This is a genomic window from Curtobacterium sp. MCSS17_016 (assembly GCF_003234255.2).
Taxonomy (GTDB): domain Bacteria; phylum Actinomycetota; class Actinomycetes; order Actinomycetales; family Microbacteriaceae; genus Curtobacterium; species Curtobacterium flaccumfaciens.
Window position 1 is genome coordinate 257,985 of record NZ_CP126255.1, and the last position, 55,940, is coordinate 313,924.

At 66.7% G+C, this 55,940-nt stretch carries 57 protein-coding genes (2 of these 57 cut by a window edge); 19 read left to right on the top strand and 38 right to left on the bottom strand.

Annotated features, from left to right (window positions below):
- A protein-coding gene (locus DEJ19_RS20080; protein ID WP_111232009.1) for a hypothetical protein crosses the window boundary here: on the top strand, window positions 1–442 show its 3' portion. The gene continues 104 nt to the left of window position 1, outside the view; the window shows 442 of its 546 coding nt (coding positions 105–546); its start codon lies beyond the left edge, outside the window; the stop codon is at window positions 440–442.
- A 118-nt stretch (window positions 443–560) separates the two neighbouring features.
- Here the strand turns inward: DEJ19_RS20080 and nrdF are convergent, their stop codons facing one another.
- From nrdF to DEJ19_RS20110, 6 genes are all read right to left on the bottom strand, one after another.
- The gene (gene nrdF, locus DEJ19_RS20085) at window positions 561–1,544 is read right to left on the bottom strand and encodes a class 1b ribonucleoside-diphosphate reductase subunit beta (protein WP_111232008.1); all 984 of its coding nucleotides are present in this window, start codon (window positions 1,542–1,544) and stop codon (window positions 561–563) included.
- Between the two features lie 84 nt (window positions 1,545–1,628).
- Entirely contained in the window at window positions 1,629–3,776 is a 2,148-nt protein-coding gene (gene nrdE / locus DEJ19_RS20090) for a class 1b ribonucleoside-diphosphate reductase subunit alpha (protein WP_111232007.1), read from the bottom strand.
- The gene (gene nrdI, locus DEJ19_RS20095; protein WP_111232006.1) at window positions 3,773–4,186 is read right to left on the bottom strand and encodes a class Ib ribonucleoside-diphosphate reductase assembly flavoprotein NrdI; all 414 of its coding nucleotides are present in this window, start codon (window positions 4,184–4,186) and stop codon (window positions 3,773–3,775) included. Before nrdI ends, nrdE begins: the two co-directional genes overlap by 4 nt.
- Entirely contained in the window at window positions 4,186–4,431 is a 246-nt protein-coding gene (gene nrdH / locus DEJ19_RS20100; RefSeq protein ID WP_111232005.1) for a glutaredoxin-like protein NrdH, read from the bottom strand. Before nrdH ends, nrdI begins: the two co-directional genes overlap by 1 nt.
- A 163-nt stretch (window positions 4,432–4,594) precedes the next feature.
- Window positions 4,595–5,398, bottom strand: a complete 804-nt coding sequence (locus tag DEJ19_RS20105) for a thymidylate synthase (protein ID WP_111232004.1) — start codon at window positions 5,396–5,398, stop codon at window positions 4,595–4,597.
- A gap of 169 nt (window positions 5,399–5,567) precedes the next feature.
- A complete protein-coding gene (locus tag DEJ19_RS20110; protein WP_111232003.1) occupies window positions 5,568–6,215 on the bottom strand; it encodes a 5' nucleotidase, NT5C type in 648 nt (215 codons plus the stop codon).
- A 129-nt stretch (window positions 6,216–6,344) separates the two neighbouring features.
- Here DEJ19_RS20110 and DEJ19_RS20115 point away from each other — a divergent pair, with 129 nt between their 5' ends.
- Window positions 6,345–7,316, top strand: a complete 972-nt coding sequence (locus DEJ19_RS20115; protein WP_111232002.1) for an Ig-like domain repeat protein — start codon at window positions 6,345–6,347, stop codon at window positions 7,314–7,316.
- Between the two features lie 4 nt (window positions 7,317–7,320).
- On the opposite strand, the gene DEJ19_RS20120 is transcribed toward DEJ19_RS20115, so the two are convergent.
- Both DEJ19_RS20120 and DEJ19_RS20125 read right to left on the bottom strand, forming a co-directional pair.
- Window positions 7,321–8,169 carry a hypothetical protein gene (locus tag DEJ19_RS20120; RefSeq protein WP_111232001.1) on the bottom strand — a complete coding sequence of 283 codons (849 nt, stop codon included), beginning with the start codon at window positions 8,167–8,169 and terminating at the stop codon, window positions 7,321–7,323.
- A gap of 13 nt (window positions 8,170–8,182) precedes the next feature.
- Window positions 8,183–10,222: a hypothetical protein gene (locus DEJ19_RS20125; RefSeq protein WP_111232000.1), complete on the bottom strand. Its 2,040-nt coding sequence runs from the start codon at window positions 10,220–10,222 to the stop codon at window positions 8,183–8,185.
- Window positions 10,223–10,365: 143 nt separating this feature from the next.
- Between DEJ19_RS20125 and DEJ19_RS20130 the strand changes: the two genes are divergently transcribed.
- The 4 genes from DEJ19_RS20130 (at window position 10,366) to DEJ19_RS20145 (ending at window position 14,087) form a co-directional block, all read left to right on the top strand.
- Window positions 10,366–10,794 (top strand): LexA family protein, encoded by a 429-nt coding sequence (locus tag DEJ19_RS20130; protein ID WP_111231999.1) that lies wholly within the window; start codon window positions 10,366–10,368, stop codon window positions 10,792–10,794.
- Window positions 10,787–12,094 (top strand): Y-family DNA polymerase, encoded by a 1,308-nt coding sequence (locus DEJ19_RS20135; RefSeq protein ID WP_258377322.1) that lies wholly within the window; start codon window positions 10,787–10,789, stop codon window positions 12,092–12,094. The genes DEJ19_RS20130 and DEJ19_RS20135 overlap by 8 nt, the downstream gene beginning before the upstream one ends.
- Before the next feature lie 46 nt (window positions 12,095–12,140).
- Window positions 12,141–12,800 carry a hypothetical protein gene (locus tag DEJ19_RS20140; RefSeq protein WP_146250474.1) on the top strand — a complete coding sequence of 220 codons (660 nt, stop codon included), beginning with the start codon at window positions 12,141–12,143 and terminating at the stop codon, window positions 12,798–12,800.
- A gap of 96 nt (window positions 12,801–12,896) precedes the next feature.
- Entirely contained in the window at window positions 12,897–14,087 is a 1,191-nt protein-coding gene (locus DEJ19_RS20145) for a hypothetical protein (protein ID WP_111231997.1), read from the top strand.
- On the opposite strand, the gene DEJ19_RS20150 is transcribed toward DEJ19_RS20145, so the two are convergent.
- The 10 genes from DEJ19_RS20150 to DEJ19_RS20195 all read right to left on the bottom strand — a co-directional run bounded on the left by DEJ19_RS20150 (window position 14,084) and on the right by DEJ19_RS20195 (window position 24,290).
- Complete coding sequence (locus tag DEJ19_RS20150) at window positions 14,084–15,697, bottom strand: RCC1 domain-containing protein (protein WP_111231996.1); 1,614 nt, start codon at window positions 15,695–15,697, stop codon at window positions 14,084–14,086. The two genes, DEJ19_RS20145 and DEJ19_RS20150, sit on opposite strands and share 4 nt — an antisense overlap.
- Window positions 15,694–16,515: a hypothetical protein gene (locus tag DEJ19_RS20155; RefSeq protein WP_111231995.1), complete on the bottom strand. Its 822-nt coding sequence runs from the start codon at window positions 16,513–16,515 to the stop codon at window positions 15,694–15,696. Before DEJ19_RS20155 ends, DEJ19_RS20150 begins: the two co-directional genes overlap by 4 nt.
- A gap of 76 nt (window positions 16,516–16,591) precedes the next feature.
- The gene (locus DEJ19_RS20160) at window positions 16,592–17,074 is read right to left on the bottom strand and encodes a hypothetical protein (RefSeq protein ID WP_111231994.1); all 483 of its coding nucleotides are present in this window, start codon (window positions 17,072–17,074) and stop codon (window positions 16,592–16,594) included.
- Window positions 17,075–17,187: 113 nt separating this feature from the next.
- Entirely contained in the window at window positions 17,188–17,643 is a 456-nt protein-coding gene (locus tag DEJ19_RS20165) for a prepilin peptidase (protein WP_111231993.1), read from the bottom strand.
- Entirely contained in the window at window positions 17,643–18,923 is a 1,281-nt protein-coding gene (locus DEJ19_RS20170; protein ID WP_181441425.1) for a type II secretion system F family protein, read from the bottom strand. The genes DEJ19_RS20165 and DEJ19_RS20170 overlap by 1 nt, the downstream gene beginning before the upstream one ends.
- Window positions 18,924–19,010: 87 nt before the next feature.
- A complete protein-coding gene (locus tag DEJ19_RS20175) occupies window positions 19,011–19,385 on the bottom strand; it encodes a hypothetical protein (protein ID WP_111231991.1) in 375 nt (124 codons plus the stop codon).
- Window positions 19,382–19,834, bottom strand: coding sequence for a hypothetical protein (locus DEJ19_RS20180; protein WP_111231990.1), 453 nt, complete (start codon window positions 19,832–19,834; stop codon window positions 19,382–19,384). The genes DEJ19_RS20175 and DEJ19_RS20180 overlap by 4 nt, the downstream gene beginning before the upstream one ends.
- A gap of 17 nt (window positions 19,835–19,851) precedes the next feature.
- A complete protein-coding gene (locus tag DEJ19_RS20185) occupies window positions 19,852–20,385 on the bottom strand; it encodes an ATPase, T2SS/T4P/T4SS family (protein ID WP_111231989.1) in 534 nt (177 codons plus the stop codon).
- The gene (locus DEJ19_RS20190; RefSeq protein ID WP_111231988.1) at window positions 20,382–21,581 is read right to left on the bottom strand and encodes a type IV pilus twitching motility protein PilT; all 1,200 of its coding nucleotides are present in this window, start codon (window positions 21,579–21,581) and stop codon (window positions 20,382–20,384) included. Before DEJ19_RS20190 ends, DEJ19_RS20185 begins: the two co-directional genes overlap by 4 nt.
- 57 nt (window positions 21,582–21,638) lie before the next feature.
- On the bottom strand, window positions 21,639–24,290 hold the full coding sequence (locus tag DEJ19_RS20195; protein ID WP_181441424.1) for an ATPase, T2SS/T4P/T4SS family: 2,652 nt from the start codon (window positions 24,288–24,290) through the stop codon (window positions 21,639–21,641).
- Window positions 24,291–24,401: 111 nt separating this feature from the next.
- Between DEJ19_RS20195 and DEJ19_RS20200 the strand changes: the two genes are divergently transcribed.
- Window positions 24,402–24,878 carry a hypothetical protein gene (locus tag DEJ19_RS20200; RefSeq protein ID WP_146250472.1) on the top strand — a complete coding sequence of 159 codons (477 nt, stop codon included), beginning with the start codon at window positions 24,402–24,404 and terminating at the stop codon, window positions 24,876–24,878.
- 63 nt (window positions 24,879–24,941) lie between these two features.
- Here the strand turns inward: DEJ19_RS20200 and DEJ19_RS20205 are convergent, their stop codons facing one another.
- From DEJ19_RS20205 to DEJ19_RS20215, 3 genes are all read right to left on the bottom strand, one after another.
- Entirely contained in the window at window positions 24,942–25,541 is a 600-nt protein-coding gene (locus DEJ19_RS20205; RefSeq protein WP_111231985.1) for a hypothetical protein, read from the bottom strand.
- A 102-nt stretch (window positions 25,542–25,643) separates the two neighbouring features.
- Window positions 25,644–27,437: a RecB family exonuclease gene (locus tag DEJ19_RS20210; protein ID WP_111231984.1), complete on the bottom strand. Its 1,794-nt coding sequence runs from the start codon at window positions 27,435–27,437 to the stop codon at window positions 25,644–25,646.
- Between the two features lie 70 nt (window positions 27,438–27,507).
- Window positions 27,508–28,275 (bottom strand): hypothetical protein, encoded by a 768-nt coding sequence (locus tag DEJ19_RS20215; protein WP_111231983.1) that lies wholly within the window; start codon window positions 28,273–28,275, stop codon window positions 27,508–27,510.
- Window positions 28,276–28,691: 416 nt separating this feature from the next.
- Here DEJ19_RS20215 and DEJ19_RS20220 point away from each other — a divergent pair, with 416 nt between their 5' ends.
- From DEJ19_RS20220 to DEJ19_RS20240, 5 genes are all read left to right on the top strand, one after another.
- Window positions 28,692–28,997, top strand: a complete 306-nt coding sequence (locus tag DEJ19_RS20220) for a hypothetical protein (protein WP_146250470.1) — start codon at window positions 28,692–28,694, stop codon at window positions 28,995–28,997.
- A 37-nt stretch (window positions 28,998–29,034) separates the two neighbouring features.
- Complete coding sequence (locus DEJ19_RS20225) at window positions 29,035–29,955, top strand: hypothetical protein (protein ID WP_111231981.1); 921 nt, start codon at window positions 29,035–29,037, stop codon at window positions 29,953–29,955.
- A gap of 77 nt (window positions 29,956–30,032) precedes the next feature.
- The gene (locus DEJ19_RS20230; RefSeq protein ID WP_111231980.1) at window positions 30,033–30,971 is read left to right on the top strand and encodes a hypothetical protein; all 939 of its coding nucleotides are present in this window, start codon (window positions 30,033–30,035) and stop codon (window positions 30,969–30,971) included.
- A gap of 152 nt (window positions 30,972–31,123) precedes the next feature.
- On the top strand, window positions 31,124–32,275 hold the full coding sequence (locus tag DEJ19_RS20235; RefSeq protein WP_111231979.1) for a GspE/PulE family protein: 1,152 nt from the start codon (window positions 31,124–31,126) through the stop codon (window positions 32,273–32,275).
- 76 nt (window positions 32,276–32,351) lie between these two features.
- Window positions 32,352–33,479 carry a type IV pilus twitching motility protein PilT gene (locus tag DEJ19_RS20240; RefSeq protein WP_284176606.1) on the top strand — a complete coding sequence of 376 codons (1,128 nt, stop codon included), beginning with the start codon at window positions 32,352–32,354 and terminating at the stop codon, window positions 33,477–33,479.
- Between the two features lie 3 nt (window positions 33,480–33,482).
- Here the strand turns inward: DEJ19_RS20240 and DEJ19_RS20245 are convergent, their stop codons facing one another.
- From DEJ19_RS20245 to DEJ19_RS20285, 9 genes are all read right to left on the bottom strand, one after another.
- Window positions 33,483–35,240, bottom strand: a complete 1,758-nt coding sequence (locus DEJ19_RS20245) for a hypothetical protein (RefSeq protein ID WP_111231977.1) — start codon at window positions 35,238–35,240, stop codon at window positions 33,483–33,485.
- A gap of 11 nt (window positions 35,241–35,251) precedes the next feature.
- Window positions 35,252–35,776, bottom strand: coding sequence for a hypothetical protein (locus tag DEJ19_RS20250; RefSeq protein ID WP_111231976.1), 525 nt, complete (start codon window positions 35,774–35,776; stop codon window positions 35,252–35,254).
- Complete coding sequence (locus DEJ19_RS20255; protein WP_111231975.1) at window positions 35,773–36,654, bottom strand: hypothetical protein; 882 nt, start codon at window positions 36,652–36,654, stop codon at window positions 35,773–35,775. The genes DEJ19_RS20250 and DEJ19_RS20255 overlap by 4 nt, the downstream gene beginning before the upstream one ends.
- 156 nt (window positions 36,655–36,810) lie before the next feature.
- Window positions 36,811–37,308, bottom strand: a complete 498-nt coding sequence (locus tag DEJ19_RS20260) for a hypothetical protein (protein ID WP_111231974.1) — start codon at window positions 37,306–37,308, stop codon at window positions 36,811–36,813.
- 118 nt (window positions 37,309–37,426) lie between these two features.
- Complete coding sequence (locus DEJ19_RS20265) at window positions 37,427–38,014, bottom strand: hypothetical protein (RefSeq protein WP_111231973.1); 588 nt, start codon at window positions 38,012–38,014, stop codon at window positions 37,427–37,429.
- 104 nt (window positions 38,015–38,118) lie between these two features.
- Window positions 38,119–39,198: a hypothetical protein gene (locus DEJ19_RS20270; protein ID WP_111231972.1), complete on the bottom strand. Its 1,080-nt coding sequence runs from the start codon at window positions 39,196–39,198 to the stop codon at window positions 38,119–38,121.
- A 54-nt stretch (window positions 39,199–39,252) separates the two neighbouring features.
- Complete coding sequence (locus tag DEJ19_RS20275) at window positions 39,253–39,963, bottom strand: prepilin peptidase (protein WP_111231971.1); 711 nt, start codon at window positions 39,961–39,963, stop codon at window positions 39,253–39,255.
- A 36-nt stretch (window positions 39,964–39,999) separates the two neighbouring features.
- The gene (locus DEJ19_RS20280; protein WP_146250468.1) at window positions 40,000–40,884 is read right to left on the bottom strand and encodes a hypothetical protein; all 885 of its coding nucleotides are present in this window, start codon (window positions 40,882–40,884) and stop codon (window positions 40,000–40,002) included.
- Between the two features lie 19 nt (window positions 40,885–40,903).
- Complete coding sequence (locus DEJ19_RS20285) at window positions 40,904–42,118, bottom strand: type II secretion system F family protein (RefSeq protein WP_111231970.1); 1,215 nt, start codon at window positions 42,116–42,118, stop codon at window positions 40,904–40,906.
- An 87-nt stretch (window positions 42,119–42,205) separates the two neighbouring features.
- Here DEJ19_RS20285 and DEJ19_RS20290 point away from each other — a divergent pair, with 87 nt between their 5' ends.
- Complete coding sequence (locus DEJ19_RS20290) at window positions 42,206–43,939, top strand: FtsK/SpoIIIE domain-containing protein (protein WP_181441423.1); 1,734 nt, start codon at window positions 42,206–42,208, stop codon at window positions 43,937–43,939.
- An 80-nt stretch (window positions 43,940–44,019) separates the two neighbouring features.
- On the top strand, window positions 44,020–44,559 hold the full coding sequence (locus DEJ19_RS20295; RefSeq protein ID WP_111231968.1) for a hypothetical protein: 540 nt from the start codon (window positions 44,020–44,022) through the stop codon (window positions 44,557–44,559).
- 183 nt (window positions 44,560–44,742) lie between these two features.
- Here the strand turns inward: DEJ19_RS20295 and DEJ19_RS20300 are convergent, their stop codons facing one another.
- From DEJ19_RS20300 to DEJ19_RS20310, 3 genes are all read right to left on the bottom strand, one after another.
- The gene (locus DEJ19_RS20300) at window positions 44,743–45,084 is read right to left on the bottom strand and encodes a hypothetical protein (RefSeq protein ID WP_111231967.1); all 342 of its coding nucleotides are present in this window, start codon (window positions 45,082–45,084) and stop codon (window positions 44,743–44,745) included.
- Between the two features lie 82 nt (window positions 45,085–45,166).
- Complete coding sequence (locus tag DEJ19_RS20305) at window positions 45,167–46,234, bottom strand: hypothetical protein (protein WP_111231966.1); 1,068 nt, start codon at window positions 46,232–46,234, stop codon at window positions 45,167–45,169.
- Between the two features lie 23 nt (window positions 46,235–46,257).
- The gene (locus DEJ19_RS20310) at window positions 46,258–47,280 is read right to left on the bottom strand and encodes a hypothetical protein (RefSeq protein ID WP_146250465.1); all 1,023 of its coding nucleotides are present in this window, start codon (window positions 47,278–47,280) and stop codon (window positions 46,258–46,260) included.
- 51 nt (window positions 47,281–47,331) lie between these two features.
- Between DEJ19_RS20310 and DEJ19_RS20315 the strand changes: the two genes are divergently transcribed.
- Both DEJ19_RS20315 and DEJ19_RS20320 read left to right on the top strand, forming a co-directional pair.
- Window positions 47,332–47,742: a helicase associated domain-containing protein gene (locus DEJ19_RS20315; protein ID WP_181441422.1), complete on the top strand. Its 411-nt coding sequence runs from the start codon at window positions 47,332–47,334 to the stop codon at window positions 47,740–47,742.
- A 43-nt stretch (window positions 47,743–47,785) separates the two neighbouring features.
- Window positions 47,786–48,283: a DNA N-6-adenine-methyltransferase gene (locus DEJ19_RS20320; RefSeq protein WP_181441421.1), complete on the top strand. Its 498-nt coding sequence runs from the start codon at window positions 47,786–47,788 to the stop codon at window positions 48,281–48,283.
- 4 nt (window positions 48,284–48,287) lie between these two features.
- On the opposite strand, the gene DEJ19_RS20325 is transcribed toward DEJ19_RS20320, so the two are convergent.
- The 5 genes from DEJ19_RS20325 to DEJ19_RS20345 all read right to left on the bottom strand — a co-directional run bounded on the left by DEJ19_RS20325 (window position 48,288) and on the right by DEJ19_RS20345 (window position 53,496).
- Entirely contained in the window at window positions 48,288–48,713 is a 426-nt protein-coding gene (locus tag DEJ19_RS20325) for a hypothetical protein (RefSeq protein ID WP_111231962.1), read from the bottom strand.
- A 64-nt stretch (window positions 48,714–48,777) separates the two neighbouring features.
- Window positions 48,778–49,548, bottom strand: a complete 771-nt coding sequence (locus DEJ19_RS20330; RefSeq protein WP_146250463.1) for a DUF7226 domain-containing protein — start codon at window positions 49,546–49,548, stop codon at window positions 48,778–48,780.
- Window positions 49,549–49,584: 36 nt separating this feature from the next.
- Entirely contained in the window at window positions 49,585–50,355 is a 771-nt protein-coding gene (locus DEJ19_RS20335) for a hypothetical protein (protein ID WP_146250461.1), read from the bottom strand.
- Window positions 50,352–52,619: a DEAD/DEAH box helicase family protein gene (locus DEJ19_RS20340; RefSeq protein WP_111231959.1), complete on the bottom strand. Its 2,268-nt coding sequence runs from the start codon at window positions 52,617–52,619 to the stop codon at window positions 50,352–50,354. The genes DEJ19_RS20335 and DEJ19_RS20340 overlap by 4 nt, the downstream gene beginning before the upstream one ends.
- Window positions 52,620–52,626: 7 nt before the next feature.
- Window positions 52,627–53,496: a hypothetical protein gene (locus tag DEJ19_RS20345; protein ID WP_111231958.1), complete on the bottom strand. Its 870-nt coding sequence runs from the start codon at window positions 53,494–53,496 to the stop codon at window positions 52,627–52,629.
- Between the two features lie 345 nt (window positions 53,497–53,841).
- On the opposite strand from DEJ19_RS20345, the gene DEJ19_RS20350 reads away from it, so the two are divergent.
- From DEJ19_RS20350 to DEJ19_RS20360, 3 genes are all read left to right on the top strand, one after another.
- Window positions 53,842–54,789, top strand: a complete 948-nt coding sequence (locus DEJ19_RS20350) for a ParA family protein (protein ID WP_111231957.1) — start codon at window positions 53,842–53,844, stop codon at window positions 54,787–54,789.
- A 412-nt stretch (window positions 54,790–55,201) separates the two neighbouring features.
- Window positions 55,202–55,423: a ParB family protein gene (locus DEJ19_RS20355; protein ID WP_111231956.1), complete on the top strand. Its 222-nt coding sequence runs from the start codon at window positions 55,202–55,204 to the stop codon at window positions 55,421–55,423.
- Window positions 55,424–55,676: 253 nt separating this feature from the next.
- A protein-coding gene (locus DEJ19_RS20360; protein ID WP_181441420.1) for a replication protein RepA crosses the window boundary here: on the top strand, window positions 55,677–55,940 show its 5' end (the start). The gene runs 702 nt beyond the window's last position; only the first 264 of its 966 coding nucleotides appear in the window; its start codon is at window positions 55,677–55,679; the stop codon falls past the right edge of the window.

The window sequence follows — 55,940 nt, forward strand, 5'->3', positions numbered from 1 at the left end:
CTCGGCCGAACGCGCCGAGGCTCTGCTTGCTGATGAGCGGGCCCTCCGGCAGGAGTTCGATGCACGCCGCCGCGAACGTTCGTCATCCCGCAGTCCCGTTGACGGTTCCGTCACAACCCTGCCGGCGCGCGAGACACTCGCAACGATGCCTCTCACCTCGGCCCTCGGCGTGATGTTCGCCTGGACGGCTTCGCTCGTAGTGCTCCTCGGCCTGGGATACACCGCGCTCCAGCAAGGGCTCGCCCAGGACTTGGTCTACGAAGGGGACTGCACGAAAACGTCTCTGGGATTTCGGTGCCACACCCACGTGATGGCATGGCAACCCGATGCAGGTGACATCGTCTGCCTCGCGCTGGCGGGCTTGTGCTTCCTTGGCGCGGCCGTCCTCGTGATCGTCACCCTGTACCAGGCGACGCGAAACCGGCACGGGTCGGTGAGCTAATTCGTCGCCGGCAACGCCGAACGCCCCGCCGTCGTGGTGACAGCGGGGCGGGTGGCGCAGATACCCCTTTGGGAGAGCAACTGGCCCTGTGCGAAACGCGGATCTCGCGGGACGGTGCCTAGTCCTCGTCGAAGAGGTCCCAGTCGGAGTCTTCGGTCGCTTCGGTCTTCCCGATGACGTAGGACGAGCCGGAGCCGGAGAAGAAGTCGTGGTTCTCCCCGCCGGTCGGGTCGAGGGCGGAGCGGATGGCCGGGTCGAAGTCGGTGATGTTCTCCGGGAACAGCGGGTCGTAGCCGAGGTTCATCAACGCCTTGTTGGCGTTGTAGTGCATAAACTTCTTCACGTCCTCCGTCCAGCCGACGCTGTCGTAGAGGTCCGCGGCGTACTTGACCTCGTTGTCGTAGAGGTCCATGAGGAGCTCGTACGCGTAGCCCTTCAGCTCCTCCTGACGCTCCGGGGTCTCCAGCTTCAGGGCCCGCTGGAACCAGTAGCCGATGGCGACGCCGTGGACGGACTCGTCGCGGACGATGAGGCGGACGAGGTCGGCGGTGTTCGTCAGCTTCGCGCGCGAGGACCAGTAGAACGGCAGGTAGAAGCCGGAGTAGAACAGGAACGACTCGAGCAGGGTCGAGGCGATCTTCTTCTTCAGCGGGTCGTCGCCGCGGTACCGGTCGAGGACGATCTCGGCCTTCTTCTGCAGGTACGGGTTCTCCTCCGACCAGCGGAACGCCTCGTCGATGTCGCGGGACGAGCAAAGGGTGGAGAACACCGACGAGTACGACCGGGCGTGGACCGACTCCATGAAGGAGATGTTGGTCAGCACCGCTTCCTCGTGTGGGGTGAGCGCGTCGGGGATCATCGACACGGCACCGACGGTGCCCTGGATGGTGTCGAGGAGCGTCAGCCCGGTGAACACCCGCATGGTGAGGGTCTTCTCCTCGTCGGTGAGGGTCGCCCACGACTGGACGTCGTTGGACAGCGGCACCTTCTCCGGGAGCCAGAACTGCTCGGTGAGCTTGTTCCAGAGCTGCAGGTCGAAGTCGTCGTCGATCTTGTTCCAGTTGATGGGGCGGGTGAGCAGGTTCTGCTTCTCGTCGGTCATGCGGTGTCTTCCGTGGTTGAAGTCGTGGAGGGGTGGGAACGGGGCACCGGCTCTATGCCGGCGCCCCGTTGGGACCTGTTCAGGTCAGAGCTGGCAGGAGACGCAGCCCTCCGCTTCCGTGCCGGCGAGTGCCGTGGTGCGGATGCGGATGTAGTAGATGGACTTGATGCCCTTCCGGAAGGCGTAGATCTGCGCCTTGTTGACGTCGCGGGTGGTGGCGGTGTCCTTGAAGAACAGCGTGAGGGACAGGCCCTGGTCCACGTGCTGCGTGGCCGCGGCGTACGTGTCGATGATCTTCTCCGGGCCAACCTCGTACGCGTCCTGGAAGTACTCCTGGTTCTCGTTCGTCATGAACGGAGCGGCGTAGTAGACCCGGCCGAGCTTGCCTTCCTTGCGGATCTCGATCTTCGACGCGATGGGGTGGATGCTCGACGTCGAGTTGTTGATGTACGAGATGGACCCGGTCGGTGGGACGGCCTGCAGGTTCTGGTTGTAGATGCCGTGCTTGGCGACGGCGCGCTTGAGCTTGCGCCAGTCGTCCTGGTCCGGGATGGCGATGCCGGCGTTGGCGAACAGGTCGGCGACGCGCTGGGTGGCGGGCTTCCACTCACGGTCGGTGTACTTGTCGAAGAACTCCCCCGACGCGTACTTCGAGTCCTCGAACCCGGCGAACGTCTCGCCCTGCTCCTTGGCGATGAGGTTCGACGCGCGCAGCGCGTGGAACAGCACCGTGTAGAAGTAGATGTTGGTGAAGTCGATGCCTTCCTCGGAGCCGTAGTGGATGCGCTCGCGGCCGAGGTAGCCGGCGAGGTTCATCTGGCCGAGGCCGATGGCGTGCGACTGGTCGTTGCCGTTCTCGATGGATGGCACGGCGGAGATGTGCGACTGCTGCGACACGGCAGTGAGGCCGCGGATGGCGGTCTCGACGGTCTTGCCGAGGTTGCCGCCGTCCATCGCGAGGGCGATGTTCAGCGAGCCGAGGTTGCAGGAGATGTCCTTGCCGACGACGTCCACGTTGAGGTTCTCGTGGTACGTCGTCGGGGTGTTGACCTGCAGGATCTCGGAGCACAGGTTCGACATGTTGATGCGGCCCTTGATCGGGTTCGCCTTGTTCACCGTGTCCTCGAACACGATGTACGGGTAGCCGGACTCGAACTGCAGCTCGGCGACGGTCTGGAAGAACTCGCGGGCGCTGATCTTGGTCTTCTTGATGGCGGGGTTGTCCACCATCTCCTGGTACTTCTCCGTGACGGAGATGTCGCCGAAGGGGATGCCGTAGAACTTCTCGACGTCGTACGGGGAGAAGAGGTACATGTCCTCGTTCTTCGCGGCGAGCTTGAACGTGATGTCGGGGACGACGACGCCGAGCGACAGCGTCTTGATGCGGATCTTCTCGTCGGCGTTCTCACGCTTGGTGTCGAGGAACTTCATGATGTCCGGGTGGTGCGCGGACAGGTAGACGGCGCCGGCGCCCTGGCGTGCGCCGAGCTGGTTGGCGTAGGAGAACGAGTCCTCCAGGAGCTTCATCACGGGGATGATGCCGGACGACTGGTTCTCGATCTGCTTGATCGGGGCGCCGGTCTCGCGGATGTTGGAGAGGTTGAGGGCGACACCGCCGCCGCGCTTGGAGAGCTGCAGGGCGGAGTTGATGCCGCGGCTGATGGACTCCATGTTGTCCTCGACGCGGAGGAGGAAGCAGGAGACGAGCTCACCGCGCTGGGCCTTGCCGGCGTTGAGGAATGTCGGAGTTGCGGGCTGGAAGCGGCCGGAGATCATCTCGTTGACGAGGTCGCGGGCGAGCTTCTCGTTGCCGGCTGCGAGGGTGAGCGCGGTCATGACGATGCGGTCCTCGAACCGTTCCAGGTAGCGCTTGCCGTCGAACGACTTGAGGGTGTAGCTCGTGTAGTACTTGAACGCGCCGAGGAACGACTCGAAGCGGTGCTTCACGGCGTAGGCCTGCTTGGTGAGGTCCTTCACGAACGCGAAGTCGTACTGGTCGAGCATCGCCTTCTCGTAGTACTCGTTCTCGATGAGGTAGTCGATGCGCTCCTCGAACGTGTTCCAGAAGCGGGTGTGGGTGTTGACGTGCTCGAGGAAGTACTGGCGGGCGGCTTCCTTGTCGGCGCCGAACTGGATGTTCCCGTCGGCGTCGTAGAGGTTCAGCAGCGCGTTGAGCGAGTGGTAGTCCTTCGACCGGACGTTGGGGATCTCGACGGGGGTTGGTGTGGTCACGGTGCGGTGGTCTCCTGATTGGTCCAGAACTGGGTGAGTCCGTCGCGGACTCGGGTGTGGTCTTCGGGTGTGCCGGCGATTTCGAACCGGTACAGCAGCGGCACGTGGCACTTCGAGGCGATTTGGTGTCCTGCGGCGCAGAACTCATCGCCGAAGTTGGCGTTGCCGGAGGCGATGACGCCTCGGAGGAGCGAGCGGTTGCCCCGGTCGTTGAGGAACCGGGCAACCTGGGTGGGAATCTTCCGTTCCGCTCGGGCCCCGTAGGTGGGGACGATGAGGACGTACGGTTCCGTTGCGGTCAGCGGGTTGTCGCCGGCGCGGATTGGCATCCGGTCTGCGGGGAGGCCGAGTCGTTCGATGAAGCGGTGGGTGTTCTCGGAGGGGTTCGAGAAGTAGATGAGGCGGGCCATCAGGCCGCGACGAGTGCACTCTCCGCGGGGATGGCGCCGATCTTCATGGGGTTGAACCCGGACCAGTGGTCGTCGTCGGTGACGATGACGGGTGCCTGCTTGTAGCCGAGGCCGGCAACGAAGGCGTATGCCTTCTCGTCCTGGGTGATGTCGACGACGTCGTAGATGACGCCCTTGTTGTCGAGGGCGCGGTACGTGGCGGTGCACTGGACGCAGGAGGGCTTGGAGTAGACGGTGACGGCCATGGTCTTCTTTCTGGTGTGGGCGTCGCCGGCTGTCGGCCGAGGGCGCTGTTCGGGGTGGTGAGGTGGTAACGAAGGTGTGCGCGGGAGCAGTGCTCCCGACACGCCGTCTGCCTTCCTCGCGCCCTGCTGTCGGGTGGGCGTGAGGAAGGACATGCGGCAGAAGTCAGACGGCGACAGTGCCCTTGATGGGCGGGTGCGGGTCGTAGCCGACGACGTCGAAGTCCTCGAACTGGTAGTCGAAGATGGACTCCGGCTTCCGGTTGATGACCAGCTGCGGGAGCGGGCGGACGTCGCGGCTGAGCTGCTCGTTCACCTGGTTCAGGTGGTTGTCGTAGATGTGGGTGTCACCGCCGGTCCAAATGAACTCCCCGACCTCGTACCCGGTCTGCTGAGCGACCATGTGGGTCAGCAGCGCGTAGGAGGCGATGTTGAACGGCACGCCGAGGAACATGTCTGCGGACCGCTGGTACAGCTGGCAGGAGAGCTTGCCGTCGGCGACGTAGAACTGGAACAGGGCGTGGCACGGCGGGAGCGCCATGTCGGGCACGTCCGCCGGGTTCCACGCGGAGACGATGATGCGTCGCGAGTCGGGGTTGGTCTTCAGCTGGTCGATGACCTGCTGGATCTGGTCGATGGTCCCGCCGTCGTGGTCGGGCCAGGAGCGCCACTGGTGCCCGTAGACGGGGCCCAGGTCGCCGTTCTCGTCCGCCCACTCGTTCCAGATGCGGACGCCGTTCTCCTGCAACCAGGTGACGTTCGTCGAGCCCTGCAGGAACCAGAGCAGTTCGATGGCGACGGACTTGAAGTGGACCTTCTTCGTCGTCAGGAGCGGGAACCCCTTCGACAGGTCGTAGCGGATCTGTCGGCCGAAGACGCTGCGCGTTCCGGTGCCGGTGCGGTCCGACTTGTGTGAGCCGGTGGTGAGGACGTCGCGGAGAAGGTCCTCGTACGGTGTTGGTGCTGTCACGTGCGCTCCCTGAACTGGTTCCGGCAGCGGATGTGACGCGGACGCTGCTGAGCGTCCGGACGTGCCGGCTCCCGCTCCTATGCGGCGGGTGTCAGATGAGCGGGGCGGAACGGGAAACGACCCGTCACCGGTGCGGTGACGGGTCGTTCTCGGGTGACGGTTCGGGCCGTCAGGCGGTGACGGCTGCCTTCTCGGCGAGCACCTCGGCCAGCATCGGCAGGACGGTGTCCTCCCAGCCGTCCCAGCCGGCCAGGCGCGGCAGGACGGTGTCGAGGCGGTTGTGCGGCTGGGTGAACAGCAGCTGCCTCCATGCCGGTGGGATGGCGCCGGTGACGCCGGAGCGGTCGTCGATGAGGAGGTCACCGAAGACGAACGTCTTGTCCTTCGAGATGATGGCTCGGTTGGCGAAGAACGGGCCGCCGAGTGCCTCGAGCTGGGTCAGCTTCTGCGAGGCGCACGTCGGGTTCGTCGCCCACGGGGCGGTGCAGATGCGGACGTTGATGCCGAGGTCGATCATCTGGTGCAGAGCGTCGAACGCGCCGGGCAGCGGCTTGAGGGACGCGTACAGCTCCGGGTGGTTCATCGCCGCCATCAGGCGGGCCTTGTGGTCGTCCGTCTCCCCGCCGAACAGGTCGAAGCTGTCGCGCTCCTCCGGCGTCTTGATGTGGTGGCCGGGGTTGTCGATGAGGAAGCGGTCGTACAGGCCGGCGCCGAAGTCCACGAGGACGTCGTCCATGTCGACGAGGACGACCGGCGCGCGGCCGGTTGCTGCAGCGAACGCAGCGAACTGCTCGCGGTAGTCGTTGAGGTCGGTCATGGTCTCTCTATGCGCGGTGTGCGACGCGACCTGGGGTGTCCCTCTTCGCGGGGATTCCGGCGCGACTGTGAGCGATGCTAGGTTTCACGTTGGTCGGGGCCCGACCCTTCCCCGAACGCGGAGTCACCCATGCATGCTCGTCGCCGTCGGCACGTCGCCGCGACGTTCGCCCTCATCGCCGGTCTCGGCCTCGTCCCGGCTGTTGCGTCAGTCAGCGCGGCGAACGCGGCAGCCCCGGAACCGTCCGCACCGGCAACGGCGTCCACGGCCGCGAAGGTCACCCCGACCATCACGGTGGACCTTCTCGAACCGGCGGTGGCACCCGAGCCGGCGAACATCCGGTTCAGGGTCACTCCGGCGACAGACGGGGCAAGACTCGAAGACATCGTTGTACGCACGGACGTCGGGGATTTCACCCCCGGCTATTGGGAGTCACCCAACAACTTCTGGGTGGCCACGGTGACAGCGCCGGCCGGACATCACTGGGCGCAGGTGTACACACCGGAGACGGCGACGCTCGCCGCCGCCGTCAGCGGCCGGTTCGAGTTCGACATCGCTCCGGAACCGGTTCGTACCGCGACGACTACGACACTGACGATGCCGACGGACGCCGTCGGAGGGGTGCCGTACCCGTACATCATCTCGGTGAGCCCGAGCGCCGGCAGCACCGGTCGAGTGGAGCTGTCCACCTACGACTGGTACGGCAACCGCTACTACCTCGGCGTGGGCGCACTGCGGAATGGCAAGGCCACGATCACGGCGACGGTCCCGCCGGGGGAGCACGTCATCGTCGCCCGGTTCGCCGGCGACGACCAGTACGCGGTGTCTGAGACCGGAGCGCGGCAGGTGTACGCGCGAGGCCCGGCCGCGGTTGCTGACCCGCCCGCGCAGCCGGTGCCCAGTGCGACGCAGGTGGCTGCAGCTCCCACTGCCGTACCGACGTCATCTACCGCCTCAGTTGGGCAGCAGCGGGCGTCCGCGGGCCGCGGCGAACTCGCCTACACGGGCGCTGACCCGTGGCCGGGCGTTGCCCTGTCCGTGAGCCTTCTGACCGCTGGTGCTGCGCTGGCAGTGCTCGTGCGGCGGCGCCGTCGAATCTGAGGTCCTACGGCACGGTGACGACGATGAGGGTCGTGCCGTTGTTGTCCTTCCCGGAGCCTGTGTACGCCGCTGAGGCGTTCAGGTACGGGTGGTTGCCGTAGACGATGTCCTTTGCCCCAGCGGGAGCACTGGCGGCGTTCACACGTCCGCGAAGGGTGTTGTACTCGATGCCGGCGGCACCGCCAAGAGCGACCGCTGGGTGACCGCAGATGTTCGTGACGGTGAACCCGCCGGCCCGGTCGTAGTCGTGGATGTGCCCCTTCACCCAGTCCTCGAGGCAGGCGTCCTGCTTGACGGGGATGAGCGAGCCGGTGTCGCGGGTGGCAGAGACGTCGCTGGAGAGTTGCCGGCCGATGCTGTCGGAGTTCATCGTCGTCTTGGATGACGCGGTGCCGCCGCCCTTCGGGACCGTGCCCTCGTTCGCCACCTGTGACTGGGAGACGGACGAGTCGAAGAGGGCGTCCTCGCCGAACGTCTGCGTGCTCTTCGAGGGGACCTGCGGCTGGTCTGGGGATGTCCACGGCTTCTGTTCAGCGGCGGTCGGGCCGGCGTGGTTCTCCGACGTTCCCAGTGGCGCCGCCGCCTCCTGCTGCCGATCCGACGGCTTCGGCAAGACGGTCGCGCCGCCTCCTGGAACCGGGGAGCTCGAGGTAGTGGGTTCGGCGGTGGCAGTGGCGACCGCATGCGGCGCGGTGATGACGTCCGCCTTCTGGGCGTCGTCCTCGTCGGAGCCGTTCAGGTAGACGAGGAGGGCGATGCCGCCGATGATGATGGCGATCGCGGCGGCGATGGCGGCCCACCCGGAGAGGGTGGGCCGCCCGAACACTGCGCCGATCTTGCGGAGGTGCTTCACGCTTCGCTTCCGGTTACGGGTTGACGGTCAGGGTGTCGTTGCCGGAGACGTTGCTGCGCTTGATGCCCCACGGAGTCTGGCAGGAGTACCACCCCTCCGAGTACGTGACCTGCTCCGGCTGGTTCGTGCCCTGCCAGTAGTCCTTGTAGCCCCACTCGTGCTCGAACGGGCCGCGCAGGGCCGGGTCTTCGTTCGGCCAGCCGAGGCTCTTGAAGTGGGTGCCGACGACCACGGACCCTGCTGGGCAGTACGCGTTGTACGTCACGATGAGCCAGTAGCCGCAGGCGTCCGCGGACTGCGTGCACCGGGAGCTCTTGGTCACGTGGGTGTTCTTCGCGTTGTTGTTGTAGCCGTTGACGTTGTACGACGCCCAGGTCGGCCGGCCGGGTGTGCTCATCCCGGTCTGGAAGTCGAACACGGCGCTGCGAGTGCTGCTGGCGTCACCGGTGCTGTTGATGACGCACTGCGACTCCACGTGGATGCCGTACTTGTAGCCCTGGAGGGCGTAGGACGGTGCCCAGGTGTAGCCGTTGAGGTTCCGCTTGAACCCGCTGTTCGCGCGAACGGCTGTGCTGATGGAGCCGTTTGCCTGGCCGGTGCGGTCCTCGATGTACTGGGTGTACAGCGTGGTGCCGGTCGGGCAGGTGGTGTTGTAGCCCCATCGGATGTTCTCCTGCACCGGGCTCACCGACTTCTCGGTCCGCGTGAAGTTCGTCGCGGTTGGGATGGTCGGCCAAGCGTGCCCGATCTTGTCGGAGCCTTCGCTGGTGATGCCGGAGACGTTCGCGACGATGGTGTAACGGTCGGTGACGCCGTAGGTGCTGTACGCCGGGTGGACGACCTTCGTGGTGAGGGCGCTCGTCGCGTCGATCGTGCCTTCGGTGCCGTCGTTACCGGTCCAGGAACCGGTGAAGACCGTGGGCAGGGACGAGACCTTGTTCCACGTCAGCTTGTGGGTCGAGAACGGGCTCTGCTCCGTTGCGGTGACCGTCGGGTCAGGCAGATCCTGCGTGTACGGCTGGGAGCCCTGCGTGGATTCGCCGTCGGTGCCGCAGACGGCGCTGATGGACACGACACCCTGTGCGCCGTTCTTGACGTTGGCGAGTTCAAACTGGGTGGCCTTGCCGTCGAGAACGAGGGTCTGTGTGCTGCTGACGTCGGGGACGCCGCTCGGTGTCGTCGTGGAGAACTTCGTCACCACCGTTGACGGGGTGTTGTCCGAGCACTGCGCACCGGTGAAGGTGACGCTGATGCCCTCGCGGACACCGCCGACGACGGCGCCGGTGGTGGTGGAGCGAGCGACGTTGACGACGTTGACCGCTGCCGGCACTGGGGTGCCGGATGGGACGAACCGCAGTGACCCGGGGGTGGAGACAGCCTGCGTGGCGTTGACGATCTTCGTGTAGCCGGTGAGGACGGAGTTCTTCGAGAACGCGGTCAGGTTCGACCCGTTGCTCTTGAGCGCGAGGTCGACCTTGTACGGTCGCGGGTCGTTCCAGTCGCTGTCTACGACGTCGTCCGGCTGCGTCTCTGCGGTGTCGAGCGTCGGGGTGCCGGACGCGTTGAACGTGATGACGCGTCCGCCGATGTTCTCGTAGTCGAACGTCGCCGAGCTCAGGCCGCTGACCTTCTCGGTGGTCTTCGCTCCCGGGGTGAGGGAGATGCCGGAGATGAGGTCGCAGCTGCGCGCGTCGGTCCGTCGCTCCTCGTGGAGGGTGATGGTGCTGCCGTCGGCGACACCGTGCCAGAGGTCGATGCTGCAGGTCGCGCCGGACTTGCTGAGCAGGGCGACGGCGCCGTCGTTGTAGCCGATGACTCGGTCTGCTGCGTGGACGGCCTTCGCGAACTGCAGGTCGCTGGTCTGGTAGGCGCTGCTGTTCTGGGTGGACGCGTTCGCCATCGCGGAGAACATCGTCACACCGCCGATGATGGCGGCGAGCGATGCGGTGACTGCCACCTTGACGATGGTGGAGACCATCAGCTCGGCCACGGATGTCTCCATGCCGGACTTGTCCGCGAGGACGCGGCTGATCTTGCGGGACCAGATGTGCATTCGGTGTCACCTCTTCTCGTTCGCCGACTATGTGTGCGGCTGTCGAGCAGGGCATATGCGGCGGATCAAGCGACACGCGCGGATGAGCGCACCCCGACACTTCGGTTCGAACACACGTTCGATGGCGGCTTACACTGGCCGACATGCTGACCGTCGTCGCCCTCGCTCCCCAGCGGGAGGTGAGCGACCTTGCCCTCCTCGCCCTCACCGGTGTGAGCGCCGGCTTCCCCTCCCCCGCGCAGGACTACTACGACGGCCCCATCGACCTGAACCTGCACCTCATCAAGGACGCAACCAGCACGTTCGTCGTCCGCGTCGCCGGCGACAGCATGGAACACGCCGGCATCAGCAACGGTGACGAAGTCATCGTCGACCGGTCCCTGACCGCGCGCGACGGCAACGTCATCGTCGCCGTCCTCGACGGCGAGCTCACCATCAAACGGCTGCGCCTCACCGGTACCGGCACCGTCATCTTGCAAGCCGACAACCCCGCCTACCCCGACATCGCCGTTCCGACACTGTCTGAACTGAGCATCTGGGGCGTCGTCACCCGGTGCCTCCACCGTGTCTGAGCAGACCGACCCGGACACGCCCCGCCGGCGCATCGCCCTCGTGGACATGAACAATTGCTACGTGTCCTGCGAACGGCTCTTCGACCCCACCCTCGAAGGTCGACCCGTCGTCGTGCTGTCCAACAACGACGGCTGCGTCGTCGCCCGCAGCGCCGAAGCGAAAGCGCTCGGCATCCAGATGGGCGACCCGTGGTTCAAACTCGCCGCGCAAGCACCCGCCTGGGGGCTCGAGTACCGCAGCAGCAACTACGAGCTGTACGGCGACATCAGCCGGCGGGTCATGGAACTCCTCGCCCGGTACTCCGCCTGGCAGGAGACGTACTCCATCGACGAAGCGTTCCTCGGCCTCCGTGGGACCGTCGAGCAGTTGACCGAGCAGGCGCGCGTCATCCGGGCGGCGGTGCTGAAACACGTCGGCATCCCCGTGTCCGTTGGTATCGCCTCGTCGAAGACGCTCGCGAAACTCACCAACCACGGCGCGAAACGCACCCCGTCGCTCGGCGGGGTCGCGAACCTCGACCTGTACACACCGCAGCAGGTGACCCGCATCCTCGAATCGCTCCCCACCGACGAGGTCTGGGGCGTTGCCGGGCGGACGAAGAAGCGGCTCACCGAACTCGGCATCCACACCATCGCCGACCTCCGCGCCGCCGACCCGGGTCTCATCCGGAAGAAGTTCAACGTCGTCATGCAACGCACCGTCTACGAACTCCGCGGCGTGGACTGCCTGCCCCTCGAGCCACCATCGACCACGCGAGAGCAGATCATGTTCTCCCGCTCCTTCGACACCCCCGTCACCACCCGCAGCGACATGGAGCGAGTGCTGTCCGTGTACGCCCAGCGCGCTGCGGGTCGCCTCCGGAAGCAGCACTCGGTCGCCCGCACGATGACCTGCTTCGCGTCGACCTCACCGTACGATCCAACGCATCCGTACGAGTCGGCTGCTGCCGGCGCGGCATTCTCCGTACCCACCGACGACCCAGTCGAGATGGTGAAAGCGGCCACCGCAGCACTCATGCCACGCGTACGAGAAGGAGCCCGATACGTCCGCGCCGGCGTGATGCTCGCCGGGATCCGTCCCGTCGGCGCCGACACTCCCCTCGACGCCTTCGTGCCACTCCACGACCAGCGCGGCCTTGGGAAACTCGTCGATGACGTCGGGCGGAAGTTCGGCTCAAGCAGCATCGGACTCGGCCTTGCCGGCGTGAAGGGAGCGCCCATCTGGTCGATGAAACGAGAACGGCTGTCGAAACGGGCAACCACCCACTGGGATGAACTCGCACTCGTCCACGCGAAATGACCGGTCCGAGCCCGGGGCTCAGCACCGCGCCGCACACTTCATGATCATGACCATCGACGCCAACGGCCGACCGCATGCCCCGGAGGGCACCCCGAACGGTGGGCGCTTCACCGCCGCAAACCGCCCTGACAGCGTCGGCGACGCCCTCGCCACGCCGCCTCGGTTCACGATCGGCAGCGGCCACGCACCGCATGAGAGCCGGTTGACGGGGCAGCTCGACGGCATCGACCCGGACTACCGCGTGCACCTGCTTGCGCTCAACCCGTACGAGAGCGGGCTCCTCGACTGGTACGTCACCCGCATCACCGATGACAGCAACCTCGCCCGCGCAGTACCCGGCAGGGCGCGCACCGCGGACGCCCGAACCTGGCTCGCCCTCGCCGATGCCGACACCTCCGAACGTGGGAAGCAGTTCGCCGCAGGGTTCCGCGAAGCGGTCACCACCCTCATGAGCGAGAAGCTCCATGAACACAACGACCGCGGCGCCGGTGTTCACGAGCTCGCTGACGCGGCGCTCACCGCCGCGACGACGAAGCGTGCGGCGAAGTCCGACCGGGACGAATGGGCGTCACAGGTGCAGTGGGCGCAGAACGCCGGTTCCCAGCGCGGGTACCTCGTCGCCGCAGCCGTCCTCGCCGGAGAAGACGCCACGTGGGGGTTCCGGGACGACGTCCACGAAACAATCCACGGCGGCGACGACTGGTGAGCTGATTCGAGATAGGCTCATGGCCGGCGCGGGGGGCGCCGAACATGAAGCGCGCTCCCTCGAGCCGGACCCGAACCGACTCGAAGGACAACCAGAATGCGGCGCTCTCCCCTCGCCACCATCTTCACCGCCGTCGCGGCCACCGCGCTGCTCCTCACCGGCTGCAGCACCGGTGCTAGCGACACCAGCGCCGCCAGCCATAAGCCAGCGAAGGCCGCATCGCCGAAGGCGGAAACCGTCAGCGAAGTCGGGAAGCTGACCTACCCAGAGTCATGGGACATCCCCGCAGTCCCGAACGGGGACACCAGCAACGCCTCGTTCAAGATCCGGTTCGACGGCGTGCTCATCTTCGGCGAGGTGACCGTCCCATCGGTCAGCCGCGACGATGCCGACGCCTGGTTGAACAGCAGCGCCGATACCTGGGGTGTGCAGCGCGACCCAGACAAGGATCAGGTTCTCAAGAGCGCCGAGCCGCACATGAAGGCGTCCGTGCAGTACAACGAAGACGGCAGCACGCTCTTCATCAACGGGCACGGCTGGGGCTCACCCGTAGAACCGGGCGTGCTCGATTCGGAGAAAGCCGTCAAGCTCCCCTCCGAATGGGCAGCGCTCCCGTTCCCGAAGGACGCACCGCTGCAGTACGCGTTCGCTCAGTTCAGCTACGACCCGAAGAACGGCATCGACTGGAAGCACCCGACGTACAACTTCACTCTCGTGAAGGGCTACCCCGACGGAAAATCGATCGTCGACCAGTGGGCAGCGTCGCTCAACAAGGACAAGTACCAGGTCGCCGGGACGGCCGGCGACGGTGCGACAGTCGGTGGGGCGTTCCAAATCCTTCCCGGCGCGGAGAGTGACGACTTCCCCACCTTCGGTGCTCGCAAGCTCGAGGAAACCGCGACGACGAAGCCCGCCGACGTGCAAGCGACACCGTCACCGTCTGAGACGAAGCAGGCGGCGACCGCTGACTGGGCGGACATCAACGGGAGGTGGTGCCCGGAAGGGCAGTCCAGCACGGACTGCGTCGAGATCGCCGGCGGCCGCGATGTGACGTTCAACGCCGACCTGTCGTTCGTTGAATCTCGCGGCGAGTGCCTCCTCGGGTCAGCGACCTACATGGACGGTGGCGGCGCGAACGTCCTCTACTGCCCAGCTGGGGCGCCGACCCCCGGCGCGGACTTCACGCCTCGGTTCACCGACGGGGAGCCGGTTATCGGTGACAACCCGACGAAGGACCGCATCTGGTTCTTCCAGGGCCCCGGCGCGAACACCCTGACCCGCGGCTAGTTCCAGGCAGGGTCGCCGAACCCTGCTGGGGCCGGCATGCGCAGTGGTGTGCCTTGCGTCGCGGCGACGTTCGACTCCCAGATGCCGTGGCTGCCGTTGGCGAGACCGACAGCCCAGAGGGCGTGGCGGGAGTCGCGGGCGACGGTGACGTTCTCATCCGGGATGCTGGTCACCTCGTTGAAGTGACTGGACGGCAGGATGGTCGTCGGCGTCTTCACGCTCCCGGTGTTGCCGTTGCCGAGTTGCCCGCCGGAGTTGTCGCCCCACGCCTGCAGCTGACCGGTGTTCTTCACCGCGAAGGCGCGGCTGTATCCGCCGGCGACGCTGGTGTAGACGCTGCCGGAGGCGATGCGGACCGGTGCGGTGCGGTTCGTCGTCGTCCCGTCGCCGAGCTGGCCGACGTTGTTCAGTCCCCACGCCCAGAGGCCGCCGGAGGCGTCGATGGCGTAGCCCGTCTGCCGTCCGCCGGAGACGTGCGTGAACTTCGTGCTGCCGCCGATGGCGGCCGCTGTGGTGGTGGACGTGGTGTCGCCGACGCCGAGTTGCCCCTGCGCGTTGTTGCCCCAGGACCAGAGCTTGAGGTTCGTGTCGATGGCGTAGCCGGTGGCTCCGGAAGTGGCGACGGCGACGAACTTCGACGATGCTGCGACCTGCACTGGGGTGGCCTGGGCCGACGGGCTGGAGCCGGTGCCGAGACGGCCGGCGGCGCCGTTGCCCCAAGCCCAGAGCTTCTTGTTGATGTCGATGCCGAACGTGGTGCCGGCGGCGGTTGAGATCTCGATGAAGTGGTGGCCGGTCATCTTCGTCGGGCTGCACACATCGGTGGTGGTTCCCAGGCCGAGCTGTCCGGAGGCGTTGCGCCCCCATGCGTAGACGTTGCCGACGGCGTCCATCGCGAACTGTGTGTCGTCGTCGCCGGTCACGGAGACGAAGGAGACATCGCTGTTCAGCTTTGTCGGGGCGACCCAGGATGGGGTGGCGGCACCTGTGCCCGCCTGGCAGGCGTTGTTCGGGCCCCACACCCACAGCTTGCCGTTCGCGTCGACGCCTGCGCGAGTGGAGACGGAGTTCCAGGAGTTCTTCTGGACGGGGCCGGACTGCGCCGGCTCGGGAACGCCGACGATGCTCGACCGGGCGACAGCCCAGATCTTGTACGCCGCGCCCTCAGACGAGTTCACCCAGGTGGCGTTTCCGGCGGAGTCGAGCCCGGAGATGTGGGTTGTGTTCGTCGCGTTGAGTTCCATGTCCCGCGTGATCGTCATCTGGTGGTACGGCGCGGCCGCAGTGATGCTGACGATGCGGGAGTCGGGCCCGTTGGCCTTGTCCGCGGTGACGGTGGTGCACACCGTCGGCTGCCCGGTGCACTGTTGCGCCTGCGACGGGAGGACGGGCACGGCGAGGTTCTGGTTCAGCGTTCCGGCGTACGACTCGGCGCGGGACGTGATCGCTGCGGTGAGGCTCTTCGTCGCGGTGACTGCGCCCGCTTGGTAGGCGAAGTTGATGGCGACGAAGCCGAGCGCGAGCAGCGCCATGACGCCGACGATTCCGATGATGAACACGTCGGCGAAGCCGCCGTCGCGTCGAAGGGACTGGTGGATGCGACGGATCATGCGCTACCTGCTGCGGCGTAGATGAGGACGGTGTTGACGACGTTCGGGTCGTCGGCGACGACGAGTTTCACTGTTCCGGTGCCGGTGGTGACGATGGTGCCGAAGTAGTTGTCCATCGTCCCGTCGGTGGGGATGTCGGCGAGGATGGTGCCGTTCTGGATGAACCGGAGGGTGCCGGACGGGTTGCCGAACCCGTCGCGGGCCTTCACGAGGTACCGCCACGCGGTCTTGCCGGTGCCGGTCGGTGCGAACGACGCGACGACGCCTTCCTGCGGGATGGCGGTGGAGGTGGTTACGTCCGCGTGGACGGCACCCTTTGACTCCTTGCCGGACGGGTCCTTCCGGACGACGGCACCGGGGAGCTGCTGGTTCACGGTGAGGGCCTGGAACTGGCTCGCGACCGTGCAGTTCGGGCCGTCCTTCGCGGTGGACAGCAGGCAGCTGTCCGGGTCTACGACGTCGCCACTCTTCGGCATCGACGCGAAGTACGTCACGCCGGCAGCTGACGTCGTCGTCCACAGCGCGGCCTTGGTGTTCTTCGTCGCCTCGGATGGCAGGGCTACGGTGCGAATCTTCGGCGCCGCAGCAGTGCCCCAGATGTTCGGGCGGTCCCGCTCGCCGGCGAACGCGGCGACGGCGTTCTGCCGTTCGGTCTGCGCGGTGACGCCGGAGATGAGACGCATGTCGTTCATCGCCCCGTAGGCCATCATCGTGCCGACGAGGACGACGATGAACGTCGCAGCGACCGCTTCGACGATGGAGCCCTTGTCCGCGCGGAGCCACGAACGGAGCCCACTGATGAGGCGGCGTGCGTTCATCTGTGGGCTCCGATCAGAGGTTGAGGGTGTGAGGAGGCGCGGAGCGTCAACGGGGTGCTGACGCTCCGCGCCCGGCTCATGAGGCGGTCGTCGGGCAGGTCGCTCCGCCGGCGGAGGTGCCGGGGTTGGTCGTCTGGACCTTCGTCGATGCCTCCGTCGCCCAGAAGGACGTGCCGTGGTCCGACTTGATGTAGACGCAGTACCCGTCGGCGGTCGCGTTGACGGCGAGCTTGTCCTTGCCGCCGACGAGGGTGCTGTTCGACGACGCGGTCTTCGACGTCAGCTCGGCGAGCGTGCCGTAGTCGTTGTTCTGCGCGTAGTAGAGCTGCTCGGCGGACTGGACGGTCCCGAGCTGGCTCTTCGCCGCCTGGTCCTGCGTCCACGGGACGATCCACACGACACCGAGGATGGTGCCGGCGATGAGCGCGATGCTGACCGCGACGGCGACGATGATGTTCGGGATGGACACCTCGATGCCGTCCCGGCTTCGCAGCGTGGAACGGTACGTGTCGAGGAAGCGTGGAACGGCGTGCACCGGTCCGGCGTGCTTGCTGATCATGGGTCTCTCCTTGGTGAGCCGGGTGACCTGGCCGACTCCCCCTAGTGAGGCCGTCAGGTGCGACACCCTGGCTGGTGCCGCGACCATCGACATGCGGCGAAAACGACGGGTGGTCAGAAGATCGCTGCGAAACAGGACGCGGCAGCGAAAGTGACCGTCATCGCCGGCAGATGTGGCACACCGGCGGGCAACTTCAGCGCCCGATTCCCGATGGACAGCGCTCCCTGCAGTCCGATGGACGCGGTGAACCACCACAGGGCGAGGAGCGGGTGCACAGCACCGAGGATGAACGCGGGGATGGGAACCAGCTTCACGTCGCCGCCGCCGAAGATGTCGCGGACGCCGAGCTCGAGGTACACCAGGAACGCAAGGAGACCGCAGAGCGCTCCGACGACGACCTGATGCGTGGTGATGCCCGCGTAGGACAGCGACGCGGCGACCGCACCGGCCGCTACCGCCGTGAGGGTGTCCGGGATCCACTGCACGGCCACGTCGATGACCGCCGCGACGATGAGGAACAGCAGCACCACGTTCACCGGGGCCGCAGCCCAGGTGAGTGCCGCGTGCATCAACCGCCGACCATGCCCATCATCTGCGGGGCGAAGGATGCGACCGGGATGGCGACGGCGAGGATCACGACCGCGGCGATGCCGAGCACCATCATCTCCGTGATGGGTCCGACACGGTCAGCGAACGTGTTGAGGCGGCGGCGAGCTTTCTTGTGGAAGATCTTCGCCAGCTCCGCCATGACCTTCACGCGTTCACGCGGTGACGGGGACACCTCGATGCGGTTCTTGAAGTTCCACGGCAGCAGCGGGGTGTCGGCGACGTCCGCGAACACGGCGTTGCCGAGCTTCTGCGCTCCGATGTGGTCGTTAACGTGTGCCTGCAGCGCCTCGTTGCCGCACGCGCGGGCGCCGATCTCAAGGGCTTCCACCTCCGGGATACCGGAGCCGAGACAGACGGAGACGACGTCGGAGAACCGTGCGGCCGCCTGCATCTGGTTGATGGGGCCGATGAGCGGTGCGCGGATCGCCATCCGGTCCTTCCAGACACGGACCGCTTCGATCTTCCGGCCGAACCCGTACCAGTAGACGAACCAGAGCAGGATGACGACGGCGATGACGACGAACGCCCACTTGAGCTGACCACCGACGCTGATCATCACCTGCGTCGCAGGCGGGGTCTTCGACCCGATGCTGGTGAACACGTCGGCGACGGTCGGCAGCAGCCACTGCGCGGCGACGATGACGAACGTGATGACGATGCCGAACATGAACATCGGCTTGAACAGCGCTGCCTTGATTTGCGCCCGGATGTCGGAGCCTTCGACGATGAGCTCCGCGGCACGGCGGAGGTTGCGGTGCAGGTCCCGAGGGGTGGACGCTGCGCCGATGAGTTCTCGGACGACGCGTGGGAACGTGTCCGTCTGAGCGGACAACGCCGCCTTGATGGTCTCACCGCGAGCGATGAGGTCAGCGGAACGCTGGTAGGCCTTCCCGACGTTGTACTTCGCGTAGTGATGCGCGAGGGTGCGGAGCGCCCGGTCCTCGGACTCGCCGGACTCGAGCATCGACGCGAGGTCCTCCAGGGTCTCGGCGATGTCGTCCGGACGGGACTTCTTCCCGACGATGGTGACCTTCGGCTGCTTCTCGCCGGTGTCGAGTTGGAGCTTGGTGTCATCGTTGGCGCCGATGAGGACCGACGGGTCCTTCTTCTTGCTCTTGCCGCCGATGGTGAAGGTCTTCTTCGCCTTCTTCCCGGCAGGGGCGGCGTCGTCAGCGGGGAGGTCGGGAACATCCGACTGCTCCGCACTGTCGTCGAAGAGGGAGAAGAACTCGTCTGCCATGGGTGCTCCGGAAGGTCCGTGGTCGGCCCAGCGCGGACGGGTTCGCGCCGGTTCACTCACTCCCATGCGGCGAAACGAGCAGAGCGGCTATTTGCCCTCCGCGGCGAGGTCCCGAACGGTGTCCTCGATGACCTGCCCGGTTGTGCGCTCGTCGTCGAGGTTGTCGTCATCGTCCAACCACGCGTGCACCCGTTCTCGCACTTCCGGGAGTCGGGTCAGCAGCTCGTCGGTCAGCCACGCGGCGACCATGCGCGTCTCCTCGGTGTTCCGCGTCGCACGTTGCCGTTCGACTTCGCGGAGGTCGAGGATGAGCTGCGCCGTTGGACGGCCAGCGATAAGGGCGTCCCGTTTCGCTTGCAGGGCGTCGCGCGACGTCAACGTCACGTCGGCAGCAGGGCGACACTGCTCGCTGAAACGGCCGGCCCCGTCATGGGCGTTGCCGCGGCTGTCGACGGTGGTCATTCACCGTTCCAGTTGCCGTCGTCGTCGAAGTCTCCTTCGTCTGCGATCTTCTCGGCGGCGGAGGCGACGACGTCCATGCTCACTTCGAGGAGGACTTCGTCGCGGTCGTAGTCGTAGCCGACGATCTTCTCGCTGAGGCTGTACGGAGAAAGGTCGCTGACGAGTCGTGCAGCGAGGTCATCCGTGAGGGTGTCCACGCCGTCTCCGGCGTCCACAGCCTCAGCGTAGAAGTAGCGATCGACGGAGAGGACCGCGGTGTACATGCCGTCCTTGTCGGCGTTCGCGAGCGCGTAGCCCTCGCTCACCGGCGTGGTCTGTACGCGGAGGGTACGGGGTCCCGCTGGTACGTCCCGGAAGGCGTCGAGGCTCACCGTCGCCTCGGTGTTGTTCTTCTCGGTGAAGCGGCCGTTCTGCCCGTGCAGGTTGCCACTGCTGTCGATAACGCTCATGGTTTGAATGTGTGCGGCTACCCGCCCGCCGCGCGGACTTCCGATGCTGGGCGGCCGGCGATGAGCGCTTCGGTCGCCGCGCGGGTGTTCACGAACACATCCGGTGTCGGGCCGACTCGCACGACCGCGGTGACGGCGGTGTACACGCCGAGTTCGGTTGCGTCGTCGCGGGTGGCGAGTTCGGTGAACCAGTCGAGCGCTTCGAGCACGTCGGAGGCGGACACCACGGCGACGACGGTCCGGCCGGTGAGGGCAAGCCGTGTCGCGAAAGCGGCTCGAGGCGCGTCGAACACGTCATCGAGGACGATGACGTCCGCAACGGCGCGCAGCAACGTCCGGCTGACGTCATCGAAGGCGCCATCGACCGGCGCGGGAAGGCGCACGAGGCCGGGGTACTCCCCTGCCGGGTGCTCCTCCACGGTCCACGCGGCCCGGCCGGCGCGACAAGAGTCCCCCGCCGCTGTGAGTGCTGTGGCGCTCTTCCCGGCGCCGGGGCGGCCGGTGACGATGATGAGGCCTTCGCGGTCGATGAACGGTCGAAGGGGTGTCATCGTCGGCCCCGCCCGCCGCGGTGCTGGTCCTGCTCCCGCAGTTCTGCGGCTGCGAGGAGTTCGTCGATCATCTTCGGGTCGCTGGAGTTCGCGCGGGCGACGTCTTCGGTGATGGACCCGTCGCGGACGAGTTTCACGAGGGAGTGCTCCATTGCGACCATCTGCTCCTGCCGGCCGTTGCCGAGCAGGTACTGCTGGACGAGGACCATGTCGCCGGACCGGTCCCCGTTGCCGAGGATGAGTTGGCTGAACTGGCGGGTGTTGAACGCGATCTCCTGCGCCATGGCGAGGCCGCCGCCGTTCTTCGCGAGCAGCTTCTGCACGGCGATGCACCGGAGCACCTGTGAGAGCTGCGTGCGCACCAGCGGCTGCTCGTCGGAGGTGAACATGGAGATGAACGTGTCGATCGCTTCGGCTGTGGAGCCGGCGTGCATCGTGGAGACGACCAGGTGTCCGGACGCTGCGGCGAGGAGCGCGGACCGCGCAGTCTCTGCGTTCAGGATCTCTCCGACGACGATGATCCGTGGGTGGCTTCGCTTGGCGTCCTCGATGGAGGCGGCGAAGGTGGGCACGTGCATCCCGACCTCACGCTGTGTGACGAGGGACTTCCCCGGAGGGTAGACGTACTCGATGGGCGCTTCCGCCGTGTAGATGTGCGTCTCCCAGTTCTGGTTGATCGCGTTCACCAACGCGGCGATGCTGGTGGACTTCCCGGAGCCGGTCTGCCCGACGAACAGGAACAGGCCGTCGGGTCGTTCGATGGTCTTCGCCAGCGACCGCGGCAGGCCGAGCTTCTCCACGGTGGGGATGTCACGGCTGATGATGCGGATGGTGAGGCTGATGCCGTTGAACCCCTGACGGACGGCAACACGTCCACGGAATGCCGACCGCTGCCGGAGGCTGCCGTCGTCGTTGCGCACCATGCCCTGCAGCTGGTTCGCGTCGAACGACGCACCCGCCTGCCCGAGCTCCTGCAGTCGTGCCACGCCACCGGGAACGATCTTGTTCACGACCGCTTCGATGACGCCCGGTGGCAGGTGCCCCATGTTCGGCACCTGCATCGTCTTCTTGTCCTGAACGAAGAAGACACCACGGTCCGGGGTGAGGTGGATGTCGGACGCACCCTGCTCGCCGTACGTGTCAACGAGCGCTGAGACGAAGGAGATCGGGTCAAAAGTGGCAGTCTGCTGCGACATGAAGGTCCTGATGGGGTCGGGAGGTGGTGACACCCGACCCCATGCGGCGAAACGGCCCTAGAGGACGTTGCCGAGGACTCGGCGGACCTCTCGTTCGTCGGTGATGCCCTCCGCGATGAGCGCACGGGCGTTCTCCGCGAACGTCGTTGAAGTGTCCGCGGCGGACTTCTCGATGGCCGCGACCGACTCATCACGAACGATGGCTTCGGTGAGCGCCGAGTCCACGGTCAACACCTCGTGCACGGGGTGCCGGCCGAGGTAGCCGTCCGGGCCGTCGCCGAGTCGGCGGACGAGTCGCTGCGAGATGACGCCGCGGACCGCGTCGAGGACCCCCAGGGCGCTGCCCTCGGACATCTGGATCAGCTTCCGCAGCGCTGTGACGTTGTTGGTCGCGTGGATCGTCGTGATGACACGACGACCCGCCGTAGCGATACGCACCGCGGCCGACGCAGTTGCCTCGTCACGGATCTCGCCGAGGAACAGGGTGTCGAAGTCGGAACGGACGAGGTATTTCATGTTCGCCGCGAAGCCGGAACCGATCTCCTCGTTGACCTCCACCTGGGCGACATCCCAGAGTGCACGCTCGACCGGGTCCTCGAGGCTCATCACTGCTCGGCCGGCACCGCCGATGCGCATGAGCGCGGCATGAGCGGTGGTCGTCTTGCCCTCACCCATCGGGCCCGCGATGACGGTCATACCGCCGGGGACGGCGAGGAGGTTGTTGACCGCTTCGAGGTTCCGCGCGGTGAAGCCGAGGCTCTCCAGCGGCCGGAGCTGACCTGTCTGCGGCAGACGCAGGACGACCTTCTCGCCGCCATCGAAGAGCGGTGTGACGACTGCGCGGAGCTGGTACGGGTAGTTGTCGATCTCGAGTTCGTACCGACCGTCACCGGGGACACGGTTCGAACCGGTGGGGATACGGGACCCGGACTTCACCAGGTTCAGCACCATCGTCGCCTCGCGGCCCTTGAGGAGACGGATCCGCTCCAGGAACCCGTCGCGGCGCCCCTCGATGGTGAGCTCGCCTCGCGCCCCAGACATGAACAGGTGCACGTCAGAGATGCCGAGGGCGACCAGCTGCCGGAGCACCTGGTTCAGCCAGTCCTCGTTCACCGTCAGGTTCGCTCCGACGGCGCTCAGCGGGATCCGCGCCTCCATCGGGGCGGCTTCGGCGACCAGACGGTTCGCCGGGTCGTCCTCAGCCAGCGGCTCCGGTACTTCCGGAGCAGGGGTTGCAGTCTGCGGCTGAGCTGCAGGGGCAGGTGTGGGCCGCTCTGTCATCGGATCGGCAGCCGGCACGGCGGTGACGGTCGGTTCCGCAGGGATGATGACCGGAGCGGGGACCGGGCCGTCGAAGTCGTCGTCGAAGAAACCGGTCGGTAGAGCCGACTCGGCCTGCGGCTGCAACTGCGGAACCGGGGGCGGCAGCGGGACCGCCGGCGCCGCCGGAGGAGCCTGGAACTGTGCAGCAGCAGGCTGCGGCACCGGAGCGGGAACCTCGAACTGCGGGACCGGGGCCGCCTGGACCGGGGCTGGGTGCTGGAACTGCGGCGCCGCTACCGGTGGCACCTCGAACGCTGCCATCTGCTGCGGAATCGCTGGTGGGACCTGGTACTGCTGAGCAGGGGCGGCAGGCACCTGCTGCTGCTGCTGCTGCTGCTGCTGCTCGGCAGTCGGCTGTACTGCGGCAGGGACCTCGAACTGCGGCGCCGGTGGCGTCTGCTGCGGGAGCGCCTGCGGCACCTCAAACTGCGGAGCGGGAACCGCCGCGGGAGGGGCTGCCTGCGCTGCTGCGAGCATCGCCGCGAGATCCGCAGGCGGTGCCGCGGGAGTAGCGCTCCCCTGCGGTGCGGGAGTCCACGCCTCCGGAACCGTCGCCGGCTCGGCGAAGGCAGGCTCAGCAGCTGGGGTGATGGACGCGGGAGGGACGGCGACCTCGAACGGTGCGTAGTCCGCGGCGACCGGCACAGACGGCACGGCAACCGGAGGGACCACTGGTGTCGGCACCAGAGAGTGCTGTTCAACCTCCTCGTACGCCTGCCACGGCGTCGTGTCCTCCGGCATGGTGAACACAGTCTCTCCGGGTGATGCCAGCTCCGCGGGGCCGGCCCACTCCGGGATCTCGAACGGAACCGCGTCGACGCCCGGCGCGGGAACTTCGAACGCCGGCGCGGGTGCCGGGACCGCCGCGAGCGGAACCTCGAAGAGTTCAGTCACCGGCGCCGGCAGCTCCGGCGCGGGGATGCGCTCGTCGTCGAGAATCGGCGCCTCAGCCTGTGGCTCGTCGAACGACAGCGGTGCTGGCCAGGACGTCGCTGCCGCCTCCGACTGCCACGGCTCTGCCTCCGCGGTGACGGCAGCGAGGTCGGGGACGACGAACCCCTCGGGCAGGTCTGGAACCGTGAAGGCGTCCTCAGCGGTGACGAGTGCGTCGAACGTCTTCGGTGCCGGGCCGGGGATGACCTGTTCGACGGCCGGCATGGTGAATCCCGTCGGGATGTCCGCCAGGTGCGCGGCGTTCGATGCAGGCACCGGCGGGGCCTGGAACACGTCTCCGAGTTGCGAGTTCAGGGCGGCCGCGGGTGCGGGTACGTGCCGGTTCGTCGCGTACTCGGACAGCAGAGCTTCGAGCTCTGCGTCGGGGGCTGTGCCCTGCCGGCGGGGGCCGGGCGTCGGGTCGACGGCGGTGAAGCCGGACAGGTCTGACATGGGGTTCTCCGTCACGTAACCGAGGTGCGCAGGTCGGGGTGCTGCGGCTCGGGACATGCGGCGAAAAACGCCCGTGGAAGGCGCCAGCTACTTGCGGGAGAGGATCCATGCGTGAAGGTCTACGCGGTTCAGCGGGAGGGACCGGGCGTTGACGAAGTCCTCAGCAACCTGATCGATCACCTCGCTTCGGAGAGCGTTCACACCACCGGTGGCCGCGGGGCTGTTCAGCACTGCCCGAAGACGCGTCGGCAGTTCCTCGGCTGGCGTTTCGGCCACGAGTCGGCGGACCTCCGCGAGCGCGAGCGCGGCCTGTGCGTGCAGCTGCTGCCACTGGGTTCGCTCGCGGACGGCGATCGCGTTCTCCCGCTGGAGTTTGACGACCTCTGCACTGAGTCCGGTGTTCCGACCACGGCGGGTGACGGGCTGCTTTTCGAGTGGCACTGGCTGACGTCCTTCGCGGCGAGGCCCGTTGGCTGCGGGCGCAACGAAACCGAAGCCGCAGGGATCGGCTTCGATGCCAACGGTCTGCTGGCAGCACATGGTAAGCACAGCGGGCCGTCCGCTCGCGGCGCCTGCGCATCGCGGTGATCTGGGAAGCAGCAACGCCCCGACAGGACCGAAATCCTGTCGGGGCGTTGGTGGGGCTGACCGCTACGAACGGACGGTGCGGCTCGCGGCGTCGTAGGCCGGGTCGACACCGAGGTCCTCGACGTGCCGGAGGACACGGACCTTCTGGTTGCCGTTCCGCATCGGCTCGAGCTCGATGTAGACGGTGACCCGGTGGCCGACGAGTCGGGTCGCGAGACGGGCGATGGACTGGCCGTCCGGGTTGTCGGTGCGGTCGGTGCGCACGTTCTCCTGCCCGAGCGGCAGGCCCTTGCTCTCGCGGTCCGTCCCGGTGTGCAGGGTGACCAGGCCGCGCTGGCTCGTGGCCTCCTTGGTGACGTTGACGATGGTGCCCACGAACACCTTGCCGTCATTCGAGTCACCGATGGCCTTGTCGAGCTGGGTGAGCTGCTTCGAGATCGCGGACCGGTCGGTCAGCATGATCTTGATGTCGCGGGCGTTGCCCTTGAGTGCCTGGTCCCAGGCGGTGTTCGCCAGCTCGAACGCGGCGACGTCTGCCTGGTACTGCTCGTTGAGGCGCTGCTGCTCGTTCGGGTCCTCGGAACGTCCGCGGACCGGGAAGACGGGCTTCGCGCCGGTGGCGGTGATGGCTGCGAGGATGACCTGCTCGTTGGTGCTGCTCATGTGTGTTGTGCTTTCTGTTCGTGCTGTCGTTGAGGGTGTTCTGTGGGCCGCACCAGGGAGATGCGGCGGGTTCTGTGGTGCTCCTCTGCCATCCGCCTCCGGTTACGCCGCGGAGGGCTTCTGGATGCCGGCGAGCGCCTGGTACGGCGCGTCGGGCAGCTGCTCGCCCTGCGAGTGGAGGCGGATGGCGGCGTTCAGCGTGGCGCTGGTGCGCTTGCGGGCGGACTCGAACCAGGCATCCCACGCGGCGAAGTCCTCACCCCACGGCAGCGGCAGGCTCTCGACCACGGACTTCAGCGCGGTGCGCGCCAGACGGTTCGCACCCGACTGGTACGACGTGGCACCGGTCAGCGCGAACTCGACGTTCTGCACGATGGTCGCGAACGTGTCGAGCAGCGCGTTGACGGAACCGCCGGTGATGGGCATGCCGGCTTCCGCGAGCTTGGCGATGGTGAACGCGGAGAGGTCGGTGACGGCGAGTGCGGAGTTCGACCGGGCGTTGAGGATGCCCTCGACGTCGGCGTCGGTGACGCTGACGCCCTCGATGAGCTTCTTCTGCGCCGGAGCGGCAGCGGTGATGGTCATGGGGGTGTTCCCTTCGGTGGTGTTCGTGGATGGTGCAGGTGCCCTATGCGCGGACGTGTCGGTCTGCTGTGCGGCTCCGTTGGTGATGCCTGCGGGCATGCGGCGGGCGTTCGCTTCGGGGCTGTCGGATGGGGCGGGGAACTGCACGGTCGGGATGGTGACGTCGCCGCGCGGTATCGCCTTCAGCGGCAGCGGGTTGCCTTCGTCGTCGAGTCCGGGCTTCCGAACGCCCTTCGCCTTCTTCCACGCCGGCCAGTTCTTCCCGGCGGCCTGCTCCTCGGCAGGGAGCTCATCGAACGGGATCTTCACCGTGTTCGACAGGTCCTCGTACGGGGCGCCGTTGCGGGGGTTCACGGCGGCGGGGCAGTTGTTGACGAGGACGCACCACGAGCAGAGCGGGCCTGGCTTCGTCGGGTACTCGTTCTTGTCCGCCATGTCGTTCATGCGGTCGAAGGCGGCTTCGAAGCGTTCCACCGCACCGGCGACGGCCTCACGGGTCGTCTCGATGACACGCTCGCGGTGGTGCTTGGCGAAGACAAGAGAGCCGGACTCCGGCCAGAAGCCGGTGACACCGAACATGGCTGCGACGTAGACCTTGATCTGGTCGCCGTACTCGTCGGGGTTGTTCGGGAACTTCGGGTCGGGCTCCTTGTACTTGCCCATCTTGTAGTCGATGACCTTGTAGCCGACGATCTCACCGGACACCGGGTCGAGGATCTTGTCCACACGGTCGATGTAGCCGACGAACGGGACCCGGCCGATGTTCACGTTGAACTCGTTGTCGGCGCCGAACCCCATCTCGTTGCGGAAGACGGTGACCTGGGTTGGGTCTTCGATTTCCCAGAGCCCGTGGGTGCGAACGTCCACTTCGCGGAACCACTTCTCGGTGTCCGCTTCGTTCAGGGCGTGCACCAGCGGCGCGAGGCCGTGGCCCAGCATCTCGTTCGCGAACTCGAAGTTCTCCCGGTACTCCCGGGCGATGGCGGACGCTCGGGCCTTCGTGCGTTCCGGGCCGGGGAGGGAGAACAGCTGCTCGAGGACGGCGTGCGCGGCAGTGCCGAGCTGGTTCGCCTCGAAGACCCCGTCCTCGCGGGGCATCAACCGGTCGATGACCATGGAGACGGAGCACTTGTCCGGGTACAGGGCGTGGGACGTGGACGCGGACAGCTGCTTCCGCCGGAGGCGCTTCAGCTTCGTGACGTCGGTGATGGTGAGCGTCTTCTGGTCCGACAGCCAGGCCAGGCCAGCGAGCGGGTGCTCGGTCTCATCGACGTGCGCGGTCGCTGCCGCGTGGCCGGTTGCGGGGCTCACTGGGCAGCGCCGGACGACGGGTTGCAGGGGGAAGGGTTGCTCACCCTCCCCCTATGCGCGGATGGTCCGCTCAGGCGTGGGCGTTGTCAGCGTCGAGGGAGACGCCCCGCTCCGACCCGTTCTCGGCGTGCTTGTACGGCACGCCGACGGAGTCCGCGAGCTCGTCGCGGGCGGTTGCAGCGGTGCCGGCGAACAGGTCGTCGCTGAACGCGTCGTGCTCTGCCTCGATGTCGGTGACGGGGTTGTCGTCCTGGCGCTCTCGGTCGTCGTAGTACTCGCGGAGCGCGTCGCTGATGTCGTACGCACCGGTGCCGTGGAAGTCGAACGTGACGTCGACCTTCACGAACGCGCTGGCGTTCAGGGCACGGGATGAGAGCTGGTTCCAGGTGCCCGCGACGGCCTTGGTCTTCCGGACCTTCACGTCGACGACGCTGGCGGACTCGGCGTGCAGCATCCGCTTCGTAGGTTCGACGCTCGCTCGCGCCTGCTCGACGGCGTAGGCCACCGCTTCTGCGACCAGCAGCTCGTGAGTCTCGTCCGACACCTCGAACGACGTGTTCGGCTTCTTCACCGGGCCGAGGTTCCGCAGGTTGGCGAGAACGGAACCGAGGGTGGTGAGGTCGGCGATGGTGATGGACACCTTCCCCTTGGCGGGGAGGACCTTGATGTCCTCAGCACCAGCGTCGAGGACGAGGCGGCTGAGTTCGGAGCCGGTGATGGTGGGGCGGTCGAGCTGCTTGTCGTAGAGGTTCTGCCGACGGAAGGTGATGACCGCGCGCTCAGCGGGGCAGTCGACGGTCGCTTCGGCGCTGACGGTGATGCGGGTGGTGTTGGCCATGCGGGCGGTGCTCCGGGAGGTCGCGGGTGGTCGTCGGTACGAACGAGCCACATGCGGCGGAATCCCAGGAACGCTTCGGCTTGCGGTTCTGCTTCCCGGTGCTCAACGAAACGGCGTGACTGTCAAGTCGTCGAGAAGCCCGGAAACAAGGGCCTTGAGGGGGCAAGGCCCTTGTTTGTCTTGATGTCTTTTTCTGGAGATAGATAGAGAAGAAGAAGAGGGGATGTTTCTCCACCCAGAACTACATCCCTCCCTCTCTATATCTCCCCCCTCCGTTCCGGAGTCACGTGACGGAGGGTGCTCGCTGCGGAAAAGACCAGGTCACGCGGCAAATCAGGTGACTTCCGACCGTAGAGCGGTACAAGCAGAACTCGGAAGACACACGCCCGACGTTGGCCTCTGCGCATAGCCCCCGCATGCCGCAGCAGCGCTACAACCGCCCCTACGAAGGCCAGTGCCGAGAGTGCATGCGGCGCGGACGACTGCGCCTGTCCGTGTCCAAACTCGGCGGCGGCAACTATCGGTCCGCGCCGCGTTCCATCTCCGGCATGCTCTGCGTCGGATGCATCCTCGACATGCTGCCCAACGCAGTGCGTCGGCCAGTCGGGTACTCCGGCGCCGGCCGCTGGGACAGCCGCCACCTCCGGTCCAGTGCCCGCGACCTGTACGTCCCGACCACCGAAGCTGAGGCGCACACCGCCTCGCGCGCCATCCGCGCATAGCCTTTCTGACAGCACCGCCTCCTCGAAAGGGAACACGATGACCGCGACCACCACCGCCGAGCGTTACTACGTCACGTACGACCGCGGCACCGAGGACACGACCGCGCACTCCGACGCCGTTCGTCAGGTCGTCGCCGACATCATCGGCGCGGACAACGCCGTGCAGCACGGGGCGGTCATCGCTGTCATCGCAACCGACACCTTCCCCGCAACGGGTGCGAACCCGAACTACGCCCGTGCTCTCGACGACATCTTCGACCTTCGCCGCGCCGCCGCGTACGAAGCTCGGGTGCTCGAAGCCCACTACGAGGGGATGAAGTCGTTCCCGAAGACCCGGCTCCGCATCGCCGAGGAGTCCGTCGCCCGGCTCCGGAACCTCGCCCGCGGCGGGTACCACGACGAACAGGACAACATCGGCACGGTGCCCTCCTCCGACGGTTGGTTCAAGCTGAACCGGATGAAGCAGTCCTATCTCGCGTTGGGGCTCGACGAGACCCTGACGAACTACGCGTACGAGCAGGAGCGCCCGCTGCTGGTCGAGAGCAACGACGTCCGCGCGAACCGCATCGCAGAAGCGCTTGTGGAAGAAGGCCTCTCCGCCGAGGACGCCCGCACCGCGGCGGAGCGCATCGTTGCGCTGCCCGAGTCGAAGCCGTCCCGCGCCTACTCGGAGGCGATCACCGAGCTGTACTCGCTGCGCGGCTGGTTCGCCATCGAAGCGCTCCTCATCGACGAGCACCTCGCGATGAAGTCGTTCCCGAAGTCCCGCCGGAAGTACGCAGAGGACCAGCGGGACCGGCTCGCGGCCCTCGCCGCCGGCAAGCGCGTCCACTACGGCGTGAACCGGCACTCCCTCGACGGTGCGCTCCGTCAGGCGGGGGCTGAGCCGACGCTCTCCCGCGCCGCGTGGGAGTCCCACGTCGCGGAAGGGTCCTGGGGTTGGATGGCGGAAGACTGAACGAGCTCGAGCGGGTTCGCCGCATCTCCCCGGCCGCGCGGCGTTCCCCGCGCTGCCCGACTGGGAGGACCCGCATCGTGACCAACCGCCGCCGCCCGTACATGACTGGCCCGGGTGACTCCCTCATCCTGCCGCCGTCATCGTTCGCCCTGAACACGATGTACGAGACGTTCGTCACCGACACCGGCATCGACCCGGACCGTCTCGTCTACGACCCGGTCGTCGGGTCGCCGCTGCCGATGCGTGACTACGGCCGCGGCCCGCAGGGCTGGGACCCCGCCCTCAACCCGGCGATGTTCTGGCATCCCCTGTTCTGGCTGCCGGACGCCATCGCCGTTCCCCTCGACTACCACGACGAGAACGGTGATGAGCAGGAGGAACCGCTGACACTGTGGGCCCTGCGCGTCGCGTGGGAAGTCATCTGGTCCGGCATGTACGACGCTGAAGACGGCACCTGGGCCGACATCCTCAGCCTCTACGGCCTCGACGTTGATGCCCCCGACGTGCAGGCCCGCATCACCGCATGGCTCAGCGGCGCAGCGGACCCCGTCCTCGACACCATCAACCTCACCGAGTACATCAGCGAAAACCAGGACTCCACCGTCCTCCTCGTCGTAGACCAGGCGGAGCCGTTCCGCACCGCGTCGTGGGGCGTCCACGCCGACGAGCTCGTCACCGGCCTCGGCCACCTCCTCCGCGACGCGAGGACCGAAGAGGACTACCGGTGGGCCGTCGGCCAGATCTCGTACGTCGCCACCCTCGCCCTCGGCGACACTCCCCCGCTGAACGACGGCGGGCAGCCGTTCGCTGAAGCGTGGGCGACCATCACCGAGGAAGCGGACAACCCCGACACCGCCATCCAGACCATCCAAGCCCGAGCCCAGTACCTCCAGCAAAGCCTGACCAGCCTCGCCCGAGTCTTCTACCCCGAGTACCAGCAGCTGATGACGACTCTCGCGCAGGAGGACCAGATGCCGGACCGCGGCCAGCTCCCCGCACCCAAGCCAGCCGGCTAACCACAGCACCACTTTCTGCCGCATGTACCGGGGCGGGCCTACGGGCCCGTCCCGACGCATCAACTCAGAAGGTGGCGCATCATGCACGACACCGCTTCACCCCGGCACCCGCACCCGACAGCGGCCCGCACCTCCACGACAGCAGGTGACCGGTGACGGAACCGGCAATCACCTGGCTGGACCGCGTCATCGACAAGGCGTTCCAGGAGAAGGTCAGCGACATCCACCTCGAGTTCGTCGAGGACGACCCGTTCCGGCTGCTCATCCGCGTCCGACGAGCCGGCGACCTCATCGAATGGCAGGGCATCCAAGGCCCGCACGCTCGCGCGGCCGTGTCCCGCATCAAGAGCCTCGCGGATGTCGGCTCCGGCAACGTCAACAAGTCCGAGGAAGGCCGGTACGTTCACCGCGCCGGTGCCGGCGGCATCGACGTCAACCTCACCCCGACGCAGTACGACCAGGCGGCGGCGCGACTGCCCCGCTTCGACCTTCGACTGGTGGTCCTGCCGACCATCCGCGGAGAGAAGTACGTCCTCCGCCTCCCGTCCATCTCCCGCACGCCACGTCTCAACGAGATCGGCTTCTCCGAACAGAACCTGCAGAGCCTGCGCCGCCTGTTCGGCTACGCCAACGGGCTCGTCCTCTTCGCCGGCCCCGTCGGCGCCGGCAAGACGACCAGCATGTACTCCGCACTGGACTACCTCGGCGGCAAGCAGAAAGCCGTCTACTCGGTCGAAGATCCGGTGGAACGGGCCCTCGCCGACGTCGACCAGATCGAAGTGAAAGAGGGCGCCGGGAACACGTTCCCATCCATCCTCCGCAGCCTCCGCCGGTCCGACCTGCAGGTGCTGATGATCGGTGAGATCCGCGACGAGGAGACCGCGCAGTCTGCCGTCGAGATCAGCATCGCCGGCGCCCGCGTCATCTCGTCCCTTCACGCCAACGACTCCGTCGCCGCCGTCGAGGCGCTCATCACCCTGTCGGGCGCCAAGCCGCAGCAGGTGATGCAGTCGCTCCGCGGTGTCGTCTCGCAGCGGCTCGTGAAGCGGGTCCACCGTGCCTGCGCCGGCCGCGGTTGTGAGCAGTGCCGCGGCACCGGCATCGACGGACGTGTCCCCATCCACGAAGTTCTCACCATCACCCCGGAGTTCAGCCAAGCCCTCACCCAGGGCGCTACCCGGTACCAGCTGCAGACACTCGCCCGCCAGCAGGGCATGCAGACCCTCCGGCAGGACGCCGAACGTCGGCTTCAGTCGGGTGAAACCACCCCCAGGTATGTGACGGAGGCACTGGGCATTGAGTAACACCACGGCAACAACCGCGCCACGACAGGGACCACCAGAAGTGGACCGCGAACAGGCGAAGCGTCGGTTCACTCACGTGCTCTCGCAGCTCCTGCGGCCAGGCGTCTCCGACATCCACTTCGAAGGTTCACGCGTCGCATGGCCCGTTCTGTTCGGCGTCCCGACTCAGTCAGCCATCGCCATCTCCGACGGCGACATCTACAGCTGGGCTGAGGCGTTCGGGCAGAGCCGCGGCGGCGGCCTCGCCCTCTTGCAGGGTGTGGCCGGCACCGTCGAATGCATGGGGGTCGTGAGCGTGGCCGGGCAGACCATCCGCCTCCGGATGACGTTCCGCCGCCAGCAGCAGGGACTCGGTCTCAGCGTCCGTATCGTCCCCGAACACCCACCGCGTCTCACCGACCCGGTGTTCCGCGACAACCCGATCCCGGACGCCCTGATCGGCATCACGTTGAACGCACCAGCGGGGCTCATCCTGTTCTGCGGTCCGACGGGGTCGGGGAAGACGACGATGAACGCCGCCCTGCTCGCCGAGGTGAACGCGACCCAGCAGAAGCACATCTACACGGTGGAAGACCCCATCGAGTTCGTGCACACCTCGAACAAGTCCGTCGTCTCCCAACGCGAGATCGGACAGCACGCGGACACGTTCCCGCATGCGCTGAAGACGTCCCTGCGCTCCCGGCCGAACATCATCCTCGTCGGGGAGCTCCTCGACCTCGAGACGGTCCGGGTCGCCATCGAAGCGGCGAACAAGGGTCACCTGGTGTTCGCCACCAGCCACGCATCGTCGGCGTCCGAAGCGGTGTCGTCGCTGGTGTCCCAGTTCCCCGGCGGGGAACAGAACCAGGTCGCAACCGCTCTGTCGCAAGCACTCCGCGCCGTCGTCGTGCAGCGCCTCGTCCCCACAGTCGACAAGCGGGTCGTGCCGGCTCGGGAGATGCTGCTCAACACGGTCGCCATCGCTGCGAAGATCCGAGACGCGAACTACTCGTCACTGTCCCAGATGCTGAAGCTCACCGACGGCATGTGGACGTTCGAGGACGACCTCGCCGCGCTGTGGGCTCAGGGCCGCATCGACGAGGGGACCGCCCGGCGGTTCTGCAACGACCGGGAATCCCTCGACCAGAAGCTCGAGTACGCCCGACGGAACCGTGACGAGGTCGCTAACCTCAGCAACCGTCGGAAGGCCACCCCAGCCGGCTGAGAGTCACTTAGCCGGCTGGAAGTAGCCGAACACGTCGTAGTACGCGGTCGCGGTCCCCGCGTTGAGTTTCGCCACCACGGAGCCATCCGGAGCGAGCATCGTCTGCTGGTAGCCGGACGCTGACGACGACACGGCGAACAGCTGCCCCATCACGTCCACGGACGTGTCCTTCGAGACCACCTTGTAGTAACTCTTCGCGGACGTGCTCGACACCTGCAGGTTGCTCGCGACAGCCACAGCGTTGCCGGGGATCCCGGAGGTGTTGGCTACCGCGATCTTCGTGTCCGCATTCGTGAGTGTGCCGGACCAGGACCGCGCGATGGGAAGCGGCACGAACGTGGCACCAGATGCGGAAGACGAGTAGTACCCGGAGACGTCGAAATGAACGGTGGCGCTCCCCGCCGACAGCTTCACCGTCACCTTCCCCGACGCGAGCCCAACGGTGATGTAGTTCGCGGAGGAGAGGTTCGCTTGGAAGTTCTGCTGCGTTGTCGTCGCGCTCTTGCCGTACGGCGAGATGCGGGCGTAGCCGGCCGCTGTCGGCAGACCGACGTAGACGTTCATCGCGACCGCGGTCGCGTCAGCCGGGATGCCACCCACTCCGGCCAGGGTGACGTTCACGTCGGTGGTTGTGACGGTGCCTGACCATGCCCGTGCATCGGCCAACGGCGTGTACGTCGAGCCGGAGGAGCTCGTGGAGTAGTACCCGGACACGTCGATGAACGCCGGTGAGCTTCCCGCGGATGCCGTCACCTGCAGCTTCCCACCTGTCAGCGCCACAGTGGAGGTGGCGCTCACGGGGACGTCCTTCTGCATCACCGCGGTGGCGATCGACGCATCCGACCCGGCAGGGGTGACGCGTACCGACCCGGCTGCCGATGGTGTCACCTGCAAGCTGAAAGTGACCGCCGCTGCATCGGCAGGGATGCTGCCAACGCCCGCGACCGTGACGACGAGCGGGGTGCTGCTGACGGAGCCGACAGTGAAACGCTGCATGGGTGCCAACGGGGTGAACCGAAGACCCTCGTCAACGCTTGTGGTGCTGATGCTCGGACGCAGCATCGTCGTGCCCAGCCAGTTCAGTTTGACGTCACCGCCGAGTGCCGTCACCTTCCCGGTGACGTTCACCGACTTCGGTACCGTCGATGACCACTCCGCGGCGGAGACGACCACCTTCCCGTTGACCGGGTTCGTCGTCTTCGGGTTCGTCGACTTGAGAGCGGTGTCAGTCGTGATGAGGCCGACTTCCGTGCCAGCAGAGTCGAAGTGAAGGTCGCGCAGACCTCCGTTCTCGACACTGATGGCCGCGGTTGCTCCTCCAAGGTCGACAGCGGTGACGCTGCTGGTCGGCGCTGCGGCCGTGATCGTGCGGTCGCAGTCGTCGTTGCTCCACCGGTCCACGGTCGCGGTGATCCGGCCGCCGGTGAACTGCCAGGTGGTCTTCGCACAGGTCTGGTCCTGAGCGGTGGCCTGGTACAGCCCTGGCCGGCTGTCGGGGTAGGCGTACGCGACGACCTTCGTCGTTCCGTAGACCGACACCGACGACGCGTTCTGCATCGTGGTGGACCACAGCTGCTGCGCTTCATCGACGTCCCCGCGGAGCGCGGAGGTTCCGACGAAACCGCTGCCGACGAGGACGATGACGGACAACGCACCAGCGACGGCGGTGGTGAGGATCGTGGAGATGCCGATGGAGATGACGGTCATCAGCGGGTCCGCGTCGCCTCGGTCGCTGGAAGCCCAGCGGAGGACGCGGTTCATTCGGCTCATCATCAGTGGCTCACCTGTCGGGCGCTTGCGAACTCGAACAAGCCGAGCATCTTCTGGGAGGGTCGTGTGGTCCAAACGGGGCGGTACGCGTCGGAGCTACTGAACCCTCCGAGCGCGAAGACACCGGTGGCTCGGTAGAGCACTTGCTTCGTGACGGTCACCGACGGGTCCGCGACGGAGGCCCCAGTGATGGTCGCGGTAATCGTCCTCGGATCCGGTGACTTGATGTCGGTGACGGTTGCGGTGGCACCGATACCGGCGGTGTTGCTCCACCTCGTACCTTTCGCCGCGGTGAGCTGCGCTGCTGTCATCGTCAGCCACGCCGGGTCGTACTCCGTGTTGATCGACGCGAGCAGGCGCATGCTCGTGTGTTGCAGCGCCGCCTCGGCTTTGTCGCGCTGGATGGCGGCGGCGGCCTGCGCTTGGCTCATCAGGAACCAGCTCAGCATCACCATGACCACTGTTGAGGAGAGGACCACGTACGTCAGCGCGACGCTGATCAGGCCGCCGTCGTTGCGCTTCGTCATTCGGGACCTCCAGAGACAGGGAGGATCCGCCACCAGGACACTGCTCCGACGCTGTCCACTGGCACGGCGGCACCTCCGGACGACAGGCCGATGGTCGCGGTCGTGCACCCGCTGACGCTCTTGAGCGATGCGGGAGTGAGCTCGAGGATGAGGGAGACCTGCCCGTTGTATGTCTGCGTCGTCGGTGTGAGCAACGCCTGCGGAGTGACACTCGTACCGCAGTAGAAGCCGTACCGAACGGCGGATGGCGCGGTCGCGCTCTTCCAGATGACTTGGATACGTGCAGGGTCAGAGCTGAGGACGTTCGACGGTGTGACGGTGACGATGTTGAGCACCTTCTGCGAGGTGTTGACCGTCGTTGGTCCCACCGCAAGGCCAGGGAAGGCCTGCACGTTCGAGGGGTCGCTCCCCCCGGCGTCCTGGGCGTCGTCCTGCGGCGCGTCAATCCGCGTCGCGGAGAGACTCAAGCAGCCAGGCACCGTTCTGCCGACAGCGGCAGTGCAGTCCGCGCGAGCGGCGCCACCAGCGGTAGCCATCGGCGCTGCGAGGTCGTACTCGTACGCGTACGGAGGGTTGTAGATGCCCTTCGACCAGGTGAGGGGGAAGGTGACCCCTTGGTACGTCACCGTCTCGGTGACTGGCTGAGAGGACGTGCGCGTCGCCTCGGCACCCTGGGAGAGGAACTGCTGCACGCGGTCCTTCAGAGCCGACTCGATGATGGCGTTCTGCCGGGTGACGGCGGTCGCGGCCATGATGTTGCCGACGACGGCGACGGAGCCGGTGGAAGCGGTGAGGAACAGCAGCGTGCCGAGCACGATGGAGACAGCAGACGCCTCACCGCGGTCGCTGCGAAGCGCAGCTCGGATTCGTTGCAGCATGCTGGTCTCCCTTCCGGGTTGTCTATGCCGGGCACTAAGCGGCGGCACGAGGGTTGCGAGGCGTCGCCGCTTTGACTGTCGCCGCTCCGGCGGAGATGCGGAAACGGGCGCACCCTCCCCATGGGTGCGCCCGTTCGAGACGGCGAGACTTCCGGGTTACGGAAGTGTCGGTGCGGTGAGACCCGTCGGGACGTTCGCCGCCGGGATGCTGCCCTTGAAGGTGGTGGACTGCATGCTCGAGCGGTAGAACTTGTCGCCGGACTGCGACTGGACGCCGGCGACCCAACCGTTGGCGCCGGCGACGACCTTCACCACTTCGTTGTCGGTCGTGTTGAACCCGACCGCCTGCTGGTGCAGCTTGTTGCCCTGGCTGTCGTTGTCGCCCGTGATGGCACCGGCTGCGGTGATGGACCAGTTCAGGTACGTCGTGCCGCCGTTGGAGGCGACTGCGGCCTCCGCCGTGGCGATCTTGTCGAGGTCGCCCTGAGCGTTGAGGTTCTTGCCGTTGGCGATCATGCCGGCGACGGCGAAGGAGCCGCCGACGAGGAGCACGAGCGACACGGCGATGGCTGCGATGACGAGGATGGGGTCGGTCGCACCGCGGTCGCGGCGGAAGACCTGTCGCGCCTTCGCGCGGAGTCGGGTGAACTTCATGGTGGGGCGGCCTTTCGGGCTGAGGGATGCGCAGCCCGGGATTTCGTGCTGCCGAATCCGTGAGATGCGGCGAAACGGGCTCCCCCGCGCATTGGGAGAGCCCGTTTCAGAAGTCGGCTTAGAAGCCGGTCGCGGTCGTCAGCGCCCCGTTCAGCCCCGTGAGGCTGATTCCGGTTGGGAGGGTGACACCAGATGGCAGGGTGTAGTTCCCCGCAGCGCCGGTGAGCTGACCGACCTTGCTGCTCGTGGACGTCCGGATGAAGATGGCGCCGGTGGACGACTTCGAGACCGCGGCCCATGCGCTGTATCCCGAGTCAGTGACGACGGCGAGGCGACCCCCGTCGGTTGGGGTGAAGCCAACATCGGCCTTCTCGAGCGCCGTACCGGAGACGAATCCACCGGTCGCCGCGAGGTTGTAGGCCAGCGCCGTCGCAGTGCTGCCGGACAGGTACGGGACGTACGAGTTCTGGACCGTCGTGACCTTCGGGTTGCCCGCCCACGCTGCCTCAGCTGTGGCGACCTTGTCGAGGTCACCCTTCGCGTTGAGGTCTTTGCCGTTGGCGATCATCCCCGCGACAGCGAAGGACCCGCCGACGAGGAGAACGAGCGACACAGCGATCGCTGCGATGACGAGGATGGGGTCGGTGGCGCCGTGCTCACGGCGCAGGGCGCGGCTGAGTGACGCGCGGATTCGGGTGAGGCTCATGCTCGGGTGGCCCTTCTGTGCCGGATGGTGCAGGCGGGCGGCCCCCTCCTGTCGGCCGGTGAGATGCGGCGAAACCTGAGCGGAACACCAGGAGACGGAGAAGGTCAGAAGCCGCCGGCGGACGCGAGCGCTGAGTTGACGTCGGCGATCGTGATGCCTGATGGGAGGGGGACTCGTGTCGCGGCGGTTCGGCTTCCGGCGACGCCGATGAGTTCCCCGGTCGCTGAGGATGCGGACGAGCGAAGGAACAGCCGTCCGCTGGTGGACTGGGCGACAGCCGCCCATCCGGTCCTGCTGACGTCGGTGAGGACGACGACGCGGGTGCCGTCGGACGGGGTGAAGCCGACGTCGAAGGTCTCTAGTGCTCGACCGAAAGTGGACCCGGTGGTTCCGAGTGCGGCGTCTACGGGTAGGTCGTCTGCGTCCGAGCGGTACGGAACGAAGGTGCCAGGTCGGCTCGGTGTCGCTCCGTCGAAGTACGTCGTCACCGCCGGGACGTCTTCGGCGATGGCCCAGTCGATGGCGGCCGTCGCTCCGGGGCTAAGGCTGTTTGAGCGGAGGAGCACGTAGTAAGAAGTGGTGCCGGCGGGCATCTTGACGTTGTCCACGTGGACGATGCGGCTCTCGCCGGGGTTGAGTGTCACGCTACCGCCGACGGACCAGGTGTTCGTCGTGCCTCGGGGGTTGATCATCGCGTTCACCTTGAAGGTGACGGCGCCGGTGTTGGTTACCAGGAGCGCGGCCGAGCGTCGGTCTCCGGCTGCGGCGGGCATCTCCGCGGTGCTCGCGTAGGTGAGTCCGGGTTCCACCCCTGAGCTGCTGGCCAATGTGAGGCGGCCGCCGTTCGCTGCCTCCCACCCTGTGTTGACGTTCGCCATCGTGCCCCAGCCGGTGCGGCTCGTCCGAAGGTGCGGGTTGACGATGTCGTTGCGGCGTCCACCTTCGACGGATGGGGAAAGGTCCGCTTCACCGGTCCATGCCGGTGTTGACGCTCCAGCAGCGGTTGATGCTGCTTCTGCGGTTGCGACCTTGTCGAGGTCGCTTTTCGCGTTGAGGTCGCGGCTGTTGTCGAGGACGCCGGCCACTGCGAACGAGCCGCCGACGAGGAGGACGAGGCTGACCGCTATCGCTGCGATGACGAGCAGTGGGTCGGTGGCTCCCCGGTCACGTTCGTGGTTGCCCATGCGTCCAGGTATGCGGCAAGGCCGAGCGGAGCTTCTCGTGACCGAGGAGTCCGGTCAGGCGAAGGGGGCGAGCAGGTCCATGAACGCCGGGGTCGCACCCGCGGCGAGCACCCAGCCTGCGGCGAAGAACGGTCCGAACGGGAAGTGCCCCTTCACCTTCCGGAGGAGCCGCACCGCGACGTACAGGCCGCCGAACAGGAACGACAGGCACACCCACACCATCAGGTGCAGAGCGATGACCGTCAGCCCGAGCGGCCCGGCGAGCAGGTGCGTGGGTGCCGCCGTCACATCGATGAGCGCGAGCGCACCGGCGATGACACCGGCGAGCTTCACATCCCCCATCCCGAAGCCTCCACGGCTCGCTACGGAGAGAAGCCCGAAGACGACGAGCGCACCGACACCGGCGCCGCCAGCGATGAGCGCGGCGACAGGGCTGACGCCGAAACCGACGGCGATGGCACCGATGGCGACGACCAGGCCGGTCTCGCCGTTGTACCGGTTCGGGAGTCGCTTCGTCAACGCATCGACGTACGACCCGAGGACGAGTAGCGGGACGATGAAGCCAACGATGAACGCTGCCTCTACGGTGCCGACGATGGTGGCAAGGCCGGCAGCTCCGACCGCGGCGAACAGTGCGGCCTTCCACCAGTTCAACGCTGGCACGGCCGGCTCGACACGTCGGGTGACTACGGTCGCGAGGTACGTCGCCCAGAGAGCTGCGATGACAGCGGCGCCGGCGGCGAGGGTTGCAGGGTTGGGGTGCATACCCGGCCTATGCGCCTACTTGCCCGTTAGAGGGAGTCAGAATCCTCCCGCGTTCGTCATGGCGGCGTTCAGCGCCGTCAGTGTGATTCCGTCTGGGAGCTTCACGCCGGTGGGAAGCGTGCGCGCTCCGGCGACCCCTCCAAGTTCCCCCGTGGCGGCACTGGCTGACGTTCGAACGAAGATGCGTCCTGTCGCAGATTTTGCCACGGCAGCCCACGCCGTTCCGTCGCTGCTGACTGTCGCAGCCACGCGGGAGCCGTCCGATGGGGTGAAGCCGACATCGGCTCTCTCGAGAGCAGTCGCCGCCGTTCCCCCGCCAGCCTTGAGGTCCGCGGTGATGTTCCCGCTTTTTCCCGACAGGTACGGTGCGAAGCCTGGTGCTGCTGACGGAATCACGACGCGGTAGCTCAGGGACGGAGATCCCGCGGCCTTGGTGACTCCGGAGTAGTCCCAGGTGATGCCGGCGTTGTCGTCGGTGAAGACGGGGTTACTGAAGTTCCCGCTGGTGTCGAAGGTGTGACCGCCCTTCGACGTGTTCGGTGTCCAAGACCCCTTGACGTTGGCAGAGGTGAAGACCTGCCATGTGGTGCCCCCTGCGTAGGAGGCTCCCGCGAGGGTGATGCCGTTGAAATTCACCGCCACGTCGGGCCCGTTGAAGCTGGCAGCTCCAGCGGAATCGGGGAGCGTCCCAGTCACCACAATCGAAGGCGAGGGACTCGCCAACGACTTTCCTGAAGCCGCAAGAGCGCCTTCCGCGGTCGCCACCTTGTCGAGGTCCGCCCGAGCGTTCACGTCTTTGCCGTTCGCGATCATGGCGGAGGCGGAGTAACCCCCGCCCAGGAGGAGCACAAGCGATACCGCAATTGCGGCGATGACGAGGATGGGATCGGTGGCTGCTCTATCGCCTCGGAGGAATCGCATACCTCCGCAAATGCGGCGGCTAGCCCACCTGCGTCATGGAGAGGAACAGGTCATACACGGGCAGGTACACGGCGATGAGGACTGCGGCGAAGATGACGCCGACGACACCGTTCGCGACCGGTTCGAGGAGGTTGGTGAGGTTGTCAGCCCGCTTGACGGCGTTCCGCTTGTACGCGGTGGCGAGGTTCTGCAGTGTCTGCTCTTCGCGGCCGGAGTTGAAGCCGTTGCGGAGGAGGAACCCGGCCTGCAACGGGATGTAGAACCCGTCGGCAATGTCGGCGAACTCCTTGGTGCCCTGCTCGAGAAACGCGATGTGGTCCCGGAGGTGCTTCTGGATTGCAGGGTTGCCGGACGCTTCCGCTGCGGTCTCGAGCGCGTCGCGTTCCGACATGCCGACGGAAAGGAGCCCGTGGAGGATGGAGAAGATCTGGGTCAGCTTCTGCGCCCGGATGACTTGCCCGATGAACGGCACCCGCAGTTGCACCCGTGCGACTTTCACCCGAACGACGTCATTCTTCGACCCCCACCAGCGGTAGTACGCGAACCAGCCGCCGATGACGAGCACGGCGACACCGCCCGCCCAGCCGAGGATGCCGCCGGATGCCATGACGGCCTGCGACAGCGGCGGCAGCGGCTTCCCGAACGACTTGAACATCGTCGCGAACGTCGGCAGCACGAAGAGGATGACGGCGTAGAGAAACAGGATGATGACGCCGAGGAGGATGGCCGGCTGCATGACCGCGGACCGGATCTTGTGAGTGAGGTCCTGACCCTCGTCGATGATGTCCGCGGCCTTCTGCAGGCTGATGCCGGACGTCCCGGCGCGCGTGCCGACGACGAGGAGGTCCCCGACCACCTTCGGGAAGATCTTCGGCTCGGTGCGGAACGCCTCCGCAAGGTCCTTCTGCCCCGACTGCACCAGGTCGTAGATACGTTGGAACGCCCCACCGAGCTCGGAGCCGTGGTACTGCTCCGCGAGGGTCGCCAACGGCACGGTCTCACCGCGTGAGGTTTCGAGCATCTCCCCGAGGGAGCGGACGGCGTCCGAGATCTCGTTGCGCTTGTTCGACTTCTCGTACTGCAGCCACGACGGCCGCCACGACTTCGCAGACCCCTCCCCCACCACGGTGACCCGTTCACTCTGACGAGTGATGCGCTGCTCAACGCGGACGGCACGGCGAGGCTGCCGGCGCGGGCGGCGCGGCGGTTGCGGGGTGAGGTTCGGGTCGGTCATCGGTCTCCTGGGCTTGGGCCGTAGGCCTATGCCGGTCCGAGCCGGCCAGCCCTGCACATGCGGCGCTTCCGCCGCATCACCAGGTGCATGCCCGCCAATCGCCCCCGACGCGAACTCATCGACGTGAAGCTCCCCGCCGGCTTCGACCCGTCACGCCACGAGCAGGCGCTCACCAAGCTCATCGAGAAGACCCACGGACCCGGGTGGGAAATCGAGAACATCAACCTCGCCCGCTCCACCGCGACCGCATCCCGCATGGTCGAAATCAACGAGGTCATCGAGCAGGAGCACGACGAAGACGAGATCCAGCTCAAGCTGTCGAAGAACACCCGCCCCGGCGACGGCGAGAAGACCGCCGTCAAGCTCGAGTCGCAGCACGAGGGGTACTTCCTCACCGAGTTCGAGCCGTACCTCGGCTACGCCGTGCTCACCCGCCTCGCACCGAACACGGTCCGCGCCCGCGGCGCCCTCTCCGTCGCCCTCGGCGTGAAGCCGTGGGAAGTCGCGGTCAAGCCACGGAAGGACGGCGGGTTCACCGTCGGCCTGCCGAAGTCGTACGTCCCGTCGAAGCACGACGACAAGCTCCAGGAAGTCGCCGAGTCCGTCATCGGGAAGATGGGCTGGTACGTCAAGACGAACGCGCACGCTCTCTCCGCGGAGGTCATCCCGTCTGACCCGCCGACGTTCCCCGCCGCGTTCAAGTACCCGCTGTCCCAGATTCAGCGCCTCAACAACGACGAGAAGCTGCTCCTCGCCACCTCCCTCGGGAGGACTGGCGACGAGCCCGGCGAGACGATCTTCCTCGACTTCGAGGCGTCTCCGCACACGCAGCTGAACGGTACAACCGGCTCCGGTAAAACGGTCACCATCAACTCGATCATCGCCGGAGCGCTGGCCGCCGGATACGAGCTGGCTCTGCTCGATGTGCCCCACAAAGCGGTCGATTTCCAAGCTTTTCGCCCGTACGTCCGCTCCGGGTTCTGGGGCTGCGACTCTCTCGAAGCGTCCGCTACGGTAGCGACCCTCGTGTACGAGGAGGGGCAGCGGCGTGCGAAGGTACTCGCCACCCACGGGGTGACAAAGATTCAGGAGCTTCCGGCTTCCATTCGCCCGAAGCCCATCCTCGTCGTCATGGACGAGCTCTCCGGCCTGTTCCAGCCGGACGACATCCCGAAGGGCGTACCGAAGGACCACCCGTTCGTCGTCTCCGCGATGCAGGCGAACGCGACCCGCGCCATCCTCATGGGTGCGACCCTCAAACTCGCGGCGGAGATGCGGTTCGTCGGTATCCGCCTGCTGCTGTCCACGCAGGTCGCGAACGCCACCACGGGTATCCCGCCGAAGCTGCGGTCGCTCCTGTCGAACAAGCTCCTGCAGGGCGTCAACCCGACGAAGGCGCAGCGTGCCCAGGTGTTCAACGACCCAACACAGGTCCCGGAGGTGCCGAGCAACGTCCGCGGCGACTCGAAGGTCTCCAAGGGTGTTGGCGTCCTCGAAATGGAGGGTCAGGAGCCGGTCGTCTACAAGTCGTTCTACGCGAGCACCGCGGAGTACGTCGAGGTCCTCAAACAGCTCGGCGTGCCCACCACACTGACGCCTGCCCCATCAGCGGCGGACATCGCCCGCATCGCACAGCCGGAGGACGGTGGCGGGTCCGACGAGCCGGCGTCGCGGATGCGGCCCGAGTACGGCGGGTTCGGACGGGACGAGAAGAAGGCACCGCGACGCAATGACGGTCTGTCCGGCGCCGCGGCCGCAGCGCACGACCTTCGGGTCCAAGCCAGCGGACCGAAGCCCGGGCTCGACGAGGACTTCTCCTGACCGATGTCAGCCGTTCGGTATAGAGCTAGCGGGCACATGCCCGCACCCCACCACCCGCATCATCTGCAAGGAGCAGCATCGTGACTTCTGTCGTCGTCTCACCTGGTGAGGACATCACCACCCACCTGTCCGAGTCCGACCGGTGGGTTGTCGCTGTGACGAACCCGACGTCGAAGGTGACGGTGCTCGCCGATTCGCTGACCGACGTCGTCGCGGACATGGTGGACGACTACGACCCGTCGGATCCGGCGAAGGCGTTCGAGCAGCGTCTCGACTACGTGGTCCGCTCGACGGCTTTCCAGCAGGCGATCGTCGCTGCGGCTGCGGTGGAAGACGGCACGCTCGACATCGACACCGTCGGTGAGGACGCGCTGACGGCGCTGTTCTCCGACCGGACGGAGGCGGCTGAGGTGACGGAGTGGAACCACTCGGTGCCGCTGCTGCACGTGTCGTCGCACTACGAGCCGTACACGGAGCGTCCGCGGCCGTCGGGGAACGTGCACCTGCTCGACCCGTACACGGAGCTGACACTGCTGCAGTCGCTGCACGCTGCAGGGAGTCTCGAGGTGCTGTTCCGTGACGTCATCGCGGATAACGACGCTGAGGACTTCGCCGCATAGCTTTCGGCAGGTGGTGCGAACCACCCGACACGCCAGGGTGCGACTGCGAGCATGCTCGCCGGACACATGCATGTCGAGAGGGGTGCCACGACGCGGTTGTCGGGGCCGCGGTGCTCCTCGCCGGAGGGGCGGTCGATGCCGCGAGTCGGGAACGCGCCGACAGCCCCTCCGGCTCTCCTTCACCTACTGGTGACGGGCGACCTGTTCGAGGGCTCGGAACATCTGCTCGCGGGTGGGGGTGTCACCTTCGTGCTTGTCGGTGTACTTCATCACCGCTTCGCCCCAGTTGATGACCTCGCCGTTGTCGATGAGGTAGACGCCGGCGGCCTTGCGCCAGGTGGCGCGGTTCGGTTCGTCGAGGGCGCTGAACATCTCCCGACGAGCGAACCGTGCGGTCGGGCGGGCGTTGTTCAGCATCCCGAACTTCTCCGCGTCCTGCTCGCCGCGGCAGATGGTGATGAGGTCGAACGCTCGCTCCAGCTGAAGATGCGTCAGCGGCGGAGCGATGTTGTGCTGCACGGGCATGGTCCTCCTGGACATGTTGAAACCGGAGGCGACTGTCGCCTCCGGTTTCGCTATGCGCGGGTGGTTCCCGAACTTGGTGACGCTACTTGCGGGGTCGTCCGTCTCGGACCCACGCGCCACGTCGAGCGAGCCGGTCCCACACGCCTGTCTGCTCCTTCGGGGCGTTGTGGTGTGCGGGGCAGCGGTGCTCGGCACGTGGTGCGTAGACGCGTCCGCAGTCGTCGCAGCCGATGAGGCGGCGGGCGGCCGGCTTGCCCTTGATGAGTGCGTTGAACACCTTCCCGGGGCTGCGTGAGCTCTTCAGCGTCTGGTAGGTCTCCTCCGTGGCTGGGTACGCGTAGTGCCGGCCGTTCATGCTGAGGGTGAGCTGGCCTGCCTTCGCGTCGAAGGCGACACCGTCGATGAACCCTGACGATGCGACTGTCTCCAGCTGCGTCCCTTCAGCGCGGACTCGGGCGCGGTACCGGTCGCGGAGGTCGTTGACGGTGCTCAGTTCCACGGTCGGGGTGCGTGATTCGAGGAGCGCTCGGACCGCTTCCGACATGCCGGCGCTGTCCTTCGCGTTCATGCCGAGGCCGGTGACGGACCACTGCTCGCCGTGCTGTGTGACACGCACCCACCCTTGGATCCCGTCGTCGCCGGCTGCGTTCGCGACCTGCACGGGAACGTCGAACGTCGCCCCGTCGATGCTGGCGGAGTACCGCTTGATGGCGGAGACGGACGGCATGCGGATGGCGATGTCCTCGCCCTTGTACCAGCGGCGGCTGGTGCGGCGGGATCCGGTGAGGGATGTTCCGGCGCTCTTCGACGGGGTGAAGTCGTCGGGCATCTTCGGGTGTGCGACACCGTCACGCCATTCGGCGTTCCCGAACGACCGGCGCCACCAGTCTTCACGGTTCGCGTCGCCCTGCTTGCCGGCGGCCGCGGTGGACTGCGCGGTGACGAACGATGCGTGCTCGAGGGCGTCCTTCCGCGAGGAGATCAGCGACGTCAGCGACGGCGGCTCGGCGGTGAGTTCGACCTGTGGTGCTGCAGCGCCGCCGTCGCGGCTGAAGTAGTACTCGCCACCGGAGCGGGTTCGGCCCGTGGTCGGGTCGATGTTCCCCGCTCCGGGGACGTCCTTGAGTCGTGTGGCTGTTGCGGCGGTCATGCCCTACTTGTGCGCGGCGACGGTCAGCGCAGCAGGCCGGCGAGGGTGCGGCGCGGCTTCGTCTGCTTCCGGGTCGCTGCCTTGTGCTGCGGCGGGCAGCGGTGCTCGTCGAGGTTGCCGCTGTACCGGTTGCACTTGGGGCACTCGGCGAGGCTGACGCCTTCCTTCTTCGACTTGAACAGCCGCTGGAACACCGCGCCGGGCTTCGAGTTGGTGCGCAGCTGGTCGAACTCCTCGCGGGTCGCTTCGTACCCGGTGATGCGGCTGCCGAGCTTCATCGCGAGCATCTTCGATGCGGCGTTGTAGCCGACGGCGGAGAGCACCATGGGGGCACCTTCGACGCTGGTCATCGCGACACCGATCTTCGAGAAGCGGTCTACGCGGGACTGACGGATGTCGTCGATGCCGGCGAACGCGCCGGACACCGTCCGCGCTTCGAGAAGTGCGTTCACCGTCTCGGAGACGTAGCTGTTGACCTTCGGGTCCATGCCGAGACCGCTGACGGTCCACTGCCCTGGTCCGTTCTTGGTGACCCGCACCCACCCCTGCACGTCACCGTTCGGTGTCGTTGCCGAGATGGGGATGTCCACCGTCTCGTAGTCGTTCACCCGGGCGAACGCCTTGATGGTGTTCACGGACGGCATGGTCACTTCGACGCCTCCGGGCGCGGTGTACTTGCGGCGGGACAGCCGACGGTTGCCGCGGTACCCGTTCTCCTTGTTGCGTGCGGAGAAGTCCTCGGGGAGCTGTGCGTAGCCGGCGCGGTCGTCGCCGCTGTATTCGGCGCGGACGGCGGCAGTGTTCCACCACGTCTCGGAGTTCTTCTCCGCACCGGTGACGAGGCCGCCGGCGATGGCGGGCACGAACCCGGATCCGCGGAGCGCAGCACGACGAGCGTCGGCTTCTTCGGCGGTGTTCCCACCGGCGCGGGGTGCGCTGAGGCTGATGGTCGCGTCGGTGCGAGTGTCGCGGTCGAACTCGCCGCCGTTGCCGGGGGTGCCGTTGTCCTTCTTGCGGACACGGGTCGGAGCGGTGGTGGTAGCCATGCTGAGCATGTGTGCGGCGGGCGGCTTACCGCGCCGCGGCATAGGGGTGGTGTGCCCCCGAAAGCGAAGTTCTCATCCCCTGAGCAGACGAAGCTCGCCAACGCCCTGCGGAGCGCTTTCGAAGCCGGCCGCATCGGGCCGAACGTCGAGGAACTGCTCGACTCAGTGCAGGGGCCCGGGTGGAAGGAGAGGCGCGCGTACAACAAGTTGCCGTTCGAAACTGTCGTCGAGCATCTGCGCGCGTACGGTGCTGAGTTCGGGCACACGGCGGTGCCCGCGGACTACAGGACGGTAGACGGGTTCGCGCTCGGTCGCTGGGTGCTGAACGTCCGGACGGGGAGGAATGGGACCGGATTCCGCCGGCTGCCAGACCACGAGGTGGCGGTGCTGGAAGGGCTACCTGGGTGGTCTTGGGATCGCCGAGTCGTCCGGTCTGATGAGGCACGTCTCATCACCGCATGATCTGAGATCCCAGCAGCTTGGTTGTGGTCCGCATAGGGCCGGTATGACCAAGCCCAAGCCGTCCGGTTTCACCCACGAGTCCCCGAAGTCCAAGTCCATCTCCTGGTACACGCCGCCGGAGATCTTCGACGCGTTGAACCTCATCTACGACCTCGACCCCTGCTCCCCCGGCCTCGACAAGTCCTTCGTGCCGGCCATCGCCTGCTACACCGAGGCGGACGACGGACTGACCTCGCCGTGGCACGGACTGACGTGGGTGAACCCGCCGTACGACGACACACGCACCTGGCTGCGGAAGCTCGCCGAGCACGGCAGCGGCGTCGCTCTCGTCTTCGCCCGCACCGACACCGCATGGTTCCACGAAGCGGCGGCAACCGCCGACGTGGTCTGCTTCATCTCCGGCCGCATCCGCTTCTACCAGGGCGACATGGTCACCCGCGGCGGCTCCCCCGGCGCAGGATCGATGCTCCTCGCCTACGGCACGGAAGCCGCCGACGCCGTCCGGCAGTCCGGACTCGGGATGTGCTTCACCCGGAGTTGAGGGTCTACGCGAAGTCTTCCTGCACCTCGCGGACAGCACCCTCGATGACGGGTACGCCATCGGTGTCGTTGAGGATGACGATCATGCCCATGCCTTCGCCTTCCCCCCGGGCGACGCGGGCGAACGCCTCTTCGTGAGCAGCGGGCAGGTCAGCCCATTTGCTGGCGGTGGTGATGAAGACGGTGCGTGGCTCCGGTGCATCGTCGTCGAGTTCGGTGAGGAACCATTCGATTGCGGCGGGGTCCCCGTCGTCCAGCATCGGGATCATGTCCGTGCTCGGTGGTTCTTCGGCGACTCCGTGCTGTTGAGCGTCGATGAGCTCCTGCGCGATGCTTTCAGCGACGCTGCTCTCGGTAGCGACGGTCAGCGCATCGTCGGTCTGCACGATGACGAGATGCTGCTCAATGCCGGTGAGTCCGATGTCGATCATGACCCGCCCCTTCCACTGGTCGCTCTGATCAAAGCGGACGGGGTGCGCCGTCGTCAACGCACCATCAGGCGCACATGTCGCAGATGCCGGAAACCGGCAGTTCGACGAAGTGTTCCATGCAGACTGCCGCGGGTGCCGGTTCAGCGCGCTCCGCTGCTTCGCGACGTGCGATGCTGGCACGAGCTGCAGCGGCGAGGACGCGGGAGTCCGCGCCGGCACGCTGGTCACCGATCTTGTCGGTGAGCTCCTCACCGGAGATGGCAGCCTTGTACCAGGACGTGATCGTCGCAGCACGCCGGTCGAGCGTGGACCCGGTGAGGTCGGTTTCCTCCTCCATGTACTCGGCGAGGCCTGCCTCTCCGCGGTACGTGTACTCGTCGACTGCGGGGACACGGGTGACGAGCTGACGGATCAGGTCGGCGCGCTCGGCGGTGTCGGCGAGCTGCAGGTGCTCCCCGAGCTCGGTCAGCGCGTAGGTACGGAGTCCGCCCGTGTTGCTTGTCTCGACGAGCCCGAGGTAGCCGGCTGCGTCGGCGTAGTAGGTACCTTCACGTTCGGCCGTCACACCGATGGTGTCGGCGATCGCTGCTGAGGTGTCAGCGTTCGCGGCGACAGCGTCGACGACGGTGACGATCTTCTCGAGGTCGTTAGCCTGCGGGAACGGGAACGAGTCGTTGACGGTCGACTGGGACCGGAACGACGTGAGCGTCACTGCTGGTGCAGCTGTTCCTCCGTCGCGGGAGTGGTAGAACTGGCCGCCGGAGATGGTTCGGCCGGTCGCGTCCTTGGTGCCGGCTCCCTGAACGTCCTTGATGCGGGTCGCTGTCATCGTCATACCGGTGGTGTGTGCGGCGATGCGATCCCGCGGCATTCAAGTGGCTAGGACCGCTTCTGCGTCTGCTTCGGTCAGCAACCCGCGCTTGGCGAGACTGACGTGCCGGCGATGCCAGACCTCTTCGGCGAGGAGTGCACCTTGGTCGTAGCGGATGCCGTCGGCGCGAAGTCGAAGCAGTGAGGCTCGTGCTTCGAGGTGTCGTTGAACGCTGAGCCGCGGCTGGGTGAAGACGAACTGCGGCAGCAGGTCGCGTATGTCGTCGGCGATGCTGGTCTGCCAGCGGCTCCCGGGTTCGAGGTGCTCGGGAAGCCGTCCGGTCTGAACCGCGAAGGTGAGGACGGTGAGGAGGCGACGCCGCTGCACCGGGCTACCGGGGAGTTGCCGGAGCGAAGTTCTAGTCGCTTCGACCAGTAGCCGCGGGTCGATGTCAGCATCGACGATCCGGACGCCAGCGGCAACGAGCGCACCGATTGCATCGCGGGCGATGTCCCACCTCCTGTCGCCGGACGTCCTCGACCAACCAGGTACTCGTCGAAGGGCGGTCCGCTGCTGCAGCGTCAGGTTTTGGTCTCGCTGACCAGAAATCCAGCGGTGGAGTCCGGCTGCCGCTGTGTCGGAAGCGGTGGGCGCCCGGCCGCCGTGCGCGTCGAGCCACTGCAGGTACGCCGCGTGTGTGGCCCACCATCGGCGCTCGGCTGGGTCGCGGCTCCACCCCGGGTCGACCGCGTTCAGCGCTTCCCTGACCTCCGGGGGCATCTCACCGCGGCGTACCGCGCGCTGCATGGCGCGAGTCAGCGTCGCGTTCACGCTGCCGCCCGCTTGACGATGTCGCTGCGGGACTTGTCAGCGAACGCTGCCTCCGCGTCCGCGACAGTCCACCCACCTTCGACCAGCCAGCGGATGATGAGTTCGCGGTCACTCGCGCTCTGCTCCCGCTGCGACGTCCGGACGGTAGCCAGTCGCAGGCTGTTCGCGATCTTCGCGACGACGTCCGCACTCAGGCTGGGGATGGAAACGACGACCTTGTCACCGATGATTCGGTGCCCACCGAGCGCGGCCACGGCACCGGTGGCGGTGATAGCACTCGATTCGACATCATCAACGAGGCCTTCGAGGTCGCCGGCGTCCGGAAACTCGTCAGTGGGGATGCCTTCGCGCTTCGCGCGGCGTTCGAGACCAAGAGCTGCGACGGTGAGGAAGTGGCGGATGCTCCGGTCGTGCTGGCCGAGGGCGTCGAGGACTTCGAAGACGGCTCGCCATGGATTCGACGGCCCCGTGAGGTCACCGATCTGCCCCGCAGTCAGAGCCCCATCCTCGTTCAGCGTCACGGCCACGGGAACGATGATGTGCCCGACGGTCTTCCCCTCCGCGCGCCGGATGGCTCGTCCGATGCTCTGCGCGATCTCCACAGGGCTCGCCTTCGGTTCAGCGATGATGATGGCGTCGAGCGCGGGGATGTCGATGCCCTCATTGAGGCATCGAACGTTCGAGATGACGTACCCGTCGGTGCTGGCCATCCGAGCGAGGTGCTGCTCGCGAGTGTCAGCGTTCATCTGACCGCTCACCATGCTTGCCGCGGGGAGGTCCACGTCGGCATCCACGAGACGGGCGTACTCTTCCGCTGCGGCGAGGCTGTTGTGGTAGCTGATGACGCGGGTTGCTCCCAGCGCCAGGGCGTGCCGGAGGGCCTGCACCGCTGCGAACGTTCCCCCGTCGATGCGACCCCCGGCCGATTCCATGAAGGTCCGCTCTTCGATGTGCGCCTGGTAGTCCTCGTCGGTAACGCCGAGGATCGACACTCGGTAGTCGGAGAGGATCCCTTCTTCGATTGCGTCACCGAAGGTGAACTCGTGGGCAACGGGCCCGAAGGTCGTGTTCGCTTCGCCAAGGCTGTCCAGCTCGACGCCGTACTTGCGGGCGAGGACTGTGGCCCTTGCGCTCACCTGTCTGGCGGTTGCAGTGGCGTACACCCGCCACCGGGCGCGGAGTCGTTCCCTGCCGTCGTTCTTCCGCTTGACCTCTTCGCCGAGGGAGTCGTTCGTCGCTTTGGTGGCCACGAGATGGTGCGCTTCGTCGTTGAACGCGTAGTCGAACTCGGCAAGCCCGTGGTGGTGCTGGGCAGTCACGAGCAGATGCGCAGACTGATACGTGCAGAAGACGATGAGACGCTCACTGGTGTCGCTCCCGTTGGCGACGAACGCAGCGATGTCAGCAGCGTTCCTGAGCACCTGCGTTCCGAGGTCGTCGGTGTCCACCGCTGTGTCATCGTCGCCGCGGCGCCGTCGCCCGCCGACGGTGTCGTCCGAGCACACCGCGAGAGTAGTGATGAGTCGGCCTGCATGCTGACGCCGCACGTGCTGGATGGTCTGCGCCATGAGTGCGAGGCTGGGGACGAAGTAGACAACGGTCTTCGCCTCGAGCTCGTCCGCGATGCCCACGGAGGTGATGGTCTTCCCCGTCCCACAGGCGCTGAGGAGCTGGCACTCCGGTACCGCTCGAAGCGATGCGACGACGTCCTCGACCGCGTCCACCTGGTGCGGTCGAAGGGTGAACGGCTTCGCGCGATGGCCGGGCTCTCCCACGACTGCGAGGAGGTCCTCCCAAGTGTCTGGGTAGGCGGTCGCACCGCGCAGCCAGGACCGGTTCAGAACGGTGACGTTCTGGCCAGCTTGCTGACGTTTGGCGACCTCGGCCGCGTTCCGGCCGAGCCCGGACCCGCTTGTTACGAGCAGTCGGCGCTGCACGTTCGGGAGCGTGTCACTGGCGACGACGAAGTTGGTGAAGTCGGTGAGGTCGACACGACGGTCTGCGGCATAGCCCTTGTTCTGCACGGTCCACAGGTCTCCGCTGACCGTGGTGATCACGCGATCCACTCCGACATCCTGACGGGACCGTCCATTGCGGACTGCCCACTGGCCATACGTCTCGATGGTCTTGATGTGCGGTCCGTACTCCGCGGACTGGCGAAGGGCGTAGTCGCTGACCAGCTCGAAGTGCGAACCGTACTGACTGTTGTCTCGTGGGTCGCGCGGGATGGCGCGCTCGAGCGCGTCGAAGGTGGAGCTGGTCATGGTGGGGCTATGCCGGTGGCATGACCTCAGGCGGCAGCACGCGCTCCGCAGCGAGGGTGCAGCGCAGTTCTGCGACAAGTTCGGACCAGTCGCGCTCCCCCACTGCTGCGAGGTGCACGATGGTCAGCGCTGTCGAGTACCCGGCGCCATAGACCGCGTTCGTTCCGCGAGCCCCGACGACGCGTGCTGCGGGCCTTCCGCCCGACACGGTGCCGTGTGCTGCCCTCCGCAGATGGTGCTGTAGCTGCCGCTTCGAGTAGCGACGAGCGAAACGGACTGCCGGCGACGCGACTCCGAAGCGGTCCCGTCCCCTGATGGCGACTGTTCGGTACGACCTATCGCGTTGGTGCTGGTCGGCGAGGACAAACAGAACATCCGTGGTGACGTTCGCTGCCTTGTGCAGCGCCAACCGCTCGGCGGCCGCAACCGAGTCGAGCACAGTGGCCGAGCCGCAGAGCTGGTCGATGGCATCGACCTGTTCGCGGTCTCCTTCGAGGATGGCGCTGATCAGGGCGATGCCGACGCCGGCGCCGTGTGTCTGTTCGTTCGTGATACTCCCCCGGTGGTGCGCCCGCTGTCCTTCGAGGTCGCATCCCTCCTTATGCGGCGACTCACTGGTGAGGCAGGTGACGCGCATTGCCAATGTCAGGCGAGCCGGCGGCACGGTCTGCTCGTCGTCACCAGTCATGCTGGTGAGCCTGGTCACTGAATCACAAGCCGACGGTAGAAGCTCGCTGGTGTCACCGGTCTCACCAGTCGTGCTGGTGAGACCGGTGACGCTGGTGCGTCTGCGACTGCCTGCCAGGACCTGCTTGCGCCACTCGAATAACGCTGTGCGCCCGCCTGCGCCGTTGGACCCCCGTTCGTAGGCAATCATCCCGGTGGTTCCTCGTTCGTCGATTACACCCGAATTGCCGCAAACTGGTGACGCTGGTCACGACAGTCAGCCCACACCAGTCTCACCAGTCTCACCTGCACTACTGGGTATCCTGGTGACTTGCCAGTCAAGCCGGTGTCACCAGCAAGCGTTGGCTGGGGTCACCTTTGTCACCTGTCAGGCCAGTCTGCGCAAAACAGTCAGGCCAGCACGACTGGTCTCGCCGGTCACGCAGGTAGAGTGGTCGAGCAGAGGAACAGGGACCCGGTGGCGCGAGACCAGCGTCACCAGTCACACCAGCGTCACCATTCCGTGGGGGAGACCCCACAAGTAGCGGAGTAGAAGATGTCCTTCACCATCGATCGGTCCTCGCTTCAGCGAGTCGTGGCCGTCATTAACAACAAGGGCGGCGTCGGCAAGACGACGCTCTGCGCCAACATCGGGGGCATCCTCGCTGAAGCGGGATGGCGGATTCTCGTCATCGAACTCGACCCGCAAGGCAACCTCGGTCTCGACCTCAGCTACCGGTACGGCGACGGAGATGACAAGGGCTCCGGACTGTCCAAGTCCATCCTCTTCGGCGACAGGCTCCAGCCCCTTAAGAACGTCAGGCCCAACCTCGACGTCCTGCCCGGGGGAGAGCACATCGAAATCCTCGACAAAGGCATCAGCCCCCGCATGAGCCAGTCCGGCACCGAGGGAACGGCTGCGCGGTTGAGCCTCGCGACGTCACTGTCCGCCATCGCCGACGACTACGACCTCATCCTCCTCGACTGCCCGCCGAACATCGACAGCATCCAGATGCTCGCGGTCGCCGCTGCCCGGTACATCCTCATCCCCGCGAAGGCCGACGACGCAAGCATCGACGGCCTTCGCCTCACCGCACGACGGCTGGACAAGGTCGTCGACATCAACCCGGACGTGGATCTCCTGGGCGTCGTGAACTTCGACTCCAGCACGTCCGAAACCAAGGTGCGCCAGGAGTTCGCTGACGACGTTGTCGAGGCGCTCGAGAGTGAAGAGGCACGGAAGTTCATCTTCACGAGCTACGTCCGCCACTCCGGCGCAACTGCGAAGGCGGCTCGCAAGAAGCGAGTGCTGGTGCACGAACTCGAGAAGAGCGTCAAGAAGCAAGAGAAGTGGTACGAAGCAATCCGTCGCGGCGCGAAGCACGTGTCTGCTGGCCCTCAGGCCGCGGGCAACGTCGCAGACAGCCTGTACGCAGTGACGCAAGAGCTGACCGCACGGCTCACCGCCGCTGAGGCAGACCTCGCGGAGGCAGCGAATGTCTGACGAAAGCCGCATCATCGCCGGACCGCCAAGCCGGCCGTTCAGTGGGGGAGGGGCCGGCTCCTTGCTCCGAGCGAACCGCGCCGCGCAGCAGCAGTCCGGCGTGGCCGAAGAGCAGTCGCGCTCCGTGGCGCCCCCGCCTCCTGCACCTCGCCGAGCAGCTCAGCAGGTCATCGCCTCTCCACCGGACGCAGCTGCGGATAGCGAACCAGTGATCACGGTGGAGCCGACTGCGACCCCGCCGGTGACGTTCCGCGAGCCAGCGCAGCCACCGCAGCAGGCGACGGCTCCGGCAGTGCAGCAGGAAGACTCGGGTCTCAACGCGGCACCAGTTCCGCAGCCAGTTGCGGGCCCCTCGACGCCGTACACGCGTCGTCGGTACGGCGACAGGGGAGATGAGAACCCAGACGACATCGTGAAGGTCACCTTCGAGATTCGCCGCGGAGACCGCGACGCGTTCAACAACGCCTTCGCCGCGGCGGCCTTGCACGAGGGCTACTCGACCCCGAAGGACATCATCGTCGACATCTACGTCGCAGAGACGAGGCGGCTGCAGGACACCTACAACGGAGGCGAGCCCTTCCCGCAGCGTTCCAAGCAGGCGCCGCGAGGGCGACCCATCCGCCGGGCGGAGTGACAGCAGCTGCCGACGGAGACCTCAATGTCGGCGGTGACCCGTAGATCAGAAGCATGTATCCGCCACCGCGTCGTAGAGGAACACTGCGACACGCCGAGCAAGTTCCGACGTGGGTATCTGATCCGCAGCCACGCTGTGCGGGTACCAACTCGGATGGGGGAGCGCCAGGCACAGTGCGCTCTGCCGGGTGGGACGCACTGACCAAGTCCGCTTCCGCGCGACCACTGCTTCCATCATGCCCCGGAAGGTCCTGATGACCGACACTCTTGCGACCGAGCTGACCCTCGTCGATGTGCCCGCCGATGCGCCAATCACCGTCAGTGAGACGACCGCACGTCTGGTCAACTACGCGGCGAACCTCGAAGGCGGTGACGAGGAGGCCATGGACATCGGCTACTCGGCACGCATCTGGGCTCAGGTGTCGCTCCCGTACCGCAACCCCGGCAACATCCCGTACTGGGAGCGGCGGAACGGTTCGGTGTCACTGATGATGCAGCCGGCACTGCTCCTCGACGCT

Bases quoted from the DNA above. Each gene is read 5' to 3' on its own strand.
- DEJ19_RS20285 (WP_111231970.1), bottom strand. From the start codon at position 42,118: ATGACCGACCCGAACCTCACCCCGCAACCGCCGCGCCGCCCGCGCCGG.
- DEJ19_RS20310 (WP_146250465.1), bottom strand. From the start codon at position 47,280: ATGGCTACCACCACCGCTCCGACCCGTGTCCGCAAGAAGGACAACGGC.
- DEJ19_RS20215 (WP_111231983.1), bottom strand. From the start codon at position 28,275: ATGGCCAACACCACCCGCATCACCGTCAGCGCCGAAGCGACCGTCGAC.
- DEJ19_RS20155 (WP_111231995.1), bottom strand. From the start codon at position 16,515: ATGAACGCACGCCGCCTCATCAGTGGGCTCCGTTCGTGGCTCCGCGCG.
- DEJ19_RS20245 (WP_111231977.1), bottom strand. From the start codon at position 35,240: ATGAACCGCGTCCTCCGCTGGGCTTCCAGCGACCGAGGCGACGCGGAC.
- DEJ19_RS20340 (WP_111231959.1), bottom strand. From the start codon at position 52,619: ATGACCAGCTCCACCTTCGACGCGCTCGAGCGCGCCATCCCGCGCGAC.
- nrdH (WP_111232005.1), bottom strand. From the start codon at position 4,431: ATGGCCGTCACCGTCTACTCCAAGCCCTCCTGCGTCCAGTGCACCGCC.
- DEJ19_RS20185 (WP_111231989.1), bottom strand. From the start codon at position 20,385: ATGACACCCCTTCGACCGTTCATCGACCGCGAAGGCCTCATCATCGTC.
- nrdI (WP_111232006.1), bottom strand. From the start codon at position 4,186: ATGGCCCGCCTCATCTACTTCTCGAACCCCTCCGAGAACACCCACCGC.
- DEJ19_RS20250 (WP_111231976.1), bottom strand. From the start codon at position 35,776: ATGACGAAGCGCAACGACGGCGGCCTGATCAGCGTCGCGCTGACGTAC.
- DEJ19_RS20180 (WP_111231990.1), bottom strand. From the start codon at position 19,834: ATGAGCGTTATCGACAGCAGTGGCAACCTGCACGGGCAGAACGGCCGC.
- DEJ19_RS20265 (WP_111231973.1), bottom strand. From the start codon at position 38,014: ATGAGCCTCACCCGAATCCGCGCGTCACTCAGCCGCGCCCTGCGCCGT.
- DEJ19_RS20165 (WP_111231993.1), bottom strand. From the start codon at position 17,643: ATGCACGCGGCACTCACCTGGGCTGCGGCCCCGGTGAACGTGGTGCTG.
- DEJ19_RS20305 (WP_111231966.1), bottom strand. From the start codon at position 46,234: ATGACCGCCGCAACAGCCACACGACTCAAGGACGTCCCCGGAGCGGGG.
- DEJ19_RS20300 (WP_111231967.1), bottom strand. From the start codon at position 45,084: ATGCCCGTGCAGCACAACATCGCTCCGCCGCTGACGCATCTTCAGCTG.
- DEJ19_RS20160 (WP_111231994.1), bottom strand. From the start codon at position 17,074: ATGATCAGCAAGCACGCCGGACCGGTGCACGCCGTTCCACGCTTCCTC.
- DEJ19_RS20125 (WP_111232000.1), bottom strand. From the start codon at position 10,222: ATGCACATCTGGTCCCGCAAGATCAGCCGCGTCCTCGCGGACAAGTCC.
- DEJ19_RS20145 (WP_111231997.1), top strand. From the start codon at position 12,897: ATGCGGCGCTCTCCCCTCGCCACCATCTTCACCGCCGTCGCGGCCACC.
- DEJ19_RS20175 (WP_111231991.1), bottom strand. From the start codon at position 19,385: ATGACCACCGTCGACAGCCGCGGCAACGCCCATGACGGGGCCGGCCGT.
- DEJ19_RS20290 (WP_181441423.1), top strand. From the start codon at position 42,206: ATGCCCGCCAATCGCCCCCGACGCGAACTCATCGACGTGAAGCTCCCC.
- DEJ19_RS20330 (WP_146250463.1), bottom strand. From the start codon at position 49,548: ATGACGATGACAGCGACCCGCATCAAGGACGTTCAGGGAGCCGGCACC.
- DEJ19_RS20270 (WP_111231972.1), bottom strand. From the start codon at position 39,198: ATGGGCAACCACGAACGTGACCGGGGAGCCACCGACCCACTGCTCGTC.
- DEJ19_RS20220 (WP_146250470.1), top strand. From the start codon at position 28,692: ATGCCGCAGCAGCGCTACAACCGCCCCTACGAAGGCCAGTGCCGAGAG.
- DEJ19_RS20130 (WP_111231999.1), top strand. From the start codon at position 10,366: ATGCTGACCGTCGTCGCCCTCGCTCCCCAGCGGGAGGTGAGCGACCTT.
- DEJ19_RS20170 (WP_181441425.1), bottom strand. From the start codon at position 18,923: ATGGCAGACGAGTTCTTCTCCCTCTTCGACGACAGTGCGGAGCAGTCG.
- DEJ19_RS20115 (WP_111232002.1), top strand. From the start codon at position 6,345: ATGCATGCTCGTCGCCGTCGGCACGTCGCCGCGACGTTCGCCCTCATC.
- DEJ19_RS20110 (WP_111232003.1), bottom strand. From the start codon at position 6,215: ATGACCGACCTCAACGACTACCGCGAGCAGTTCGCTGCGTTCGCTGCA.
- DEJ19_RS20325 (WP_111231962.1), bottom strand. From the start codon at position 48,713: ATGATCGACATCGGACTCACCGGCATTGAGCAGCATCTCGTCATCGTG.
- DEJ19_RS20350 (WP_111231957.1), top strand. From the start codon at position 53,842: ATGTCCTTCACCATCGATCGGTCCTCGCTTCAGCGAGTCGTGGCCGTC.
- DEJ19_RS20195 (WP_181441424.1), bottom strand. From the start codon at position 24,290: ATGTCAGACCTGTCCGGCTTCACCGCCGTCGACCCGACGCCCGGCCCC.
- DEJ19_RS20190 (WP_111231988.1), bottom strand. From the start codon at position 21,581: ATGTCGCAGCAGACTGCCACTTTTGACCCGATCTCCTTCGTCTCAGCG.
- DEJ19_RS20225 (WP_111231981.1), top strand. From the start codon at position 29,035: ATGACCGCGACCACCACCGCCGAGCGTTACTACGTCACGTACGACCGC.
- DEJ19_RS20140 (WP_146250474.1), top strand. From the start codon at position 12,141: ATGACCATCGACGCCAACGGCCGACCGCATGCCCCGGAGGGCACCCCG.
- DEJ19_RS20345 (WP_111231958.1), bottom strand. From the start codon at position 53,496: ATGATTGCCTACGAACGGGGGTCCAACGGCGCAGGCGGGCGCACAGCG.
- DEJ19_RS20280 (WP_146250468.1), bottom strand. From the start codon at position 40,884: ATGCGATTCCTCCGAGGCGATAGAGCAGCCACCGATCCCATCCTCGTC.
- DEJ19_RS20255 (WP_111231975.1), bottom strand. From the start codon at position 36,654: ATGCTGCAACGAATCCGAGCTGCGCTTCGCAGCGACCGCGGTGAGGCG.
- DEJ19_RS20150 (WP_111231996.1), bottom strand. From the start codon at position 15,697: ATGATCCGTCGCATCCACCAGTCCCTTCGACGCGACGGCGGCTTCGCC.
- DEJ19_RS20260 (WP_111231974.1), bottom strand. From the start codon at position 37,308: ATGAAGTTCACCCGACTCCGCGCGAAGGCGCGACAGGTCTTCCGCCGC.
- DEJ19_RS20320 (WP_181441421.1), top strand. From the start codon at position 47,786: ATGACCAAGCCCAAGCCGTCCGGTTTCACCCACGAGTCCCCGAAGTCC.
- nrdF (WP_111232008.1), bottom strand. From the start codon at position 1,544: ATGACCGACGAGAAGCAGAACCTGCTCACCCGCCCCATCAACTGGAAC.
- DEJ19_RS20205 (WP_111231985.1), bottom strand. From the start codon at position 25,541: ATGAGCAGCACCAACGAGCAGGTCATCCTCGCAGCCATCACCGCCACC.
- DEJ19_RS20275 (WP_111231971.1), bottom strand. From the start codon at position 39,963: ATGCACCCCAACCCTGCAACCCTCGCCGCCGGCGCCGCTGTCATCGCA.